Below are 57,671 nucleotides of genomic sequence, written 5' to 3' on the forward strand. Positions count from 1 at the left end.
GAGTGCTCGTTATAGGGGTGGGTCAAGGACCGCACGAGCGACCAAAGGTGGGCCCGCTTCGCCAGTTCCGGAAGATGCTCGCAGATCGAGAGGCCCGGCACACTGGTGGCGATCGGTTGAAATTCGCCGCGAATCTCCTCCGGCGCCTCGGGCTTCATGTCGAAGCTGTCGAGCTGACCGAGGCCCCCCGAGAGAAAGATGAAAATGACCGATCGAGCCGGTCGTTGCCCCGTGGAGGCTGGGTCCACCACGTCGGCCGCTCGCAAGGCCCTCAGATGCGACGAGCCGAGGCCAAGCAAACCAATCGCCCCTGCCTGAAGGGCATACCTTCGGGAGAGTTGGGGGTGACGAAGTTGAGCGGAACGCGACGCGGAGCAGGTCATAACGATCCTCACCATCCCCGGGAGGGTCGGGAGCGTTGCTGGCATCGAGGCAGATGAGCTGCCGTTATACCAAAGTTGAACGGCGGGTGAAACGGCGCATCGAACATAATGATACCACGCAACCGACGCCCGAGCGTGCTGCGATCGTCTCACGGCGCTGGGAATCGGTTGCGTGTACGTTGCTCAGAAGCCGATTGCTCCCCCTTCTCGCCGACTCCTGTTGGCGATGGGACCGCGATCAGGAGGTGGCGGCGCCGACTCTGCGGAGCTTCTTCTGGATCGGCAACTCGCTTTCGTAGACCTTTTTCACGCCATCTCCCATCGCCTTCTCGATCACCCGGATATCCCGGACGAGTCGGTGGAAGCCCGACGGTTCGACCGAGGCGGCCTGGTCGCTGCCCCACATGGCGCGATCGAGGGTGATGTGCCGTTCGACCACGCAGGCTCCCAGACTCACGGCGGCCAGGGTCGTCTGAAGGCCGACCTCATGGCCCGAGTAGCCGATCGGGGCGTCGAACTTGGCTTTCAGGACCGGGATGACCCTCAGGTTCAATTCCTCGGGCTTGCACGGATAGGTGCTGGTCGCGTGCAGGATGACCAGCTTTTCGGGGTTGCAGAGGGAAACCGCGTGCTCGATCTCCTCCATCGTCGACATGCCGGTTGAGAGGATGATCGGCTTACCGGTGGCGACCGTGTGCTTGAACAGGCTGTCGTCGGTCAGCGAGGCCGACGCCATCTTGTAGCACGGGGGGTCGAACTGCTCGATGAAGTCAACCGACGGTTCGTCCCAGCACGAGGCGAACCAGGCGATCCCTTTGTCCTTGCAGTAGCGGTCGATCTCGGCGAACTCCTCCTTGCCGAACTCGACCCGGTAGCGATAGTCCATGTAGGTCATCTCTCCCCAGGGCGTTTCGCGACGAATGTCGCGCTGCTCGGGAGGGACGCACAACTCGGGGGTGCGCTTCTGGAACTTCACGGCGTCGCAACCGGCCAGGGCGGCGGCGTCGATCAGTTGCTTGGCGAGCTTGATGTCGCCGTTGTGATTCAGGCCAATCTCGGCGATGACGTACACAGGGTGACCTTCGCCGACCGGCCGACCGCCAATCGAAACAACCTTAGGCATGGGTGTGATACGCTCCGTAATGTGCGGCGATCAGGTCCGCCAGCTCTCGGAGGGCTCCACGACCCCCCGGTGATTCCAAAATGATCCGAGACGCCCGGAGCGCCTCGGGGTGAGCATCGGCCACGGCCACCGGACATCCGACGGCCGTCAGGCAGGAGAGGTCGTTCACGTCGTTGCCGACATACAGCGTGCGCTCCAGGGCAAAGCCCCGCTCGTCGAGCCATCGACGCAAGGTCGTAATCTTATCTTCGATTCCCTGGATGCATTCGATCTTCAGTTTCGCGCACCGGGCTGAGACGATCGGATGCGTCTCCTTCGAGATCACCACCATCGGCCAGCCGCTCTTGCGGAGGATCTCCAGCCCCATGCCGTCTCCCCGGCTGCAGACGACCGCCTCTTGCCCTTCTCCCAGGACGATCACCCCGTTATCGGTGAAAACCCCGTCGAAATCGAAGATCAGGGCGTCGAGTTTCTCCGGCAGCAGCGCCCGCTTTTCCTCCTTCGCACGTGCCCGCAAGAGCACTTCAGCCACTTCGAGATCCACCGGATCGTCGATCTCCCATCGCCGCTCCGCCGGCATCTCGTACAGGGCCGTTTTTCCGAAGAACCGATGCTTCGCCTCCCTGAAGCCGGCCACCTTCATCACATAGACGGCCCCCGACTCCAGAAACTGCGGCTCCCGCTCCTGCCTCAGCGGCCTGAACTTCTTGTCGTGGTTGATCCCGACGCAGTCGCCCGACGCCTCTTGCTTCCACAGGAAGTAATGAAACGGCACCACCGCCAACGCCGTATCCGCCCCCTCCCGCTCGAGCGCACCGATCGTCCCGTCAATGTCCTCTGCCGCCGTGAGCGGAGACGTGCACTGCAAAAAGGCCAGCACCTCGGGCTCGTACCCTTCCGACTCCTTCAGATGATCGAGTACATGCAGCAAGGCCGACTCGCTTGAGGCCCCGTCTCCTGCCAGCTCCGCAGGCCGATCAACCACTTCGGCCCCGAACCTTCGGGCCACCTCCGCGATCTCCGTATCATCTGTCGAAACCACCACCCGATCGACCGCCCTTGCCGCGCGAGCCGCCTCAATCGTCCAGCCGATCATCGGCTTCCCACCCACAGGCAGGACGTTCTTTCGAGGGATCCCCTTGGAGCCCCCTCGGGCAGGAATGATGGCAAGTGTTCGGTTTGAGCGTGTTGTCATCGTGGCCAAGTGAGTTAGTCGCACTCCAGAAAGATGATTCGGTCACCACGTGCCTCGGACAGCAGGGTCCTCAATCCTCGAAACCGCCTTGAAGGCCGATGGATTTCCTTTCGAGACGCAGGAACATCGTTCTTCAAATCCTCGAGCGTGGTTTGAGCCACTCCGAAAGGTCGCGTTCAATTAACGACTCGGTCTCCAGAATGTCTGTCCTGTAAGATTCGAGAAGATCATTGAAAAGGTGGTCGTTCAATTTTGGTTTATGCAGATTCTTGCGTTTCAGGTGGCTCAGAGATTTGTTCGCAGCCTTACCAAGTGGTCCGGGAATCGCCTTTGCGATTGGATCAAAGCGTGAGAGCGTGCGATGAACAAGAAGGTTTTTTGGAATGAGTGATTCGTTTTTTCGATTTGTTGTAGAGGGACGGAAATTCGGGTCGACTTTCAGAAATTCAAAAATCTGCCGAAGTGTTGCGTCGCGCTGAGAGACAAAATCTTCGTAAAGGAGAATGAGGATTTGTTCTTTCGGAAATCGTTTGAAATACCATTTGAGTTGCTGGGCATAGAAGCCTCGCTCCAGATAACGCCACGGCCATCCCCATTGCTTGTCACGCCGTTCCGGTTCGCTTCGGACAGCTTCTGCGAAATCCGTCAGAAACTCGACCCCATCGCGAACACGATGAAGGTATTGCGAGAACGCTCGCTCCACCGGATGTCTCAGAATCGCAATGAGTCGTGCTTCAGGGATGTAGCATTTAATGCGGTCGGCCGCCTGCTCGCTATACAGATACCACGGGGTCGACTCGCCGATCCTGGCTTCACCCGCATGCCCTCGAAACAACTCAAGATACTGATCCCGATCGGTGATGTAACCCTTCACACGATCTTGATCTCCAGGCCCTCTCCAGTCTGGAGGCCCTCCTTCGAAACAAAAAAACTTCGGTTCCTTAACGGGACTCATGAAAATATCGGGATGTTCGCTCAACATTGAGTGAAGCGCAGTCGTCCCGGCCTTGGCAGCTCCGATCACCAGGAAATTCGGCCAAACGACTTGAGTCGACGACATTTCGTGATCCACTTGAAGAAGCCTGCGGTAACCCAGCAAACGATTCTCAGGAGCTGAAACAGCGATCGAGATCGTTTCAATCCTTATTCGAGAGATACTGTGGATAGGGGACGCGACATCGTTGCGGTGTTCATCTGTCCCGAGCAAAGCGAACGCCAGCCAATTCTCGGCTGGCCGTAAGCCGACAGATGCTTCTTTGAGTCGATCTCATTCGAGTCTTCTCGGGCAAAGAAGGTCAATGTCCCTCGCATCGGATGGTTGGATTGCCTTGCATCACATGGCAGGAATCGCGAATTCGGACGGGAGCTTGGACGGGTCCGGCGCGTCCAAGAATAGGCCTCGCTCTCGAAGAGTCTCGGCCAATTCTGGGTCGAGCGGGCCGTAACCGAGATCCGTCCGTGTGTGGCGGTAATAACCCATGTGGTTGCGGCTGTGTTCGTTCTCGGGGGCGTATGACAGGTAGACGGCGTACTTGGGCCCCCGGATTGGCGATGCACAGTGGTAGAGCCGCTGATTGAAGAGGATGCAGTCGCCCGGTTCGGTCTTGATCCAGACCGGGACACTTGGACGCGTCCGCGAGGGATTGGGGTCGGGCGTGGTCCACATGGTCATTTGCCGCGGTGGGAATCGCGGTTCCGGTCCGAGGCCAAGGCGATGACGCAACTTCTTCCACCGATGTTCCCAACGGAATCGTGGCTCCCACGAGGCCCATTCTGCGTCGGTGAGGCGTCGTTCGAACCGGTGACTTCCGGGAACGACTCCCAGTGATGAGCCGCTCTCTGCAAACGTCTGCAGATAGATCGCGACACGAGTGACCAAATAAGGCGCCCGGCTCTCATCCCAGTCGGCCCCCTCACCGAATTTGCGGCAAGCACTGTCACGGTGCCAACCGCCGATGCGGTGGGCATGAAGATCTGAGTGCTGGGTGTACCTTGCTGTCGGTCCTAAGAGCTCTCTCACGACCTCAATGAGCTTTTCGTGGAAAATCAAGGGCCAGAATTCTCGGTGCTTCGAGACCCCGTCGGGGCATTCGAAAACCTTCGACCCATAGTCCGCATCCCCAACACCCGAGAGCTTAATGATTTCGGAGCGGTAGTAGTCGGCCTCCGTCCGTGTCAATAGGCTGGGTATCACAACGTATCCGTCCCGCTCAAACTGTGCTCTGAGTCCAGACATAGGGTGTCCCCTTTGACAGCACCTTAAATAAGTGTTTATCCGCGCTCGACTGTCGTGTGCCCCAATGCTTCATCTTCCAGAGTCTGTCCAGTCCGCTGAACGAGATTCTGGAGGCTTGTTTCCATGTCTTGAACGGCGTTCACCTCGATCCCTCGTCGCTGGCAAGGCTGATCCTGGCGTCGCACAGAGCGAAGGCAACTCCCTCACGAAGTGTCAATCTCGTATGTTGCATCTGGGGTAAAGTGAACTATTTGACGAGTAATCGCTCGGAATCAGCCGTCGCCTCCGGTACAACTCGATGGGAAAGCCACTCGACATTTCGAGGCACCCGAGCCGTGAGATCGTCGACCCGAGCCATCAACTCTTTCCGAAGCGAATCGCCTTGCCCGACGTACCTGTGGGCAAGATCGATAATTGCGTCGAGTTGCTCATGGAGTCGAAGCGAATCAAAGACCGGGGCATCCAAGCCAAGGAGGCGCAAGAGTCCGGTCGTCTTGAGCGTGTTCGCGGTCATGACGATGATCGGGGTACCGCCTGTCGAAGCCAGAATACTCGGGTGCCAACGTCCACTGATATAAAGCGCTGCGTTCCCGAGGATATCCACGGCTTGCTGTGTCGGGGTATGAAGTCCGATCAGGGGTAAACCGAGGGCCTTCGCCAGCGGTCGCATAAACCGCTCGTCTTGGACACAAGGTGCCGTCAGAACAACCTGACCAAACCCTTCCTGCAGCCTGAGGCAAAGGTTGTTAAAAGCGGGCAAGGGATCGTACTCAGGACGGTCCGGTCGCAGATAAATCGAGCTCCCACCGACGCAGACATACGGCTGACTCGGATCGAACCCATCTGCATTATCCGGCCAGACGCTGAAATAACCAGGTCGGCTGGCAAGTGAAACCCATGCGGATCGTTCGGCAGGGCGGTACCGGAAGGCCGCATCAGGTGCGATTCTCTCCATCGCGTCCGGAACGATCGTTCGGCATGTCTCGGCCGAGATCGGTTCCCGAAACACCACGTCATCGAGGATTGGGTAGACCAGGGCAGCCATGTCGGCCATGATCGGGTCGTGCAGATCGGCCGTGTGATTGACCAGTAGGCAGGGTTTGTTCAAGTACTTCTTTGCAACGTATGCCAGGAAAAGCATCATCCTGCCTTTTCGCTGGCGGTCGTAGATGCTTCCCTCTCCATTGATCACGACGACGTCGCTCTGCTCAATACCCGCTCGTTCTGGCTCGTAGATCTGTCCGTCGAGCGCGAGATTTGCGAACCGATCAAACTGATCAACGGTCTCCGGAACGATATCCGAGGCCCCATAGAGCCGGTCGAGACCTCCGATAACTGTTCGATTGACGAGTCCGACCGCCTCTCGTCGCGCGATCGGGAGTCTTCGTGCGGTTCCCCAACTCATTCGTTCAAACGCTCGTGCCGCGGAGGATGGCACATACCGACTCGGACGAGACATCTTCGAGAGACCAAGCTGACCCGAGATCTGCCCACCCGCCTCCTCGACCAGTTCCCTGAGGGCTCGGGTCGTGGCCCGGCAACCCCAGTTCGCGTTGTCGGAGGTGTCGTTGATGAAGTAGACGTTCATGGATTGGCTCAATGAATCCAAGATCCTGTCGCGGTGGGTGGCTGTCCGAGGTTGTCCGCGTCGACCCAGTATCGTAAGCGGATGATCAGGAAGCCGTGGAGCGGCTGGCCTGAAACTCGGATTCGGTCGCAAGTTCCCAGGGAAGAACTCCCCCAAAGTACCCGATTCGGCTCCCGCCCCGCTTGGATGAGTGATCGTGAACTGTAAACTTAATTTGATTGGTAGCTCGGTCAAGCGGTCCCTTGAATGGGTCGTTCAGCGCTACCGTAACGGCATATTCAAGCGGGGCCAGCAATCGGGCTGGGACGCGGATGGTGTGGTAGGTGATCCCTTCAGGAATTCCGACTCGGTCTGAGTCTCGCATATCGGTGAACAGCACAGGAATCCCTAGCGAGTCTCGAAGTGACATCGTCAGGAAGCCTGAAGGTCGACGAGACTGGCTGAACACACCGATCCGGATCAAAAATCCGCGGTCGCTGTCGACGTCGTTCTGGGGGGTTTCGTCGAGCCCGTCGAGCACTTCGATCTGGAAGATCTGGGCATCCCGAGAGCGGTCGAGCCCAGACTCGTACCGGCTGCCGTTCTTGACGTTCAGGTCCATGTAGGCTCGGACCGCATCCTCGACTGGCCCGTCGTAATGAACACCTCCCTGGTTCATCACAATCCCTCGGGTGCAGAGCCGATTGATCGCGTTCATGTTGTGGCTGACAAAGAGAACCGTCCGAGCCCCTCCGCTCGTATCAGAAAGCTGCTGCATTTTTCCCATGCATTTGTTTTGGAACTCGACGTCACCGACCGCGAGCACCTCGTCAATGATGAGGATTTCCGGTTCCAGGTGCGCCGCCACCGAGAACGCCAGCCGCACTTTCATGCCTGAGCTGTAGCGCTTGATGGGCGTGTCGAGGAACTTCGAGATGCCCGAGAATTCGACAATCTCTTCGAACTTGCGGTCAATCTCGCGACGAGTCATGCCGAGGATCGTGCCGTTCAAGTAGATATTGTCACGGCCGGTCAGCTCGGGATGAAAACCGGTGCCGACCTCCAGCAACGAGGAAACGCGGCCGTTGACCACCACTCGGCCAGAGGTCGGTGCGGTCACGCGAGAGAGGATTTTCAGAAGTGTCGATTTCCCGGCTCCGTTGCGGCCGATGACCCCGAGCACTTCTCCCCGAGGAACTTCAAAGGACACATCGCGGAGGGCCCAGATCAAATCCTCTTCATCTTCGGCTCCCGATCGAGACGTGTCGAGCCGCCACAGCTTGCGAAAATTCTTCAGTGGCTTCTTGATCGCATCAATCGACGCGGAGAGCAGCGATTCGTGGCGCTCTTCGGCGAGGCCGATCCGGTAGAGCTTGCTCAGCCCTTCGACACTGATGGCGGTGTTCGACATGGTGATCTTCGGAAGCACTCAGGATGCAGAGGGAAACGGATGGGGAACCGACGGACTAGGCGACGTCGGCAAACAGACGTTCTGAGCGTCGAAAGTAGAATAAGCCAGTTACCAACAGAATCGTCGCGACCAGCGTACCTTCGAGGATCAGGGGGAGGTGATATTCGAATGGAGCGCCGAGCAAACTGGCCCGGAATCCGGTAATCACGGCCAGCATCGGATTCAGTCCGAACACCGCCATGATCCGAGGAGGAATCATTTCTGTGGTGTAGATCACGGGCGTGAGATACATCGCCAACTGGATCACGAAGCTCAACGCATAGGCCACATCCCGATACTGGACCGCCATCGCCGCAAGCCAGAGACTCATCCCCAGCACCGCGACAAAGGCGACGAGAATCATGGCCGGAATTACCACGATTGCTTCTGGACGCGGGGCCACGTCGTATCCCGCGATGGCATACCCGAGCATGAGCAGTCCCAGAAGCAGCAGCATGATCCCCAGATCAACAAACTTCGAAAGGATCTGAGAAAGCGGCAGAATGATTCTCGGAAAGTAGATCTTCGAGATCATCGTGTTGTTTTGAACCAGGCTGCTGCTGGCGCCGGTGAGTCCCGCCGAGAAGAACAACCACGGAACGATCCCGCAGAACGCGATCAAGGCGTAGGGCAAGTTGCTCGGCAACGTGATTTTCGCCACCCGGCTGAAGATGATCGTGTAGATGATCATCGTGATCACCGGCTGGAAGATGGCCCAGCCAATTCCCAGCACCGACTGAGCATAGCGAGCCTTGATGCCTCGCCAGGTCATGAACACGAGCAAATCTCGCCGTTCATACAGTTCGCGAAGATCGACCAGTTGCCAGCCTGATGGGGGCTCAATGATCAGCGTGTCGGGGATGGCCGACGTCGTTGATGGTGCGACGGTTCCGATTGAGGACGCCGAGTCCCCGGGTGTGGTTCCTGGATCCCTCTCCAATACACAAACCGCTCGCTGCGCGGCCCCCGTGGTTGCTGTTCATCGCGAATCCCGAGTCCCTGGCCGGAAGGTGTGAATGACCGGATGCTCAGGGACTTCGGCAAGGACTCGGTCGTTGCGCCTCCTCCGAACGCCTTCACCATCCCCCGAGGGAATGAGAGGGTTCGAGCGCCAACGATCTAGGCTTGAAGGATTTTAGGGAGAGGACCATCAATTGTGACACGTCTCTCGAAAAACTGCCGGCCAATCACCGTATCGAGGGACGCCTTTTTTTGTCAAATGAAAACCTGGCGAAGGTACACTTCCCCGAGAGCCTGGAAAAGCTGGGAAGCCATCAGTTTGGGGATGTGCAGTGGTCCGGCGGGGTGGCGATTTCGAGCAGAAGGTCTGCCAATCGATAGCCGGCCAGGGCCGATTGGCGACGGGCCAGGGCTCGGGCGTCGGCGTCGTAACCGATCGGAAGATCAGGGAACTCCGCCAGGGAGGGGTCGAGGTTGCGATAAACGGTCTGGAGTGCCAGCGCGACTCCTTCCGAAGACCAACGGTTCGGGTTCGGCTCGGCGAGCCGGTCGGCAAACGTCTCCCGAGGATGCTCCGCCCGCAAGGTGGCGGCCAGCGCCTCGACGGACTCGGGAGTCGCGTCGGTCCCCAGGGCCCGGTCCCAATAGCTGTGCAGGTTCCCTTCCCCGAACCGAACCTCGTTGCCTCCCCGGTCGCCATTCGGGGTGGCCGGGCTGAAGCGGGCCACGTTGTGCAAGGGCTGATGCAGGTCGCCGACCAGGTGGAAGATCCAGCTCAAGGCCAACGCCCGATCCGAAGTCGGGGCGGAGCGGTCTCGGGCAATCTCCAGGTTCGTCGCCAGCGATTCAAGGATGTCGCCGTGCGGGTCGTCATCGTCGAGATCCTGCAAGGGCGGTAAGACCTCGACCCTCCCCTCCCCATCGACCATGATTCGGAAGTTGATGTAATGAGCCCGGCCGATATCGTAACGTTTGAACGGGCCAGGCCGTTTCGCATCGTCCGGAAACACGGCCGCGTTCATGAAGCGGTTCAACGCGGCGTCGTCGCCGTTCCATCGATGCTCGGCCCAGAACGTGGCGTCCTGGGCGGCCGGATGCTGGTCGAGGATCTCCACGATCGCCTGTCGGGCCTCGGGTGGCAGTTCTTCAAAGGCAATGGCCGCGATCACCCGATGGGCGCAATCATTCCAGAGGCTCGCACCGGTTGCTTGATCCGCAGCCAGGGTGAGCGTGACCACGGGAAGAAGAATCGACACGGGCAGGAATCGCATCGCAGGAGGACTCGGCCAGGGATGGGGCGGGGCGGCACCTCGTTCCGGAGCCTTCCAGGATACGCGATTGCGATCCCCTTCCCCAAGCCCGATTCCCGTCCCCTCATCCGACCATCGCAGTCCTGAGCCGTTCGGCCCCGGATTCTATCGGCCTTCGGAGCAAGTAGACGTCCTGGACCGGATTCCCCCGAGCGGCCTGGGGGTGCCATTCCAGGATCTCCCATCCCTCGGCCAAACCCGTGGCGAGCGATCCGGGCGGGTGGAACGCGGCGCAGTCGTTGCTGCCCTCGCGGTCGGTCCCCACCACCACCATCTCACCGCGGTCGTACTGATCGCGGAGGACCGGCGAGAGCCCGTCGCGATAGGCATCGCCATGCAGGGTGATCAGGAGGAGGCCACCGGGCCGGAGCACCCGGCGTAGCTCAGTCATCCAGTGCCGCTGGCGGGCTTCTCCCATGTGGGTGAAGACCGACAGTGCATAGGCCAGGCCGAACCGGGCGTCAGGAGCGTCGATGCGCCCGTCAAGTGAATTGACCGCGAAGAGGCTGAATCCGAGATGCCGGCGGCACCAGGAGATCATCGCCGGGTTGGTGTCCGTCCCCACGATCTCGACCCCCGAAGCGGCCAGCCTTGACCAATGGCGAACCACCCGACCGACCCCACATCCGAAGTCGAGCAAGGCGCCCACCTCCTCCATCGGCATTCCGTGGCGGCCAACGGCGTTTCGGATGTCCTCGGCAGCCCATCGACCCCCTTGAAGGAACCAGGTCGGGTCCTCCGAATTGCCGATGGCGTGCAGCAAGCGAGGAGGGGGCACGGGCAATCCTGAGGCCCGCTCGGCCAGTCGAATCGGTACGCCCCGAATCCGTTGCCGGGTTCGTTCGGCGACGCGCTGAAGACGTCTCCGGGCCCGATGGGCCAGCTCGATCCTCTGCCCGGTTTCTCCGCCTTGCATCGCCCTGTCCCTCCGTGGCGGCCGGTCCCTGGCAGGCATTCCCTTTGCCTTGCCCTTGCATGCGGATCGAGATCGCCGGCACCGAGAAGAACGGACGATCCCTGTTCGATTGCGACAGCGTTCTCTACACGGAGCGGACGGAACGGTCAAGCTCGGCCGCTCCGATCACGCACCGCCGGGAAACACACCGGAGACGATCCCTCTGGAATGAGGACCGTCTCCGGTGCTACGGAATTCCGGATTGAGGAGTCAAGAAACCGAGACTTTCGGCGGCCTCGGCTCACAAGACTCAGCGAGACGTCGGAACGCCTTGCTCACCAAAGATGACCATCGGACGGCCCGACGCCGGCACGAGGTCCTGAGTGTTGTAGATCAACTGGGCATTCAAGGCCCGGTCAATCAGGTCGACGGCTTCGAGCAGGTGAGCCCGGGTGTAAGAGTCGGCCTTGCCGTTGCTGGCCTCGAGCACCTTCGACACCTTGTCCTTGAGCGCTCGAAGCTGCATCTGGGCAAGGTTCGAAATCGGCTTCTGAGCCGCCCCGGTCCCGCCGTTGGGTAAGGTCAGGTCGATCAGGCGATCAAGATGCTCGCGCTGAAGGTTCCGGCGCAGGCTGGAGACCATCGGCTTGCGATCGGTGAACGGTCCCGCGCCCGGATCGTCCAGCTCAGACCAGATGGTCTTGCCGACGGTTTCGAGCAGTTCGGGAAGGGTTAATGCATCCTGGTCTGCCGGAATTCGGAACTCGTTGTCATACACCCGCCGCAAGGTGGTCGGGTTCATGAGCATCGTCAGGGCCGAAGCCTGGATGCCGATGATCCGATCGTGGATCGGCCAGGTCGGCTCGTCGTTGACGGCCGATCGGAAGCCTTCGCCGTCGAGCCACTTGTCCACCGACATTCGGCGGAGCAGCTCGGGGGTCAGGCCGAAGGCCTCGTCCTTGAAGGCGTTCTCGATGATGAACGTCAAGGCGGCCCGCTGCTGATCGACGGGAACGACCTGGATCGGGTCGCGGTCGCCAGGGTCCCCCTTCTTGTCGCGGTTGACGAACGTGCCGCCGACCCAGCCGGCCAGCATGTTCAGCGACGACACCTGGAAACCGAGGGTCATCTCATAGCCGCGACGGGCCTTGGCCCAGCTGTCGCCGTCGTTGACGAACTTCTCCAGCAGACGTTCGCGGTGATAGCGGGCCAGCCGCATCTGATTCTCGGCATAGTCGAGCGGGTCCTTCGAGAAATCGTAGCGACGCGCCAAGGGGTCGGGGCCTCCGGTGTCCTCGTCGGTCCCGTAGGCCAACTCGGGCTCGGAAACCCGGGAGAGGACCTTCTTGAGACCCTTCTCGTCAGTCGAATAACCGAATTCAATGGCCCACATGTCATAGGGGCCGATGTCGATCATCGTATAGTCACCCTGGACCTCCCCCGATTCCATGTTGATGTTCACCGGGTTATAGTCCATCACCGATCCGGTAAACGGCTTCTTGCCCTTCACCTCGTCGCTGTTGATCTCCTCCAGGGTGTACAGGCCCGATGCCTTGAAGTTGTGGCGCAGGCCGAGCGTGTGGCCGACCTCGTGCGCGACCAGGTCGGCGAGCAACGGTCCGATGAACTCCTCCGGAATGCCGTCGAGCATCTCCTTCGGCTCTTCCGGGTCGTCCTTGGGCTTCTCACCGTCCTTGGGCTTCTCACCGTCCTTGTCCCCCTCGACGATTGCGGCGTGGTTGTGGCCATGATCGTGCCCGTCGTCAAGGGTCGCCAGGTGAAGCCGCAGAGCGGCCACGTCGCGGGCCCGGCCCGAGGCGGCCAGGCAGAGGCCGTTGACCTGGCTCATCCGGCCGATCAGGCCGTCGAACTCGTTGTCCCCCATCAGGGTCGGATCGACATGAGCGGCCGGATGTCCGCCGAGTGCCTGGGGGCCTCGCATGGCTCGCTGAGCCATCAACAGGTCACGATCGGCGGGGGGGGCCATTCGGATGCGGGGGTCCCAGCGCGGGTTGGCGTCGAGCCAGGCCATCGCCTCGGGGCTGAAGCCTTCCATCGCCATCTTCGGCAATTCCTGGTTGAAGTCGCGCCAGAAGGCCCGAATCCAGCCGTCGGTCAGGATGATGTCGGCGTCGAGAATCTGGCCGGTCAGCGGGTTGACTCGGCTGGGGCCGATGGCGGTACCCACGTCATTGTTCAGCCACCGAATGAAGTTGTACCGGACGTCCTCGGGGTCTTTCTCCATGTGAGCCCCAGAGGCGGCGTCCTGGTAGTAGACCTCGATCGCGTTGGAGAAGCCGACGTTCTCAAACGCCTTGTTCCAATAGAGCACCCCTTCGCGGACCCACCGGCGGTATCGGATCGGGGTTGTGTGCTCGATGTAGAAGACAATCGGCTGCTTGGGAGGGCTCACCTTCAGGCTTGGGTCGGCCTTTTCCAGGTGCCATCGGTTGATGTAGCGGACCCGGTTCTCCCCTTCGGCGAACTTACCCAGGTCGGAGTAGGCGGTCGTGAAATACCCGATACGCTCATCGGCTTTCCGGGCTCGGTAGCCCGTGTTCTCGGGAATCAGGCTGATGGAGTAGTGCAACGTTCGCAGTTGCCCGTCGTCCATCGGCACCTCGAAGGCCAGCTCAACGTTCTGCTCGAACGCTTTGGCCGTCTTGATCGCGGCCAGCCTCGGGTTGCTGATCCGAACGCTGTTGCCGAAGAACTTCGACGCCTGACCGACAAGCAGCTCATCCAGGTCGATCACCGGTCCGCCCTGAGGGACGATCGTCAAGATCGGAATGTCGAGCAATACCTTGTCGGTAAAGAGCCGCTGGACCGAGGCCTTCGATTCATTGTCGCCCGTCGATCGCACTTCCACGTTCGGCTGGATCAGGGCAAGCCGCTTGTCGTAGGGCTTCCAGTAGACGTACATATCGCCTGCCTGAAGCCCGGCAAAGCGTTCGCCGCTGGCCACGGTCAGGGCGATGTAGTGCTTCTGCCTCATGTAGTCGCGGGGCAGCTCGGCGAGCATTTGGCCGTCGCGCTTGCGGACCCAGATGTTGAAGAAGCTCGGCTTGCCATCGAGCATCGAGACGACTTTCTCATATCCCTCGATCACTTTGTCCAGAGGGGGGAAGTCGTCGGGCCGCGCTTGGTTTCCGTTCGCCCCTCCCGAGGCCAGCCGGGCCATGATCTCAGGGGGTAAGCCGGTCGGAATCGGTCCGGAGGGGAACGCGGAAGGGGACTCCTCCTGCTGGCCGATCGCTTGCGAGGTCAGCCCGCTAAGCAGGGCGAGGCCAAGCATCGGAGCCAGCCAGCGGAACCCGAAACTCGGGAATCGCATCATCATGGCGTTTCTCGTGGGGGTCAATCAACGGGTGGGTGGGCGCGAAGCATTCACAAACGACGGACGAAGACCCGATTCCCGGTCCACTCGCGGAGAGGAGGCAAGTGTCGGTCGGCGATCAACCGGGAAGAGTTGGGGGCGGCTCGTGTCGAGTCTCGTTCCACTCTACGAAGCGGCGAACGATCTGGATCGGGATCACGTTTCTCAGATCCTTCACCTCAAATTATCCTACGAATTCCCAGCCCCACTACAAGGTCCACTCCGAACGAAATCAGATTACAGTGCGGCAAATAAGGGGTTTGTAGGGATTGGAGTGGTTCGTTCGAAAGAGAGGGTTCTTCTGGCGGTTGACCTTCGATCCGAGCTCCCGTCTAATCGCGGGAGGACGGACCGAAGTGGTTTCGTTCCCGGTGATGGCTCAGCGATCAATCGGCTTGAGGACGACGTTGCGGTAGAAGACCTCGGCCCCTTCCGACTGCAAGGCGATCCGACCGGCGGTCACGCTCGCCCCCGAGCCGTCATTGACGACGGTGCCATTGACGATGTTGACGATCCGGTCGCCGTCGCAGATGACCTCGATCGTGTTCCACTCGCCGTTGGGCTTCTCGGTGTCGGGCGACTTGATAAACCGGCCGCCCGTCTTGGTTTCGCCATCGACGGTCAAGGTCGTGCCGCCGACCATGAAGAAGTCGCCGCAGTCCCCTTCCTGGATCTGGCATTCAATGGAGGTGGTCCAGATCTTGTCCGGGCCGACGCAGTGCATGAGGATGCCGGAGTCTCGAATTGCTTCGGCCCGAGGGGCCCACTTCGTCTCGCCCCACTTGAATTCAAGGACAAGGTGATAGTTCTTGTACGCCTCCCTGGTGGTCAGGCAGGCGAAGCGCTCGCCGGTGACTTCCAGCAGCCCATCCTTGACGGTGAAAATCCCTTCGGCCTTCGACTCGGGGCTGTAGGGCTCGGTCCGAGGGTCGACGAAGATGACCCAGTTGTCGAGGGAGTCGTCCTGGAGCAGGACGATCGTTTCTCCGCCTTCGGTCACGTCGATCGCCTCGTCGTCGGCCACGGCCGGAGCACCGAGGCTGACCGCCAGCACGCTGATTGCCGCCGTCAACAGGCCGGGAAGATTCATCAAGGGGTTCATCGCGTCGTGGTCTCCTGGGGAAGATCGAGCGTCGGCCGGTCGTTGGGGATTATCGCGGAGCAAGCGGGCCGAAGCTGACCGGCATCGTAGCAGCCTCCAGAACGCTCGACAACGATCCCGAACGCATGATCGACCGACCGATTTTCACAATCGACCGGCCTGGGACCACGATCAACGACGGAGACGATCCCTGAGCCTTCGGGTGATGGCCTCGATCGTCGATCGGCCATCCTGGCGGGCGTCGATGGTGACCCGACCAAGCTGAACCTGAGGTTGGTCGATGGAGCCGGTGATCTTCAGATCAAGCAGATCCTCCGGCGAGAGCCCGGCATCGGCGAGCAAGGCGAGCATGTCCGGACCCACTTTCCCGGCGAGCGGCGAGGTATCCAGCTGGTAGTGGATCCTCCCGTCGAAGGCCGAACCGCCGGACAGGACAATCGGTGTTCCCCCCAGGTTGAGCTGGATCTTCCGGCTCAGAATGCGACGGTCGTCAATCGAAAACTCGCTTCGGAGCGAGCCGACCTTTCCATACTGCGTCACCGGTAACACGCGGGCCAGGTCGATCAGCAGCGACGACCCCTCCAGGCGGATCGGGTCAATCTTGACCATGCCCCGACCGCTCAGCGAGTCTCGGATCTCAGGGCCAGAGGCCCCCTGCCCCTTCAGTTCCAGGTCCAGATCGAGTTTGCCGTCCAGTTGCTCCGACGCCCCGGCCAGGTACGGAACCAGGTAGGTCATGAGTCCCAGGTTCGAGCCAAGCTGAACCCCTTGGGCTTGCAGTTGTCCCATGAAGGCCGGAGATGGCCCCCGCTCGATCTCTGCAGCGAGCGCGAATGTTCCGCCGTTAAGTGTCCCTCTCAGGTCCTCGACCTCGACGACCGAAGGCCACCAGGTTCCCGAGCATTTCAGATCGTCGATCGCCACCGTGGTTGCCACCTGAGCATCGACAAAGACGATCCGCCCTCGCGAGAGCCGGAAGGCGATTGGCCCGTGCGCCTTGGTGCCTCCCTCCTCATCGTTGACGACTGAGAGGTCTGCGGGTTCGGCGTTCTGGAGCAAGAGCCAGGGCGGGAAATTGCCGTCTCGATCCCGGGACAGTCGTAGCGAGAGGTCGCAGACATCGACCCGGCTCGGTTCTCCCCGACCGACAAGCAAGGCCCCGAGGCTCAGGTCGACCCGGACTGATCCGGCTTCGACCCAGGGGGTGGTCGATTCGTCCGGTGCGCCTCCCGGTTCGAGGATCGACAGGTCTCGGAGGTAAATCCCCCCGAGGGGCCCGAACCGGACATGCTCCAGCCTGGCCGGACAGCCCGTGATGCGCTGGACCCGGTCCTCGATGGCTCGCCGGGCCCAATCGGTCGGCACGATCGTCAGGACAGCCGTCCAGAAGAGCGGCGGGGCCAGCACCAGGGCGATCAGCCAACGCCGGCCGAGGCGCAGGCGTCTCGGACCTCGCATGGCGAGCCTCCGTAGGCCCGGGGGAAGTGCGGGACCTGCCCGTCCGCAACGATTGCAGCGCGGGTCATCGCCCCGGAAAGTCGCGGGGACCATACCCCAAGCCGTCCAGATCGACAAGCGGAACTTCCCGGGCGGTCGGTTGCATCGGCCCATCCCCCCGGCTAGCCTCGGCATTGCGACCGTTCGGCCTCGGTGTGCGGTGATCGACGCTCGACCTTTGAGTCGCGAGCACCCCCCGAACGCGTCCAATGGTTCCCTGCCCCTTCGCTCAGTCCGCGAACCTCGGAGGATGATTCGATGAATCGCTCGCTGCGTGTGCTGGCGGTGCTGATGCTGTGTTCCCCGGTGTCGATCGAGGCCGGAGAGTTGCCCAGGGTTGCCGGTGTTCCGCTTCAACCCCTCGCGGCTCAGGCCCGCCGGGTCGCCGATGCGTTGGAGGTGATCGGCCGACCGCTGAGCGTTGAGGAGCGTGCCCAGCTCGATCGGGCCTTTACCCGTGCCGATGAATCGGAAGGCTCCGATGCGATTCAGGAGATCCTCGACCCCTATTGCCTCGTCGGTGTCTCGATCAACCCCGAGAGCCGGGTGAAGGCCCAGCAGGGCCCGGCCGATCCGAGCCTGACGCAGCAAGGCTGGCGAGCCTTTCTCATCAAGGTCCACAACGAGGCGGGCGTGACGGCCCCGCTCCGCGTCGCCAGCCCGAACGCCGCGCCGATCTACACCCGATCGACCGCATCGCCCGATCCCAAGCAGACGATCCCTCCCGAGTCGATTCCCGACCGCTGGACCGAGATTGCCATGTTCAACGACCGGCCGATGAACCCGACGCTCTCGGGCCTGTTGCTCGAATACCGAATCATCCAGATTTACAGCCGAGACGCCGGCCCCCGAGAGGCAAAGCTGACCTTCGACGTCGGCCAGGGGACCCAGGATCTTGGCTTCCGCTCCGACGTGGACATCCTGTTCCAGTGCGAGCCGGGCGTGGTTGTCTCGCTCGACATCCAGGACGAGGACGGTACCCCCGTGATGGGCTCCCTCTTGATCCGAGACCCGAGGGGCCGGGTCTATCCGTCTCCGGGCCGTCGGCTTGCCCCCGACTTTTTCTTCCACCCGCAAATCTACCGAAAGTCGGGTGAGTCGGTCATCCTGCCGCCGGGCACCTTCAACGTCGAGTACACCCGAGGGCCGGAGTACCGGGTCAAGTCCCGGCAGATCACCGTCGAGGAAGGGGCGGGCACGCAGACCGAGTCGTTCCGGCTCGAACGCTGGGCGAACCTGGCCGAGAAGGGCTGGTACTCGGGCGACCACCACGTCCACGCCGCTGGCTGTGCCCATTACGAAAGCCCGACCGAAGGGGTTGAGCCCGAGCACATGATGCGCCATATCCTCGGCGAGGACCTGACCGTCGGCTGTGTCCTGAGCTGGGGCCCCTGCTGGTACTACCAGAAGGAGTTCTTCGAAGGAACCATCCACCCGCTTTCAACCTCCGATTATTTGATGCGGTACGATGTGGAAGTTTCCGGCTTCCCCTCGTCGCACTCCGGGCACCTCTGCCTGCTCCGCCTGACCGAAGACGACTACCCGGGCACGACCTTGATTGAGGAGTGGCCGAGCTGGACCTTGCCCGTCTTGCAGTGGGGCAAGGAGCAAGGTGGGGTCGTCGGCTACTCGCACTCGGGATGGGGCTTGCAGACCCAGTCGCTGGAGCTGCCGACCGATGAGATTCCGCCGTTTGATGGCATTGGCGCGAATGAATACATCGTGACCGTGGCCCACGATGCGGTGGACTTCATCTCCAGCGTCGATACGCCGGCCCCGTGGGAGTTGAACATCTGGTATCACACTCTGAACTGCGGCTACCGGGCGAAGATCAGCGGCGAGACCGATTTCCCCTGCATCTACGGCGAGCGGGTCGGCCTGGGGCGGTCGTACGTCAAGATCGACGGAGAACTCGACTTTGATCGGTGGGTCCAGGGGATCAAGGACGGCCGCTCCTATGTCTCCGACGGCCGGAGCCACCTGGTTGATTTCAAGGTGGAGGATGTGGCGGTCGGCGAGAACGGCAGCGAGCTGAAGATTGACGAGGCGGGCCAGGTCCGCGTTTCCGCCTCAGTTTCCGCCCTGCTTGCCCCTGAACCGGACGAGCGAACCGAGGCGATCCGCAACCGACCGTTGAGCCAGCAACCCTACTGGGACGTCGAGCGGACCCGGATCGGCGACTCCCGCCGGGTCCCCGTCGAGGTGGTCGTCAACGGTTATCCGGTCGCTCGGCAGGAGATCGAGGCCGACGGCTCGTTCCAGGACCTGACCTTCGACGTTCCGATCGAGCAGTCAAGCTGGGTGGCCTTAAGGATCTATCCCAGCTCGCATACGAACCCGATCTTCGTCCTGGTGGATGACCAGCCGGTCCGGGCCTCGAAGAAGTCGGCCGAGTGGTGCCTCAAGAGCGTTGATCAGTGCTGGTCGCAGAAGGTCAAGGGGATCCGTCCCGAGGAACGGGCCGAGGCCGAGGCCGCCTACGAGTTCGCCCGGGAGGCCTATCGCAAGATCCTGGCCGAAAGTGAGGCGGAGTGACTGGATTCTCAAAGAGCTTGGTGATGAGGATGTGTCAATGAAATCATCGGGTCGTCCGTCGCTGCTCGTCCTGATCGGCCCCGGCCTGCTGGTCGCGGCCACCGGAGTGGGGGCGGGCGACCTGTTGACAGCAAGCTACGCGGGTTCGAAAGCAGGGATGGCCCTGGTCTGGGCAGTGGTGATCGGTTGCGTCTTCAAGTGGGCCTTGACCGAAGGGCTCGCCCGCTGGCAGATGGCCACGGGCACGACCCTGCTCGAAGGCTGGGCCACGAAGCTCGGCGGCTGGATTCGCTGGGTCTTTCTCGCGTACTTACTGCTGTGGTCGCTGATCACCGGGGGATCGCTGGGCAAGGCCTGCGGCGTGGCCGGGGACGGCCTGTTCCCGCTCGGCGATCGGGCCACGTCGCAGGCGATCTGGACGGTGGTGCATGCCCTGGGTGGTCTGGCCCTGGTCTGGTTCGGTGGATTCAAGACATTTGAGCGGATCATGGCGGTGCTGGTCGCATCGATGTTTCTTTGTGTGATTTTGGCTGCGGCGTTGCTCGGTCCGGACTACGAGGCGATTGGTCGGGGGCTGACCCGCCCGATGATCCGATCGGGGGACCTTCCCTATGCGATTGGGTTGCTCGGCGGGGTGGGCGGGACAGTGACCTTGCTCTCCTATGGGTACTGGATTCGGGAGTCGAACCGATCGGGGCTGGAGGGGGCGAAGCTTTGCCGGATCGACCTGGCCATTGCCTACGCAGCCACTGGCCTCTTTGGGATTGCGATGCTGGTGATCAGCTCTCGGATCACCGTGGACCGTCAGGGGGCCGAGGTGGCCCTGCTGCTGGCCGATCAGCTTCAGGAGGCGGCCGGGCCGGTGGCGCGGTGGGTCTTTCTGGTTGGGTTCTGGGGGGCGGTGTTTTCCAGCTTGCTCGGGGTCTGGCAGAGTGCGCCTTACCTGTTCGCCGACTTCCGGCAGCTCAGCAAGGGGGACACCGATGCCATCGTCGATGTGGACCTCGACCAGACCCGGGCCTATCGTGGGTACCTGATTGCCATCGCGGTGGTTCCATTAGTGTTGGTTAATGTGTCGGTCAGGCATGTGCAACTGGCTCATGCGGTGCTGGGGGCGTTGTTCATGCCGTTGCTGGCGGTAACGCTCCTGATCTTGAACAACCGAGAGGACTGGGTAGGCCGAGGCTTCCGGAACCGTTGGGGGTCGAACCTGCTCTTGATCCTCACGCTGTTGACGTTTGCGGGGATTGGGATTGGCGATCTCCTGAGCCGGTTGGGTAGTGGCGCGGCAGGCCCGTCCTGATCGGGGCTGACCGCGCCTGGCCTTTCGTCAGATCACCCCATGCAGTGGGCCTCCGGGGGCTCCGAGGGAATCAACCTTGCGCTCGGCGTCGGGGTCGTCTTCCAGCGGGGGGGCGTGGTGCGGCTTGATCCGGGCGTCGATGACGAGTGAGCCGCGGCATCCCCAGTGTTTTTGAACGGTCGAAGCTCCGATGCCGTGGATGTCGGCCGCGGGGTTGGAGCGGGTGAAGGTGACCCAGAGGAAGTTCTTGAGGGACTTCGCGGCGAAGTCGCTGTCATCCACAAACACGATGAGCGGGAAGACGTTGATGGGATCGCCCGGCTGGAACGACCAGCAGAAGGCGGCCTGGCTCTGGTCTTCGCCACGGTGGTCGGGGGCGAACGGGGGCGCCTGCAGGGCGAGGACACCCGGAAGGCAAACGCGGGGGTTGCTGAAGCCGTCGGGCAGGTTCAGGTCGCTGGGGATCTCCGTGGGAAGGTCTCTCCGCTTCGGGCCGGCAGCGGCGATGACGACCTTCGACCCCTGGTTGAAGCCGTGGCCGGAGTAGTCGAGAGTGTCCATCGTCGTTTTCGTCTGGAAATGCAGGTCGGTTTCCCAGTTGGCCCGTTCGAGTAGGTGCTGGAGGAAGCGGCCGATGTCGTGGATGTCCAGCTCGGGGTTGTCTTCCTCGGCAATGATCAAGAGATACTTCGCCAGCGACATCTGCCCCTGGCCGAGGATGGCGTTGGCCTGGGTGAGGATTTCCTGCGGTCGACGCTCCTGGGCATAAGGGACGTAGCGCTCGCTGCCGATCGCGAGCAAGAGCGGGTGAACGCCTGCGGCGTCGACCGCGTGCACGGCCTTCACCCCTGGCAAGACGGTCGGGACGAGCGGGCCGGTCAGCTCGTGGATCAACTCGCCGAACGAGGTGTCCTCCTGAGGCGGGCGGCCGACGGAGGTAAAGGGCCAGATGGCTCCGGGACGGTGGTAAACGCGATCGACCTTCATGACCGGGAACTCGTGCACAAGGGCGTAGTAACCCAGGTGGTCGCCGAAGGGGCCTTCGGGCTTCGTCTCGTGGGGGTTGATGGTGCCGCAGATGACGAAGTCGGCCTCGGCGGGCATGGCCAACGGCCAGTCGGGCGGCCGGACCATCCGCACGGCCCGGCCGCCGAGGGCGCCGGCAAAGCTAAGTTCGGGAAGGCCTTCAGGCAGGGGCATGACGGCAGCGACGGTCATGGCGGGAGGGCCGCCGACGAAGATGTTCACGCGGAGCGGCTCCCCCTTCTTGATGGCTGCGGCGTGGTGGATGCCGATACCGCGGTGGATCTGGTAGTGGAGGCCGATCTCGCGGTCGGGCTCGTACGTGTTGCCGGAAAGCTGGACGCGGTACATGCCGAGGTTCGACTTCGCCAGGCCGGGGGTCTCGGGGTGCTCGGTGTAGACCTGCGGCAGAGTGACGAATGCGCCCCCGTCCTTCGGCCAACTGACGAGCTGGGGGAGGCTCGAAACGGTCGTCCGGTGGCTGAGGATCGGACCATATCGCGCTCGACGAGGGAGGAGGTTCAGTCCAGTTTTCGGGACATCGTAGTAGCGCCAGGGACGCTTGAAGCCGTTCGGAGGGCTGACCTTCAGCTCGACGAGGTGGCGGACGGCCTCCAGGGTGTCTCGGAAGATCCAGCGGGTCCGCTCGATCGTGCCGAACAGGTTCCCGACGACAGGGAAGGCACACCCCTTGACCCGTTTGAAGAGCAAGGCCGGCCCCTGGGCCTCGTAGACCCGGCGCTGGATGGCAGCAACCTCCAGGCGAGGATCGACCTCGGTGGTGATCTCGATGAGGTCTCCCTTCGATCTCAGGTCGTCAAGGCAATCGGCGAGCGATCGGTATCCCATGCCAGCGTCTCAGGACTCGTTCGAGAGGTCAGGGCGTGACGGAGGCCGGGCGACCTCCACAGAAGATAGCTTAGTGATCCCGGGCGATTTGGCCATGCTCGGGTGGTTCGGGATGCCAAGGAGCGATGGGGACGGCGCTCGGCTCGCGGCGGACGTGCTCCCGGGCCGGAGTCGTCCGGGAGGGGAAATCGGGAGTTTGCGAGAATCGGACGGCCTAGCGAGTGCGTTCGGGGGGCAGCGAGGGGGCATCGGTGGCCGGTTGCGACGCCGAATCCGAGGGGAAGGAACCCCTTGATGGCGGTTCGGTGCGCCAATTGCCCTGAGGAGACGCAGGAGAGGGGTCGGGTCGTATCTCCAATGAAGGATTCGTGTTCGAGCGATCGGGGTTGTGTTTCGAGGCCGGAGATTGCGGTTCGTTTCGGGAATTAGCCGGGGCGTTCGACGCCGAGGCCGGGCCTGGGGGGTGAGGCGGATCGGGATCGGTTCTTGGCGGGGCGACGTTGGGGAACCCGGCGTGGGTCGGCCCGGTGGGGGCCGCGCGTCGGCGGTGAAATTCGGGGTGGGCTTGGTGCCACACCCGATCCTGATCCTTGCTCCGCTCGACCCGAAGCCGCATCACCTGGTTGATTCCCCGAATCATTTCGGAGAAGGCCTCGCGGCGGTAGCGCTGGCGAAGCTGGCCCTCCTTGCTCGTGTCGATCTGGGCGCTTTGGGCGACGGAGAGGGCTTCGGCCTGGTCGTGATCATGCCAGCGCTGGTCGCGGAGGGCTTCGAGGCGGTCGAGTTCCTCGGCGATGATGGCTCGCAAGGCGATCCGGCCGGAGACGGGGTCCTGGGGAAGCCGAGGGGATTCGGGAACGGGGAATCCGGAACAGAGTCGGGCGAGGTACCAGAGGCGCTGGATGATGGGAGCGGCGTCGGGGCCGGGGGCCTGGGGGACGAGGCCGAACAAGTGCATGGCGCGGGGGAAGTCGTCGCGGTCCCAACCGATCCCCTGCTCCAGTCGGGCGTCGAGCTTCAGCCACTGGCGGATGAGCCACTCGCAGCCGAAGGAGTCGGCCTCCAGGTCGGCCAGGGTGTTGCTCGGGTCGTTCGACAGCCCTTGCGCGACCTTCCGAGTGGCCCGTTGCCGCTGCTTCTCCCAGGCGGCAATGGCCTTGCGGCCCGTGTCCTTCAGGGTTTCCTCCTCGACCTTCCGGCATCGTTCGAGCCGGGCATAGGCGACGGCCGAGGATCGGATGAGCGCTTCCTCCGCCTCCGTGTCCGCGCCGATCTGGGAGACCCAGCGGTCGGCGAACGATTGCATGAGGGCGGCCTCGGCCTCACCGTCGGGCAAGGCGGCGGTCAGGCCGTGCTTTTTCGCATTGAGCCGGCTGCGCCGCCGACCGGCCTCGGTGCGGGTGCCGGAGCGGGAAGAAGGGTTGCGATCGGGTTCGGTCGGGATGGGTGTGGGGCTCATGGTGGGTTGCTCTCATTTCGCTCGATGCGTGTCTGGTTCGATCCTTGGGCGTTCCGGGGCGCGACCTCCTCGGGGCGGCCTCGGGGACGGAAAGACCGATACCGATAGCATCGGGAAAAACGGGAGGCGTAGTCATCGCATCGGGGAAGTCCGATGTCTTGGGTCGCCAATGGCCGTGTCACTTGATGAGCCCCGGATTCCGCTCGCAACGACGCAAGAACCACGGGAAAACCTGTTCGATGCGTGAGGATTCCATGAACCTTCGCTGGGGTTGCCCAGGACGTATTGGTCGCGTTCGATGAAAACACGAAGACGCATGACGCCAACAGCTTATGTGAAGCGGCTCACGGGGAGAAAATACGTCGTACTCTTGACATGGAATCTAGAAATACTGAAGGAACTGATGCGTTCGAGGCTCGCATTCAATACAGAGGCCACCATGAATCAGACAATGATCGCGGCCGTGCTGTCCCTGGCATGTTGTGGCATTGGTGCGGTCGACGAAGAGCAGTCGAAGCTGGCGGAGGGGGCGAAGTCCGTCACTGAGGAGACGGAGGTGATGATGCATCTCCCGATCAAACAGGCAGAAGGTAACAGAGAGTTCCGGGTGGACGAAGGTCATTGGGTCTACGTGACGGCCCAGATCAGCCAAGTGGGTAAAGCAGCCAGGATCGACGGCGAGCTCACGGGAATCAACCGAACGGTGTTTGCGGGGTTCCACGCGGCGGGCATCATCACCCTCTTCGACGATCGAGACAACGTCATCATCAAAATGCTGATTCCCAAGCAGTTGGGTGTGAATGGCACTGCACTGGGCGGGAGTAGTAGGACGGAACCATTCGTCATCGACCTGCCCGAACGTATCGCCATGAGAGTTCGAAGGTTCGAGGTGAAGGGCTTCGCGAGACACCACCCCAATTTTGTCAAAGAAGTGAAAAAAATTGTCGAGGAAGGGCAAAAGGTGTTCGGGGAGAACAATTAACGGCGAGGGCCGTGACCTGGTCGGCCAGCGGGTCCGCGTGGTCGAGACCGAGGCTCACCTGGAAGTCAATTTCGGTCCGCACTGCGTCCGCCATCTCCTCTCCGCCATGCTCTCGGAGCCCACACGCTTGTAGAATGGTGAACAACCGGTGCGTGTGACCCATGTCCCTGCACCGGGTGTGACCCATGTCCCTGCATCGCACACTTGCCAACCGGGGTCGCGGAGCGACGAGAGGCCACGGTGAGACGCCCTAAGCCTCGTGCGGCGACGCCGCCCCGGTTGACGAGCAACCGGGGCCACCCGCGGGGTTGTGATCGGGTTCGGTCGGGATCGGTGCGTGGCTCATGGTGGGTGCTCTCGTTTCGCTCGATGCGTGCCTGGTGTTGAAGTCTGGGCTTCCCGGCGCGCGGCCCCTGGACGCGGAATGGCATCGGAAACGGAAAGCCCGATACCGATAGCATCGGGATAAACGGGAGGCGTAGTCATCGGATCGGGGGAGTCCGATGCGATGGACTGCTGCTGGAAAGAGGGTTTGACAGAGATCGGATTGTGCTTGCATCACCGCAAGGAGCACGAGACAATTTGTTCGATGGCTTGGAATGATCCGAGCGTTCCGTCGTGTTTTTCCCTGAGGTTTCGTTCGCGTTCGTGGATCAAGACGACGAATCGTTCGTCGACTTCAGGTGAGGCGGTGACGTGTTCACTCCTCTGTTCCCAGCATCCCGGAGCCGCCATGTCTTCCACCCGAGCGCGAAAACGATCGTACGTGGTGCCTCGACGGGCCGTGCGCCCCGGCCTCGAAGGGCTTGAGCCGAGGCTGGCCCTGTCTGCGGCCGTGGAGGTCATCGGCGAGACGTTGGTGATTACCGGCACGGAGGGACCCGACCGAATCCTGGTCGGATTCGGAGGCCGGTCGGATGTGCTTCGCGTCGTCATTGATGGGGAGGACCGCGGCCGATTCGGGCCCGTCTCCCAGATCCAGATTGATGCCGGAGCGGGGGACGACATTGTTCTGCTGGGGCAGGGCGTGAGACAGCCCGCGGTGATCCACGGCGGGGCCGGAGCGGATCGGCTCCGGGGTGGGTCGGGCCCGGACCAGACCTTCGGCGGCGACGGCGATGACCTGGTGGTTGGCTCGGCGGGCCGAGATGCGCTGGACGCCGGGGCCGGGCGCGACCGCGTGGTGACGCCTCACCGCATGGGGGCGATCCGCGTCTCGAAGGCGGCCTCGGGGGCGGCGATGCCGCATCTCTTCCGGACCTATACGCCTCAGCCGTTGCGGGCGACGGGCCTCGATGCCACGACCCCGATCGTCATTGGGCCGGCCGACCTGGCCGACCCGAGCGTCGTCGTGCGGCTGAGGGCGACCTACGAGGCCGGGCAGCCCGTCGCCCTGACCCGCGCGACGGACGCCGACGTCGATCGGCTGGGCGAGTTGCTCGGCCACCAGGGGGGAGTGGGATGGGATCCGAGCGTCCCCCACGCCGACCTGGTCGTCTTCCGCAACAGCACCCGCCCGGACGGGGAGGCCCACGAGGCCTCGACGGCGTTTCTGCTGGCGTCGGATCGCCCCCAGACCGCGGCCGCGCGCCGGATCGCCGGGGGGCATATGTTGGAGGCCCTGAGCCAGGCGCTCTCGGCGACGGCCGTTGTGCCCGAGACGTCTCCCGGCGACGGCTCCTCGCAGAACCTCATCCAGATCGCCAAGTCCTCCATGTCTTCGACCGTCGCAACCGACTCGTATGGCAATCAGGTCCAGATCGTCAACACCGTGTGGTCTCTGCGGGCGTTCGAGGACAACGTTGACCTCTATTACGTCCTCCAGGAGGTCGATTTCGCCGTCGGCAACCCGCCGACGATCGACGAATGGGACAACTCGGCTGACACGACCGTCCCGCTCACTCATTCGCCGACCGTCTTCCAGACGAGTCCGGCGACGGTCATGGAGGCCACCACACTCACCGGCGGCGTGAGCGATACGGTCAGCGTGAGTGTCGGGTTCAACACGAGCCAGGGCCTCGACGCGTCCGTGACGAAGAGCACCACGATCTCGAACTCGAAGGCCACCACGGTCCCTCCGGTCGATGTCGTGAATGCCACCGACTTCTCGACGGGCTTTCCCTCGTGGACCTATGCCGTGAACGATCGTCCCAGGATCGGCGAGTCGTACACCGTGTTCAATCAGTGGATCTGGAGCGTGCCGTTCTCGGCCTATACCCAGTTCCAGTTGCAATCGGGCTTGATTCTGCCCAACTCAGCGGCCTTCCAGGTGCTCAACCCGCCGGGCCCGGGCAACGTCGCTGCCCAGCTGGAATCGAAGATCCCCATCCCGTTCGGCAGCACCTTCGCGCTGCAAGACCCCGTGGTGACCGGCCTGACCGCGCCGAACTCGATCCTGGGCGAGCCGGTCGTCTCGGAGGGCGGGACCTTTACGATTCACGGGACGGGATTGTATCCTTCGCTCGTCACCGGAGTGCTGATCGGGGGTGTGCCGCTGGATTCGGAAAACTTCCAGACCGTCAGCGACACTCAGATCAGTGTGATTGCCCCGGACCAGTTCAGCGTGCTGCCCCAGACGGTGGTTGTGCAGACGACGCAGGGCACTTCGAACGACAACGTAACGATCATCATCGACTGACGCTGCCCCAGTTGATTGGGCAACCGGCGTTCTCCGCCGACCCGCGACCCGGGAGGTCGCGGGTCGGACTCAAGTTTTTTCGGAGGGATGAGGAATGGTCAATCCCAGCCGAGGTTGACGGTGACCCGGGGGGAGAGGGAGGAGGAGCCGGTGACGGTGGGGTTCTGGCCGTAGACGTCGTCGTAGTCGAAGCCGTAGGCGAGGCCGTCGAGGCCGTATTCGTGCCAGAACTGGGCGTAGAAGTTGGCGGGGGATTGGGCGTAGAAGGAGGAAGTCTGGGTGAAGGGGGGGACGTTGATCGCGGGGTTGTTGGCCGCGACGTGGCGGGTAAAGCCGGCGACGATCTGGGCCTGGATGGCCTTCTCGATGGCGTTGCCGGTGGCCATGTTGCCGGCGGCGGCGAAAATCTCCCAGGTCTTGGGCTTCTGGATGGTGTAGGACGGCCCTTGGGGGTTGCCCTTGGGGTGAAGGGTCAGGACCTGGGTCTGGGGAGAAACGGTGCCGGTGAAGGTGCCGAGGACGTTCTGGAACTCCCAGGTGGTGGTCTGGAAGGAGGTCCAGACGGTGTAGATATAGGTGTCGAAATAGGTGGGATTGTTCGCCTGGGAATAGATGCCGTGCTTTGGCGCGAGGATGCGGTAGGGGGCCTGGGCCGTTCGCAAGGACTGGAAGGCGGGATCCACGTCCTGAGCGTACTTCTGGAAGAGGGTGGATCGGCTGGTTTCGAGCCCGACGGTCTGGTCGGACTGGCCGGTCTGCGAGAGGGTGAGCGTCAAGGGGACGCCGAACTGGTCGACCTGGGTGGTGTTACCATTAAACCCGGAATTCATGGTGGAGAACTCGATCCAGTCAACGTACAGGTTGAGGTTCGGGTCGGTCGGGTTGCCGAAGTCGGGCCCGGCGAACCCGATGTTGCCGGCGGCGTCGGGGGTGACCTTCAGATAGAGGGGACTGCCCATGCCGATCCAGAGCCGAGCGCCCTGGAGCTGGTAGGGAACGTCCCAGCCGGAGGCGAACTGGTCGATCGTATGGAAATAGTTCGAGTAGTCGATGGAGTTCTTCGTGATGTGCCCCGGCGCGGTGTTGTCGCCGAGTGCCATCGCGGTGGTGGAGCCACTCGGATCGACCCGGACGAACGTTCCGGAGGCGTTCTGAGCGGTGATGGCGACGTGGATCGACGCATTGGTGTAGGCGGGTGTGCCGTGGGGATCGCGGCCGGGAGCGGTGAGATTGTCGAAGCGGAAGGTCACGAAGGGGGTGGCCTCGGCACCCTGATTGCGCAGGGCCATCAGGCCCGTTCGCAGGAGTTGAGTGCGGGTGGCGGCGGAGGTGGCCTGGGAGGCGCCGGGGCTGAGTTGAGATCGGAAGGCGTCGGCGGCCTGCAGGAAGTCCTCGGGATCGACGTCGAAATCGCCGGAGATGTCGCCGGCGAGGCCGACCGAAACGATGAAGGCCCCGGTTGATTCGCCCCGGCCGGCAACGGAGAGGGAGAAGTTTCCCGGCCGAAGGGCCACGAAGGCTGTGATGGTCTCTCCGGATCGAATCTGGTGGGGGACGACCGCAGGGCCGGAGCCTCGGCGAATCTGGACCTGGCCGGGGATCAAGGGGCTGTCATCGAGCGGTTTGACCTCGATCTGGTAGACGATCCGATCGGAAGGGCCGGGATCGACCCGATCGGTGCCGAGCGGTAAGGGGACCGAGGAACGCTGCTGGGGAGCCTCGATCGCTCCAAATCGGTGGAAAAGGGCGGGGACGGTACTGAGCAAGGTGCGGGCTTCGAGGGCCTCGCAGGAGGGGTTGGGACGCAACGACAACGGGTTCCGACGGCGGTGGTTCGGCATGGGTGGTTTCCGTGAGGACTCGGTGCGTTGCTTCAGAAGCGGTCGGTGATCGTGGTCAGACCTATTGTGGGAACGGATAGAACCGGAATGGGTGTCTGTCAACGCGGAAGCGGATTGGGAGCGAGTTCAACCGGTGATCGTGGACAAAAAGGGCCGATCGTCTATATCATCCGGTGGTGAATGACTGTTCCAGGTTCCGCCCTGCTCGAACGAATGTTGACGGACAGAAACGACGTGGCCACTCAGACCGATCCGGAAGCGGTGTCTGCCCCTGAAATTGACAAGTCGGGGCATCGAGTACGCTCGATGTTCGCGTCGATCGCGGGGAAGTACGACCTGCTGAATCACCTGTTGAGCCTGAACATCGACACGCTCTGGAGGCGGTTTACCGTCAAGATGGTGCCGCCGGAACCGGGGGTGCCGGTGCTCGATTGCTGCACGGGGACGGCGGACCTGGCGCTGGCGTACGACAAGGCGGCGGAGGGGAAAACACCGGTCGTGGGGTCGGATTTTTGCCGGGAAATGCTGCTGATCGGGAACGTGAAGGCGAAGAAGCGAGGGGCCGAGGAGCGGGTGACACTCATTGAAGGAGACACCCAGCGGTTGCCGTTCCCGAGCGATGGATTCGGCGTGGTGACGGTGGCGTTTGGGCTCAGGAACGTGAGCGATACGTCCAAAGGGCTAGATGAGATGATCCGGGTCGCGAGGCCGGGGGGGAAGGTGGCGATCCTGGAGTTTTCGAGGCCGAGGGGGCCGGTGCTGGGGCGGGCGTATCTGACCTTCTTCAAGCATATTCTGCCGAAGGTGGGGCAGACGATCGCGCCGAATCAGTACAACGCGTACAAATATCTTCCTGAAACAGTGATGCAGTTCCCCGACGGTCAGGAGATGCTCGATTTGATGGCGTCGCGGGGGTTGACCGAGACGGTGCAGCATCCGTTGACGTTCGGGATCGCGACCCTTTACGTGGGGACGAAGCCGGCGGCGGGAGCGGAGTCGTGAGCCGGTCGGGGGAGCCCTTGCCGATCGTGCTGGCGATCACGGGGGCGAGCGGGGCGCCGTATGCGGTGAGGTTGCTCCAGGTGCTCTGCGGATCGGGATTGACGGTCCATCTGACGATCAGTTCGAGCGGTGCCCATGTGATGAGGGAGGAGATGGGGATCGCGCCGGGGCAATCGGTGTCGCGGTTCGATCCGGGAGTGTTTGGCGATCTTGGGCCGGGGCGGGTGGTGTATCATCATCATGCGGACTTCACGGCGGGGATTGCGAGCGGATCGTTTCCGACGGGGGGAATGGTGGTTTGCCCGTGCAGCATGAGTACGCTGGCGTCGATTGCGCATGGAGTGACGACGAACCTGATCACGAGGGCGGCGGATGTTCACTTGAAGGAGCGTCGGAAGCTGATCCTGGTGCCGAGGGAGACCCCCTTGAACCTAATCCACCTGGAAAACATGACCGCGGTGACGCGGGCGGGCGGGGTGGTCTTGCCGGCGATGCCGGGGTGGTATCATCAACCGAGCTCGCTCGATGATCTGGTGAACTTCGTGGTGGGGCGGATTTGCGATCAGCTCGGCGTGGGGAACGACCTGATCCGGCGCTGGGGATACGGCAAACCGCCGGCGGAACTTGAAGGCTGATCGGACCCGAAGACTCATGACCACCGACGCGCGACCGACCGGCTTCCTGGGGAAGCTGGGCGAGATTCTGGGGATGATCCGGTTCAGCCACACGCTGTTCGCGCTGCCATTCGCCCTGCTGGGGGGGGCGATGGCGGCGCTCGACCCGTCGGCGGGGGCGCAGGCGGGGCCGAAGGAATGGATCGGGATCCTTCTGTGCATGGTGACGGCGCGGTCGGCGGCGATGGCATTTAACCGGCTGGTTGATCGGCAGATCGACGCGAGGAACCCGAGGACGGCGACGAGGCATCTGCCGAGCGGGAGGCTCTCGGTGCGAGCGGTCGCGGCGTTCACGATCGTGAACGCGGCACTGTTCATCGGGGCGACGGCGTTGTTTTTGCCGCAGAATCCGTGGCCGATCGTGCTGTCGGTGCCGGTCCTGGTGTGGTTGCTCGGGTACTCGTATGCGAAGCGGTTCACGAGCCTGGCGCACTACTGGCTGGGGGCCGCGCTGGCGATGGCGCCGATTGCGGCGTGGATCGCAATTCGGGGGGACCTGGCCTGGCCGCCGGTGCTACTGGGGATCGCGGTGCTGTGCTGGGTGGGCGGGTTCGACATCATTTATGCGTGCCAGGACGCGAGTTTTGATCGGTCGAGCGGGTTGAAGAGCATCCCGTCGCGATTGGGGATCGCGGGGGCCTTGCGGCTGGCGTCGGCGAGTCATGCGGCGATGGTGGCGGCGCTGGTGGGGCTCGGGCTGAGCATGCCGGCGTTCGGGATGATCTACTGGGTGGGCGTGGCGGTGGTGGCGGTCTTGCTGGTGTATGAGCATTCGATTGTGCGTCCCGACGATCTGGGAAGGGTGAATGTGGCGTTCTTCCAGGTGAATATCGGGATTAGCCTGGGGTTGCTCGTCGTCGGGGTGGTGGATCTGTTGGTCTGAGATTCGCCGGAGGAAGGCCGGCATGATTGTCCTCAAGGGCGGTACCGACGCAGCTTCGATGGTTCTGTTCGACCCGGAGGTCCTTCCCGAGGGGTATGACGATGCAGCCGACCCCATGGATGAGATCGAGCGGCTGGATGGGGAAGGCCGGCTCATCTGGGTGAATACCGCGGCCGATGGCGGTTACAGTCTTGGTCTCTGCATTGACGGTGTCTTGCCCGAAGGACTCGCCCCCCATGCCGGGGCCTCGGAATCCTGCGGCGGCGGGATCGAGGTGCGGGGCGGGGAACTGATCTTCGCGGGGATCGAGTACGCTTTTCGTCGCGACGATGCGTTGATCCGCAAGTATCCTCATATGGGAGAACGTTGCAAAGTTCCTTCGGGGGTTTACGCGATCGCGCTGTACGAGATGGACTACCCCGAAGGATTCCACGAGGACCGACTCGCGGAACGGCTCTCGGAGGTTCAACGGTTCCAGCATTCCTTGATGAACACGCTCACCCCGATCGGGTGTCTGGGGGCGCTTGTGGCCGTGGGATTGATGGCGAGCCTGGTCGTTGTCGGGGCGAGTCTCGGGAAGGTTGCGGCGCTCGCGGTGGCGGTTGCGCTGATCACCCCGGCGTTGATCCTGAGTCGGCTTCGGCCGTACCGCGAGGCTCGGCAGGTTCAGCGGGAGGTCGAGCGTTTGTATCCGGACTACGTCGCGACGCTGGAGCGGATCGGACGCTGAGCCTGGTGGGGTCCGGCATCGGTCCGTGATAGAATCGGGACTCATGCGAACCCAAGAGGCGCCGAAGCCGTGGGAAGCCCTCGCATGCTCGACCCGGAGCCGCGATCATGAGCGCACTACAGCCCCACGTGGGGATTCGAATGGGGATCCTTTTCCCCCTGCTTCTCGGCCTGGCCCCGACGCGATCGGGGGCGCAGGACGATCGGCATCCGCCGAGTGCCGAACAGCTTGCCGAGATCTGGGAGAAGACCGCGGCGCTGGCCGAGCGGCTCGATCGGCTGGCCGAAGTGCTGACTCCCGAACAGCGAGCGCTGGGAGATGCCCTGGCGGATGTGGCTGTCTTTCACAAGGCGGCGGAGTGGATCGTCCGTCACGAAGAGTTTTTCGAGAAGGATTCGGCGAAGTGGACGATTGAGGCGCTCGATCGGGGGCTGGAACGGGCGGAGCAGGCGATCGGGGGGGAGCGGCCCTGGGAGTCGGCGGCGGGGGGAGTGGTGCGGGGGTATCGGTCGCTGGTGGATGGGTCGGTGCAGCCGTATGCGGTGTATCGACCGGAGGGCCTGGATCGGTCGCAGCGGGTGCGGCTTGATGTGGTGTTGCACGGAAGGAACGCGCGATTGAATGAAGTGAGGTTCATCCGGGATCACGACGGGAAGGACGCTCCGGAGGGGTTGGGCGATCGGATCGTGTTGCACGTGTACGGCCGGGGGAACAACGCGTATCGGTGGGCCGGTGAGACGGACGTGTTCGAGGCGATCGACGCAGTACGGCGGACCGAGCGGATCGACCCGGAGCGGATTGTCTTGCGAGGGTTCTCGATGGGAGGGGCCGGGGCCTGGCATCTGGGCTTGCACCACCCGAGTACCTGGGCGGCCGTCGAAGCGGGGGCCGGGTTCAGCGAGACGATCAACTATGCCAAGCAGAACGATCTCCCTGATTATCAGCGCAAAGGGTTGCATATTTACGATGCTGTCGATTATGCGCTGAACGCGTTCAACGTGCCGATGGTCGGCTACGGGGGAGAGGAAGACCCGCAGCTTCAGGCCTCGGAGAACCTTGTGCAGGCGTTAAACGATCTGGGCTTCACGACCACGACCGAAGGGCTGGAAACGCGGGCCGAGGGGATCAATTTCCTTCGGATTGTTGGCGAAGGGATGGGGCACCGGGTCGATCCGGCGAGCAAGGCGGCCATCGACGCATTTCTCGATGAGCATGCGCGACGAGGAGTCGATTACGCCGCGAGCCGTGTCCGGTTCGTCACCTATTCGACGCGGTACAATCGGGCAGCGTGGCTTCAGGTGGAGGAATTGCTCGACCATTACCAGCGGGCCACGGTCGATGCGGAGGTGGACCCCAAGGTCCGAGAGGTGGCTGAGATCACGACCGAGAACGTGGCGGTGCTGGCGGTTGAGCGGCAGGTGGCGGAGAAGGTCCGGATCGACGGGGTGACGCTGCCTTTAGCCGACGGCGGGGGCAACCTCTTACCGCATACGTACTATCGGCGGGAGGGGGAGACCTGGATCGTGCTCGATTATGAGCAGTCGCGTGCCGTGCAGTTGAATCTTCGGACGCGAAAACATCCAGGCCTTCAAGGGCCGATTGACGATGCCTTTATGGGGCCGTTTCTCTGCGTTCGAGGGACGGGAACGCCCTGGAATCCGACCGTCCACCAGTGGGCCGAGGCACGGCTCGCTCGCTTTGCTGCGGACTGGAACCAATGGATGCGGGGTGAGTTGCCGATCAAGGATGATACGGAGGTGACCGCCGACGACTTCAAGAATTCTCACCTGATCCTGTTCGGCGATCCCGGTTCGAATCGCGTGATCGGGCAGCTCTTGCCCGAGCTACCGGTATCGTGGACGCGCGAGCGGGTTGGGTTTGTGGAGCCGAACTCGGCGGCCGACCATGTTCCAGCGTTGATCGTCCCCAATCCGGTGAGCCTGACGCGGTATGTTGTGCTCAACAGCGGGCACACGTTTGGGGAGGATGCATTCCGAGGGACCAATGCCCTGCTCTTCCCGAGGCTCGGCGATCATGCCGTGTTTCGGATTTCTGACGATGGGGAGGAGGTGGTGTCGTCGGGATTCTTTGATGAGGCGTGGAGGGTGAAGGAAAAGTTAAAGTGAAAATGTGTACGTTTATCGATTTCCTCGATTCTGGCCTTCGGGCCCCGCTGGAGGGGAGAGGGTTGAGAACCGGCTCAATGTCCCGGGAAACGGGGGGAGAGGGTTGAGATCCGGTTCAAATTCTCACGCGGGTGGGGGGGAGGGTCGGCGGAGAGCTGGGCGCGAGCCGGGCGTCTGAGGGGAGTGGACGGTCTCTGCGTCAATGAAGAAGGCCGATGTCCGGGGGAGGAACCCTCGGGCATCGGCCTGTTTAGGGGATCGAGGCGAGATCGGGGGATCAGCGAACGACGCCGGCGAGGGCGGGGACGTCAATGTGCTCGCCGGGCCACCAGCGGGCGCCGTCGCGCTCGATGCGGTGGTAGAGGGTATCGCGTTCGATGGGGACGCGACCGGCCTCGACGATCAGGCGGCGGATCTCGTCGATGGTCATTTCTTCGGGAGTCTCGGCACCGGCTTCGTGGTAGATTTTTTCGTGCACGACGGTGCCGTCGAGGTCGTCGGCCCCGAAGGAGAGGGCGACCTGGGCGGTCTTGATGCCGAGCATGATCCAGTAGGCCTTGATGTGCGGGAAGTTGTCGAGCATCAGGCGGCTGATGGCCATCGTCTTCAGGTCCATCACGCCCGACGGCTTCGGGATGTCGTCCATCCGGGAGTTATCGGGATGGAAGGCGAGCGGGATGAAGGTCTGGAAGCCGCCGGTTTCGTCCTGAAGCTCGCGGAGGCGGATCATGTGGTCGATCCGGTGCTCGGGGCGTTCAATGTGCCCGTAGAGCATGGTGGCATTTGAGTGCAAGCCGAGCTCGTGGGCGGTGCGATGGACGTCGAGCCAGGTTTCGGTCGAAGCCTTCGCGCCGCAAATCTGGTCGCGGACCTCGGGGTGGAAGATCTCAGCACCGCCGCCGGGAAGGCTGCCGAGTCCGGCGTCGAGCAAGCGCTGAAGGATGTCGCGGAGGTTCGAGCCGCGCTCGATCTTGCGGAACCACTCGTATTCGACGGCGGTGTACGCCTTGACATGAATCTCGGGGGCGGCTTCCTTCACCCAGCGGACGACATCGACGTAATACTGGAAGGGGAGCTTGTGGTGCAGGCCGCCGACGATGTGCAGCTCGGTTGCGCCTCGGGCGTGGGCCTGTTCGGCCCGTTCCTTGATCTCGGATTCACCCATGGTGTAAGCGCGATCCTCGTTCAGGTCGGCGCGGAAGGCGCAGAAATCGCACTTGTAGACGCAGACGTTGGTCGGATTGATATGGGTGTTGACGTTGTAGTAGGCGAAGTTGCCGTTGTAACGCTCGCGGACGAGATTGGCCATTTCGCCGAGCGCGAACAGGTCGTTGGTGGCGTAGAGGGCCAGACCGTCGTCAAAGCTCAGACGCTGGCCAGCTTCCACCTTCTCGCGAATCTCCAGCAATCGAGGGTCGTCGGTCGCCATGCGTGGGGTCCAAGTTGGAGGAGGGTCGTCCCGGAAGACTCGGTTTCGTCTGTAAGTTTAGTCGGAATTGAACGGACCATCAAGGCACGGTTCGAGCGAGGGACGGGGAGGAGAATCGCGCGCAGAGACGCAAAAGACGCAGAGAGGAGAGGACGGGAGAGGAGGCGGACCAAGGACGAAGATCGGGGGAGTGCGAGGCCCCATCCTACGGGGAGAGGACGGCGGAGGCCTGGATTTCGCGATCGGTCCGCTCGAGGAGGCCGCAGGAGACGAGGGCGCGAATATGCTTGCAGCCGGCAGGGTCGAGACCGTCGCGTCGATAGATGAAGTCGGGACAGTCGCAGACCAGGCCGTCTCGGGTTTGAGAAACGCTGTAGGACGCCCCGTCGGGCTTGGTCAACTGGAAGGCCCGGCGAGCGAGGATCGGGTCGGTCACGATCGGCCGAACGTGGTAGGGGAAGCGGTCGATTGTGAGGTAGAGCTGAAACGTCCGTCCCTTCGGAGCAACGGGGGTGGGGGAAACCCGCGACGCGGTCATCGCTTGCGACATCACGTTCTCCTCGATCGTCTCGCGTCAGGCCCAAGGTTGCGCAGGATGTACACCTGTATTGTATGCGAGCCAAATGGGGTTGCAAGTTCGTTGTGGCCCGGAAATTCGATTGAATTGACAGGGGAAGCCGGACCGCTAGAATCGTCTCCGAACTGACGGTTTGGAATGTGACGCCGCGGGCCGAGCATGCCCGAGCGTTCCAGGAGGGGAATGGGCCGGGTCGAGCGTGGGAAGCGATCGGCTCTTTGCGACCGTGTGGCCAGGAGGATGCCCGATGGGCCGAGTCCGAGTGGGTGTCCCGGGTCTTCGGCTCGTGGTGCGGATGGCAGCGTTGATGGGTGTGATCGTGACGATCGCCTCTGCGGCGCAGGAGCAAATCGAGCCGGTCGATCCGAGCGATCCCGTGGCCGAGGTGGTGGTGGACCGCCTGACCGAGCCACCGATCGGGGCCGATACGGAGCAAGCGGACGCGGCCGAGCCGCAGACCGCCCCGGTGGGGACATCGAGCGTGCTGGCGTTGCTTCGCACCGTCAACCCGATGCTCATTCCGCTGGTGCTGTGCTCGATCGCCACCCTGGGCTACACCCTGGAACGGGTGGTGGCCTTGCGGCGGGCTCGGGTGATTCCAAAGGATTTTGTCGAGCGTTTTCTAGATCGGCTCTCCTCAGGGAAGCTCGACCGTGACCGTGCCGCCGAGTTGTGCCGGGCGCACGAGAGCCCGGTGGCCCGGATCTTTGGTCATGCGATTCGCTACTGGGGGCAGCCGGCCACGGCGATCCGCCAGGCGGTGGAGGCGGATGCGGCGTCGGAGATCGCCGACATGAAGCGCAACGTGCGGGTCCTCAACGGTACGGCGACGCTGGCCCCGCTGCTCGGGTTGCTGGGCACGGTGGTCGGCCTGATCGAGGCGTTCGATGCGCTGGGAGGCCCGGCGGTTCAGGATGCCTCGCGCGGCCAGGCGCTGGCGAACGGGATTAGCCTGGCCCTGGTGGCGACGGCGTTTGGACTGGCCATCGCGATCGTTTCGGTGATTGCGTATTACGCCCTCTTGAATCGGATTGATCGGCTGGTACGGGAGCTAGACGAGCAGGTTCGGCGGGTGATTGAACTGGTGTCTGCCGAGACGTGGGTCGGGACCGATCGTCGGAGCATGCCCGGGATGACCGCCGCCGAGCGGGGTCGGCCGGAATCGCGTCTCTCGTGACCGGATCGCCACCGTCGGGAGGGCGAACAGGAACCTCAGAGGCACGTTCCGCTCTCAATCACTCTGCCGGAAATGGAGGACAGGCACCTCGAAGTCTCGGAGCCAGCCCCCATTTCCTGACTCGCCGCCCGCAAACGAGAAGCACTCGAGCCGACCTGTCGCGAGATTCGTTCCAACCTTACGATGATCCGAGGCTGAGACGGAGCCGAGGCCCCTCATGCTGGGTGATGGACAGAACACAGAGGAGATGCCGTTTATCAACATGACGCCCATGGTCGACGTCATCCTCTGTCTCTTGATCTTCTTCATGGTCGCCTCGCGGCTGTACGATTGGGACGACCTGCAATTCAAGGTGAAGGTGCCGGAGGTCGGCAACGCCTCTCCCCTGACCGCGGCGCCGGAGGATCTGAGGCTAACGGTGATTGAGCCGGGCCGGGTAGCCGTGGGGGCCGAGGAATACGACCTGGAGGCGCTCCGGGAGTTGCTCGAAGCGGCTCGGGAGAACTACGAGGAGCAAGGGGTGCAGATCCGAGGGGACGCGACCCTGAGCTTTCAGGACCTGGCGGATGTGCTGTCGGCGTGCGACGCGGCGGGGATTGGGAACGTCTCGCTGCTGGTTCGTCCGAGGCCGCAATCGCCTTCCTCGGACGCGGTGAACTGAGTGGAATCGGAAAGGTCCCGGGATTGAGGGGACTTGATCTGATGGCGAGCGATGCCGGGGGGGAACGTTCTGCTCCTGGATCGGCCGAACGATTTCAAAGGTCTTCGAGGAGTCTTGCCCGCACATGGCATCGCACGACGTCTCTGCCCCCATGGCCGCGGAAGCCGCGCAACCGGTTTCCAAGTGGGCCTTGCATCGACGGTTGTACAACTGGGTTCTGAGCTGGGCGGAAACCCGCTACGGGTTGCCGGTCTTGATGGCGATCTCGTTCATTGAGAGCAGTGTGTTCCCGATTCCGCCGGATGTCTTGCTCATCCCGTTGGTGCTTGCCGCCACCACGCGATGGGTGCGGCTGGCGTTCTGGTGCACGGTCGCCTCGGTGCTCGGCGGGATGTTCGGGTACGCCATCGGCTATGCGGCCTGGGAGACGGTCGGGACCTGGATTGTCGAGAACCTGGCGCATGTGGAGCTGACGACGGTCGACGGGCGCGATGATATTGCGATGCCGGGTTATCTGATCAAGTCGATCGGGGCCGAGCGGCTGGGCGGGGAGTACCTGTTCCAGGTGTACGACCACTGGAACGCCTGGATCGTGTTCATCTTCGGGCTGACCCCCCTGCCCTACAAGCTGGTGACCGTGACGGCCGGGGTGGCGCAGGTGAACCTGATCGTCTTCACGATTGCCTCGATCGCCTCGCGAGGCTTGCGGTTCTTCGTGGTCGCCTGGATCATCAAGACGTGGGGCCCTCCGGCCCGCGTGTTCGTGGAGAAGTACTTCAACCTGCTGGCGGTGCTGTTCACGTTGCTGCTGGTTGGCGGCTTCGCGGTGTTGAAGTTCGTCCTTTGATCAGATGAGCGGACGGTCGAGGGTGCGGTGGTTGGCCCGTCACGTAGACGGGCCGGGGCCGCGCCCGGCCAGCCGAGCGAGGCGTTCCACCCGAATCTATCATCGGCGTGAGGTTTTTTTCTGAGCCTTCCGGCGTTCCTTGCCGAACTTTGCGGCGGAGACGAACCAGAAGGGGGCGATCACCACGCAGACGATCATGGCGGTGGCCGACCCGAGCTGCTGGGCACGCTGTTCCTTTTGACGGTTCGAGAGCGAGGCGCCGTCAAGCCAGGTAACGGCCGCCAGACCGACGATGACCGCGAGGACCAGGGCGGCTCCCGTGACGATGAGCGGGAGTTTGAAGTGACGCATCATCAGCACCGTTCCCGAGGGGAGGTGAATCGGGACCAACACGGAGACGAGGACAGTACTCTCGCACGAGTGTGGTCATGCATCAAGAGGAATCAAGCACGGGCAACGATGCCGATCAGAGCAGGCCCAGTTGTGAGGCCCCGAGGTATCCGCCGGCGAAGATGAGGCCGAGCATCGAGATCCAGAGCAGGATGTCCCAGAGTTTCCCGGCGGTCACGCGGGGGTCGGTTCTCCGGTAGCGGAGGAAGACGGCGGCGGCGGCGATCAGGGGTAAGGTGATCGCCTGCATCAAGCCGCCGAGGGTGACCATGCGCACCGGACTGCCGAGGCCCATGTAGAGCAAGAGGCCGAAGATCGGCAGGGCCACGCAGAAGAATCGGACCCACTTGCGGCGATATTCGTCCGAGTCCTTCGGATAGTAGCCGCAGACGCGGAGGAAGTCGGCCAGCAGGCGGCCGGTTCCTGCTGTAGCGGCAAAGAGGGTCGAATACAGGACGGCGATCGCTCCCAGGACGAGGAACCACTTGGCTGCGGTCGGGCCGAGGGCCGGCTCGTACATTTGCACGAGGGTGAGGATCATCTCATCGACGCGGTCGGGCAGGCCGTCGGCCTCGGTCTGGTCGTGCAGGACGGCCGCGCCGAGCAGGAAAAAGGCGACGGTGGCGACGGTGTAGACGACCATGCTGATCCAGGCGTCGAGCTGCAGGACACGCATCCAGCCTCGGGCGCGGTGGAGCCAGGCAGCCGAATCTTCGCGGGGACCGGTCGATCGGGCGTAGCCCTTCTCCATGCACCAGTAGGGGTAGCTGAGCAGTTCGGTGGCGCCGACCCCGGTGATGCCGAACATGGCCAGTGCGGCCATGATGATGGTCCTATCGGTCGGGAGGCGGAACGAGAGCCCCTCGGCAAGCTGTTCCCAGCGGATCGCCACGTCGGAGGGCAAGAGGATGACACAAAGCACGGTCATGAGGGTGAAGACGGCGACGAAGGCGGTCATCGTCCGCTCGACCAGGCGGTAGCTACCGGTCCAGAGCATGGCGGCGGTCAGGGCGGTGACGAGGACCCCCCAGAACAGCTCGGGACGCTCGTTCATGCCGAGCGCCCCGCCGAGCAGGAGCGTGACGCGCGGCAGGATCATCGAGGCGGCCTGGCCGATCCCGGCGATCATCGCGCCGATCTGCAACTGCGTGACCAGCAACATCACCGCGCACCACCAGACAAGCAAGGCTCCCGGCCCCGGCAAGGACCGGAAGCCGGAGAAGGTCGTCTGGCCGCTGGAGACGGCGTAGCGTCCCAGCTCAACCTGAACGAAGACCTTGATAAAGCAACTGATGATGACCAGCCAGAGGAGAACGAACCCGGCCTTTGCTCCGGCGTGGGTGGTGGCGATCAGCTCGCCGGTGCCGACGATTGCTGCGGCGAGGATCAGGCCGGGGCCGATCTGCCGGAAGGCCTTCGCGAGGGTCTCGGGTGGTTCCTGGATCTGGTCGACCTGACCGAGACGAGGGTCTTCGGCTCCTGAGGCCGTGGGGGTCGTGCGGCTCATGGGCTCGGCCAGTCGGGGGAGAGCGGATCGGGGAGAGGAGGGTTCCGTCGCGAGGGTCATCGTAAGGGCCTCGCGACGCCCTCGCAACCGCCCAGCCCGGTCGAGCTCATCCGGCGATCGGATCGGACTGCCGCTGGCGATCGCGTCGTGATCGGGGACGGATCGACACATGAGGAACGGGGATCGTTGACGGAGTGGCGAGGATCTCGTCGATCAGGGTCATGATCCGATCGCGGAAGACGTCGGGTGCGAGGGCCTCGGCCTTGCGGCGGGCAAGGAGGGAGTCGTGCGGTCGTCCGGCGGTCTCGAAGGCCTCAATGGCTTGTGAAAGCGGTCTGGTGCCCGGCTCGTCGTAAAGCCAGCCGACGCGGTGATCGACCGTTTCGGCCACGCCGCCGCGATTCAGGGCGATGACCGGGGCACCACAGGCGAGGGCCTCGGCCGGGACGATGCCGAAGTCTTCCTCGCCGGGAAAGAGCAAGGCGCGGCAGCGTTGGTAGTGGTCTCGGATGACCTCATCGGATTGCCAGCCGAGGAACCGGACCGAAGGCCCGGCCAGTGATTCCAGGCGAGCGCGTTCGGGGCCGGAGCCGATCACGACCAGCGGCCGACCCGTCGCCGAGCAAGCGGCCACGGCGTGATCGAGCTTCTTGTACGGCACCAGGGCTGAGACGCAGAGATACGGGCCGTCGCGCGGGGTGGTTGGGTCGGGGGTGTAGAAGTTGGTATCGACGGGAGGGGGGATCACCCGGCTGTCTCGTCCGTAGCAGCGGGCGATTCGTTGGCGAACGGTTTCGGAGATGGCGACAAACTGGGTGACACCGCGGGCGGTGGCCCGGTCCCAGGCACGAAGGCGGTCGAGGGCCGCCCCGGCGAGCGCCTTGCGGACCGGCTTGCCGGTCCAGCCGTCAAGGTAGGCCGCTCGGCCGTCCCAGGCGTAGCGCATGGGGGTGAAGCAGTAGCAGAGGTGCGGCACTCCGGGAGGGACCCGAACCGACTTCGCCACGCAATGGCTGAGGCTGATGACCACGTCCACCCCCTCGGGCTGCCACGATCGCGCAGCCATCGGCATCACGGGGAGGAGATGGCGATAATGCCGCAACACCCCCGGGATTCGCTGCAAGGGAGACGTGCGGATGGTCATGGCCTCGATCGCCGGGCTCATCTGGCCGCGATCGTGGATGAGGGTGAACAGCGGGGCGTCAGGGAAAGCCCGGCAAAGGATCTCCAGACACTTCTCACCGCCCCTCATGCCGGTCAGCCAGTCGTGGACGAGGGCCGCGCGGACCTTCCGCGATGGTTGCCCGAGCCGTGAGGCTATCGTTGGAATGTGCGGGCCCGCCTCCATGCCGGCCTCCCCTCGACGGTCATCCCTGGACGTCTCGCGGATCCCTCCGCGGTTCCGGAACTCCCTGGTGCTCGCGTCTCAGGTCGGAAACCTAACCGAGGCGACCTGATCAAGCAAGGCAGACCGCAGGTGATCGGTTCGTATGCCACTCGATCGTCGAGCCGAGCGCGAGCCTAAGGGAGCGGTCTGGAATTGGATCGCAAGGCTCGGCGTTCTGGCAAGACGCCCCCTCACCCGGCCTGGCGGCCATTCTCTCCCCCGCGAGCGGGGGAGAGGGTTGAGAGAACTTGGGCATTCTCTTCCGGTGAGCGGGGAGAGAAGCCAGGGTTCAAAACCCTGAGCCGTACTTGAACTCCGCCAGCAATCGCTGGTTTCCTGCTCCCCCAGGAGCATCGGGGGAGCGGGAGGAACCGTTCGCATGTCAGCGGAAGTGCCAGAGGAGCCAATCAGCGAACTCCGACCAGTTCGACCTCGAAGGTCAGTTCGGCACCGGGGGGGATCTTGGGAGGGGAGCCGCGATCGCCGTAACCGAGTTTTGCAGGGATGACCAGGCGACGGCGTTCACCGACCCTCATGCCGGGGATGCCATCGATCCAGCCCTGAATCAGGCTTCCCGGATTGAGCGGGAAGTCGACGGGCTGCCGGCCCATGTTCGAGTCGAACTCGGTGCCGTCGGCCAGCGTACCCCGGTAGAAGACGGAGACCGAGCGACCCAGCTCGGCCATCGGGCCTTCGGGGTCACCGGCCTTGAGCGTGGTGTATCGCAGGCCGTTTTCGAGTTCGACTTCCTCGCCGGGCTCGGTCGGCTCGCGGACGATCCGGGGCATGTCGTCAGGCTCGGGAATCGAGGTGGCGACCGTGCTTTCCCGAGACGCCGGAGTTTCACCGAGGGCCTTGGCCTTGTACTGATCGTCTTCGAAGTTGACCGCCAGCGGATCGCCTCCAACTCCTGCAGGAGTCATCGGGACCATCGGGGGCGGCTGGCCACAACCGGCCGGGGCGACCATCGCCGCGGCGATGGCCCACAGCGACCATCGTCGAAGGGGTGTCGTCATAATTGTCCGTTGCTCCCGTCTCGCCGTTGGGGGAATTCTCAACGAGGATGATCCCCGATTCTTGTAAACCTCGGGTCAAAAGTATTCTACCGTCAGCGAGGCCCCGATGCGCCGGGTCGGTGGGCGGTGTGCAGCGCGATGACCTCGGTCGGTGTGGCAATGATCTCGGCCGGGTCGGCCAAAATGCGAACACAGCAGACGGCAATCCGACCGCCGAAGCAGATCTCGACATCAGCCCCGGCAACCCGTGATCGGCCGTGATAATCGCCATTATACGTCGCTTCGTCTCCCTCGATGGCGAACCCGAGCGGCAACGGCGACGGATCGATTGGGCAGAAGACGATGTCGGGGTCGGGCTCGTCGGGGGTCGGATGCGGAAGGTTAACGTTCCAGAGGGTTCCGGGGCTCCACGGGCGATTCATGAGCAGTTCGAGCACCTGTTGGGTCCAGGAGGCCGCGCGATTCCAGTCGAGCGGCCGATCGCGCCGGATGTAATGAGAGACGGCAATGGCCGGGAACCCGTGCAGGACTGCCTCGCGGGCCGCCGCGACCGTGCCGGAGTGATGGACGTCGGCCCCGAGATTCCCTCCCCGATTGATCCCGGCCAGCACCCAGGACGGTCCCGGGGCCAGGTGGTGCAGGGCCAGGCGAACACAGTCGGCCGGGGTGCCTCCGACGGCAATGCGGTTTTGGCCGCGGCGCTCGACCCGAATCGGTTCGCCGCCGGCGGTGACGGCATGGCCTTTGCTTGACCAGACATCGGCCGGAGCCACCACCTGGATCTCGCCAAGCGGCTCGGCGGCCAGCCGCAAGGCTTCGAGGCCCGGAGCGTCGATCCCGTCGTCGTTGGTCAGGACGAGATGAGCAGGCGTGGCACGTCGTTTGGAAACGGTTCTGGCGTGATCCATCGGCTCAATCCTGGCGGAAATGGTCCCGGTGCTCGCGACGTACTCACGTTGTAGGACAGACCCTTCGGAAATCGAACAGAAGATGAAAACCTTCGGTGCTCGGACCGTTGACTTTCCTGAATCGAGTTGCTACCTTACCAACACAACGCGAGGGGGATTAGCTCAGTTGGGAGAGCGCTTGCATGGCATGCAAGAGGTCAGGGGTTCAAGTCCCCTATCCTCCACTCGAATCACGTTCAATGTGTGCCGGACTTCTTGCTCCGGCGATTCTGGGTTAACGCCCAAGGCCATTCGGCCGCTGTGTTCGAGATCACCGAATCGCTCGGTTGCGTCTCGCTCAGGATGGTAGGGTCGCTTGATTGGATTCAGGGACGACCCGGACTCTTTTTGTTCTTTGTGATCGCACCTTTCGGTGGAGGCCGGGTTTCATGGCAGGCCAGAAGAAGGCCGATTCCCCCGTCCGTATCATCGGCAGTCGGGAATTGCACCAGAATCTGCCGTCCATTCTCAATGAACTTCAGCATCCCGACGTGCGCTACGTCTTGACGGTCCACGGACGGCCGAGAGCCGTGCTGGTCGGTGCTGAACCGTTCTTGCAAATGCTCGGCGATCGTTCTCATCCGAGCGAAACGCTGGTCGGCCTGCAACTTAGCGCCTTGCTGGGCAACGAGGTCGGCACGATCGCCTTGGAAGACATCCAGAAGGCCATCGACGAGTCGAACCCGAGCACCAACAACCACCACCCGAAGAAACCCTGAGGAGGAACGGTCGAGCACCGAGGCCGCGCGATGAGTCGGGGGGTGTTCGCGGCTGCGTGTCGATCTCTTTGGCTGTCCGAGGAAACTCGGGCAGGCCCTTTCGTGGCGCCGCTGTGCTGGGACAAGCAACCATCGCGGGGGATGGAAAGGGACGCCTTTTTCTTGGAGGCATCTCTGGCGCTCACGTGTCTGGAGGCTAAGGAGACAGGCCGTTGCCTCGTGAGGATTCTCCCTGCTTTGGAACTTCGCCTGGCTCTCCGGCGAGGTGGTTCGGGCGTGAATATTGCACGAACGAGCGAGGCAACGGGGTCCTCCTTGAGTCACGTGATCGGGGCAGGATCGCTGTTTTTCCTGATCGCTCGGGAAGCTGTCGCTCTTGAGTGTCCTCATCAGTGTGCTGGGAATGCGCTCTGCGCGACCCGGTTGACCGTTGCCCTAGGCACGACCCGGAAAATCGTTATAATCCCCCGTGTCCCCTCAAGACGCACATCTATTTCGACCGATTCATCCCCTGGTCGAATTGAGGGAATCCCGAGAGAGTGCAAGCCCGCGGAGGGTTTCCGGGACGTCCGGTCCCGAGTCCTGACGCGAGCTTGCCTGCGGGCGGCGGACCGAAGGACCGCGAGGCCGCTCGTTGCCGGAAAAAGGCTCGTAGCGGTCTGAACCGCGAAGACCCGGCCGATCGGGTCACACCCTTCGTCCCATGGCGCGAATCACAAGGACGGTCTGGCCATGCGATTGACCCGATTCGGTAACCGGTACGTGCGAGCGGCAGTAGCCGTGGCATGGTTGGCCTTGGCCGGTTGCCAGAGGATCCCCTACATCGACCAGACGAAGCAGGTCCCGCACGACCCGATTTCCGCCGTGGCCGATGAAGATCACGCCATTCAGCAGGCGTCCTTCCTGAGTGATTTGCCCGTTCAGTTGCCCGACATCGTGCCCCCGCGCACTCCGGACAACGCCGAGGCGATGGAACCCTGGCCGATGACGCTCGAAGAGGCCATCCAGCTCGGGATGGATAACTCGGAGGTCATCCGCGTCATCTCCCTCGGTGCCCAGGGGATTCCGGTGGAGGGGTTCGCCCCGACCCCCCTGAACACCCAGGCTGGTGCGGCGCTGGGTGCCGGAACGTTGGCGACGATTTATGACCCGGCGATCCAGGAAACGCAGATCGCTCGGGCGTTGTCGGTCTTCGATGGTCAGCTCTCGACTCGGTTCTTCTACGAGAGCCGAGACTTCCTGGTCAACAACTCCATTCAGGCCGGTTTCTTCGACCCGGATACGAACGTGTTCGCCCTTGTCCGGCAGCGGGGAGCCCCCCAGGGGATTCCCAGCTTCGAGGCGGCCTTGTCGAAGCGAACGGCCACGGGTGCCACGTTCCGGGTGTCGAACCAGGTGGATTACACCTTCGGCAACTCGCCGATTCAGACCTTCCCGTCGACCTACGGCGCCCGAACCACGCTGCAATTCAGCCAGCCGTTGCTCGGCGGTACGGATCAGACCGGGCCGAGCGGCCTGGAAGCCAACCGGGCGCCGATTGTGATCTCTCGATTGAACGCCGACGCCTCGGTCTGGCGGTTCAAGGCCGAGGTGATGGCGATGGTTCGGTCGGTCGAGCAGCAATACTGGGCTCTCTCGCAACAGCAGGTCCAATACTGGAGCCGTCAGCAGGCGGTTCGGCTCGGCGAGGCGATTTACGAGCGGGAAGTGGTGAAGCGCGAGGTCGGCACCGGATCGGAGCCGGACGTGGCCGAGGCGGAGGAACAGCTCCGCCAGTTCCAGCTCGAACTGGTGCAGGCGACCGCTGACCTGATCACCACCGAGCGACAGTTCCGCGAGCTGCTCGGCCTGCCCCCGTACGACGGCCGCCGGATCGTGCCGGTCACCGACTGGACGACCGCCCGAGTGCAGCCGGACTGGGAGAGCAGCCTGGCGCAGTTGATCAGCTATCAGCCGGACATTGTGCAGCAACAGCTTCTGGTGCGGGTTGCCGAACTCCAATTACTGCTTGCCCGCAACCAGCTCTTGCCCGCCTTGAACCTGGACATGCTTTACCAGTTCAACGGGCTCGGTGAGGATCTGGACGACGCCTTCGCGGTCATGACTGGCCGATCGGTGCTGGCGATCGACCCGATCATTGCCCAGCAACAGGCAGCGGCGGGGGTGAATCCGGCTCCCTCGTTCCTCAATAACTTCCAGACCTGGCAGGTCGGCCTGACCTTCTCGATGCCGATCGGCTTCCGGGGCCCATTGGCCGAAACAAGGCAAGCGCAGTATGCCCTGCTCCGTCAGCGAGCGTTTCTCCAGCAGACAGTCCACCAGTCGGTCCATGCTCTGGCGCGGTTCTTCGTCGAGGTGGACGCGAACTACAAGCTGTTGAAGTACGCCGGGCAACTTCGCGAAGCGGCGGAGCGTCGCTTGAAGGCTCAGGAAGCGTTCTTCGAGGCCGGGACGATCAACATCGACCGCTACCTCGACGCGGTCAACCGCTGGTCGAACGCCGTGGCGATCGAGGCCCGGTACAAGACGAGTTACAACACGGCGATCGCCGCGCTAGAAGAAGCCAAGGGGACCCTCCTCGCGTACAACAATATTGCCGTGGCCGAAGGACCGCAGCCGCCGAAGGCGTATGTGCAGGCGATCGACCAGCAGAAGGCTCACCGTCGCATTCCGATCGAGCCCGATGGCCCAGTCGCGCCGAAGCCGGTGGTCGCCCCACCGATCCAGGATCCCTTGCCGCCGATGTCGACCCCCGGCTCGACGCCTCCAGAACCGAGCCCGTTCTTCCCGGCTCCCTATGGGACCTTCGGCCCGCCTGCCATGCCCGTCGGCCCAACGACTCCGGTGGGCGATCCGGTCCCCCTCTCCTCGACGACTCCGGGGCCCGGCTCCGGGTCGGGGTCGAGCCTCGGAACGCCGCCGATGCCGAGCCTGGCCTCGGGAACTGCTCCAACGCAGAGCCGGGCCTCTACGCCCGCGGCGACTCCGGGGCGGGTCGATCCGGCGGTGACCCGGACCTCGGGCGAGTTGACCCCAGCCAGCCGATCGGTCCCGATTTCCGAGACCGCTCCGGTGACGAATCCTGCCTCGCTCCCTCCCCTGCCCTCGCGATCCCTCCCGATGGCCAAGCCCTTACCGGCCTTGCCGCCGAGCGAGCCGATCCGAGAAACCTTGCCGATTGACCTGCCACCCCTGCCCCCGGGCGGGTGATCGGCGACGTTTCGTCCTTCCTCTCCTCTTGCGTCCCTTGCGGGGGCGGGCCTGTCGTGGCGGGTCCGCCCCCGTGTCATTTGGTTCAGGGGCAGAACGTCCGGCGATGAGCCCACCAAGCTTCCTTCGAAGACGATCGCCGCGCATTCGATTCAAGAATTGTTGACCGGGGGGCATCGGCCGACGACAATGACGGCCAGCCGCTGATTGCGGTTGGTCGGCTGGCTCATCGAGACGCCCTCCCCGGTGTCACGTCCGTCGGATTCCCCCCTTTTCCCTTTTGAATCGAGGAGGCACTGGCAATGCACGGAACCTGCGACGGCAGCCGGAGACGGTTCCTGAAGACCAGCGCGGCGACGGGAGCGGCTTTAGCCTCGGCCCCGGCCCTGCGAGGCTTCGGGCAGGATGCGGCCGCCGATGAGCCGAAGGTCCCGCTGGTGACCCTCGGCAAGACCGGGCAGAAGGTGACGAAGCTGGGCATGGGCACGAGCTGGGCCGTTTCGCCGAGCTTTGTGCAGGCGGCCTTGCTCTCGGGGGTCCGCTTCATCGACACCTCCGAATCGTACGAGAACACGAGAGTTGAGCAGGTCCTCGGCCAGGTCCTCGAACGGACCGGATTGCGGAAGGATACCTACCTCGTCACCAAGACGACCCGCTACCGAGGGGTTCCCGACCAGGCCGCCGTCTTCCCGAGCGAGCTGGAAAAGAGTCTCGAACGCCTGCGGACCGACTACGTCGATGCTTACTACATTCACGGCATCTCGGGCCGGGACATCGGCATGCTGAGCGACCCGAGCATCAAGGCGACCTTCGAGAATCTGAAAGCCGCCGGCAAGATTCGCTTCGCGGGGCTCTCCTGCCACGATGCCATGCTCCCTGAGATTCTTGAAAAAGCGGCCGAGGTCGGCTGGATCGATCAGGTGATGATCCAGTACAGCTTCCGGGCCGTCGATCACGACAAGCTGCAGCGGGCGATCGACAAGGCCTCGAAGGCCAACATCGGTCTCGTCGCCATGAAGACGCAGCGCGGGGCCGACGCGGTGGTCGATGCCATCGACAACGACGGCCAGCTGTTTGCCATCGACCAGACGCTGAAGCGGTTGCGAGAGGCGGGGATCAAGAAGGAGGTCGCCGCGGTCAAGTCGGTTTGGTACGACGACCGGATGCAGGTGGTCGTCTCCGAGATGACCAACTTCAGCGACCTCCGCGAGAACGTCGCCGCCAGCCGAGAGCCGTTGACGATCGAGGAAGCCCGACTGCTCGACGAACACCGGCGCAAGACCAACCATCTATATTGCCACGGCTGCGGCCATCTTTGCGAAACCGCCGCGAAGGGGGTCCCGGTGGCTACGGTCCTGCGATACCTCCGCTATTACGCCGCCTACGGCAAGCGATCCGAGGCCCGGGCGCTCTATCAAGCGCTTCCCGCCGAGGCGCGCGACCTGGCCAAGGCGGATCTCGCCGCTGCCGAACGGGCCTGCCCGCGCGGCTTGCCGGTGGCGAACCTCGTTCAGTTGGCCGACAGGCACCTGAGCTAAGCCTGACGGAGACCAACATTGATGGGCGCTCGGAGCTCGGGTCGGATCGTCGATGCGGGTTCCGGGGCCTTTCCCTCAACGTTGGTCTCGGCCCTTGGTTTGCTGTCCCCAGTGCGCGGATCGTCGGCTTACCAGGCACCCCACCGGAGGAACAACGAATGAAACGAAGAACACTCATTGGCAGCATGGTCGGGGGGCTGGCTGCCGGCCTCGCGAGCAGGACGATTCAGGCTCGCCCGGCGGTGGCGAATCGTCTCGAAGCCGGAGACATCCCGAAGCGGACCTTTGGCAAGACCGGGGTCGATCTGACCGTGATCGGCCTGGCCGGCGGGCGATTCCCGATCATCGGTAACGACGAGGAAGCCATCGCGCTGACCCGCCGAGCCGTTGAACTGGGCATCAACTACTTCGACACGGCGCACATCTACTGGGATGGCCATTCCGAAGAGATCTACGGCGCCGTCTTGCCGGACGTCCGCGATCAGGTCTTTCTGACGACCAAGTCGACTGATCGCACTCGCGAGGGAGCACTGGAGGAACTGAACCTCTCGCTGAAGCGTCTGAAGACCGATTACGTCGACCTCTGGCAGGTCCACGCAATCCGGAGCGAGGAGGATGCCGAGCAGGTCTTCGCCCCCGGCGGGGCGATCGAGGCGTTCGAGGCCGCCAAGAAGGCGGGCAAGTGCCGCTTCATCGGCTTCACCGGGCACTCGAACCCGGCGGCCCACCTGGCGATGCTCCGGGCCTATGAGGACTGGGACACGATCCTCATGCCCCTGCACGTGGCCGACCCGCATTACCTCAGCTTTGAGAATCAGGTGCTCCCCCTGGCCGTCGAGCGCAATCTTGGCATTCAGGGGATGAAGAATTTCGGCAACGCCAAGCTCCTCCAGCGCTTCAGCGTGAAGGAGTGCCTGAGCTACGTGCTCAACCTGCCGATCCACTGCACCGCCATCGGCTGCACGACCCTCGGGCAGCTCGAGGACGACGTCCGGATTGCTCAATCGCTGGAAGACCTCGGCGACGAGCAGATGGCCGCCCTGCGGTCACGGGCCGAACCCTTGAAGGGGCCTCGGCTCGAAGACTGGAAGGACGACGTGGAAACGACGGCCAGTCTGCGCGATCGACCGCGATACACCGGGTCCTGAGCGCGACGGTGGCCCGATTCGTTCCGCTCCCCGACGGCCGGCTTGGGCTTTGGGGAGCGGTCCCTGAGGGTGCTTCCTTGATTCAGTTCGAGCCTCCGCCGTCGGCTTCCGGGCGCTCTGGACGTTGCCAGGGTACCTGACCGGCCTGCTGAAGGTGCATCATGAGTGCCTGAGAGAGGAGCTGGGCCTTCGAAGGCTCCTGCTTGATCAGGTTCTGAGTTTCACGAGGGTCTGCATCAAGGTTGTAGAGCTGGAACGGCTCGAAGGGGTGATTCTGAACGAGCTTCCAAGGTCCCTGGCGAATGGCGAAGTAGTCCTGGCCGAGGTAGCGGGGCCCCCCTTCGCGGCGGACGAAGACGAGCGCACGATTGTCCTCGGGCAGCGATCGGCCGAGGAGTAACGGGACGAGGGATCGGCCGGTGGTTCCTGCGGGAATGGTCGCGCCGGCCAGCTCGCAGACGGTGGGCATCAGGTCCATTGTCAGGGTGACGTGATCGGTCGAGGAGCCGGGGGTAATCTGACCGGGCCAGCGGGCGGCCATCGGAATCCGGATGCCGCCTTCGTAGAGGTCTCCCTTCCCCCCTCGGTACGGACCGCATCGGGCGCCGACATCGAGCTGGCCGCCGTTGTCGCTGGCGAAGACGACAAGCGTTGATTCCGCCTGGCCGTTGGCGTCGAGGGCTCGAAACACGCGGCCAATCCCGTCGTCGAGGTGCTCGATCAACGCGACGAGCCGAGCCCGCTTCTCGTCGATCCCCGGCTCGCGACGGCGGACGCGATCGACCCAATCCTCGGGCGGTTGGATCGGAGTGTGAGGCGCGTTGTAAGCGAGGTAGAGGAAGAAGGGGTTTGGCTCGTCCTTCCGGGAGTTCAGGTAGTCGATCGCCCAGTCGGAGAAGAGGTCGGTGGCGTGCCCTTCGGGGTCGATCTCGGTGTCGCCGAGGCGCATGTAGTTGATGTCGTGGCGGCGATGGGTGTAGTAGTCGTCCATCATGTCGCCGAGGAAGCCGTGGACGTGGTCGAACCCGCGTTCGCCGGGGGTGTTCGGCGATTCGAGGCCGAGGTGCCACTTGCCGACGATCGCGGTGTGGTAGCCAACCTCACGAAGCAAGGCGGGAAGGAGCGGGACGTCGGGATCAAGATAGCCCCAGTTGTTCCACTTGTGCGTCCGGATGACGCCGGGGACACCGACGAGATCCGGGGTCCGGCCCGAGAGCAGCGCTGCTCGCGTCGGCGAACAGACCGGGCAGTTCGCATAGGCGTTCGAGAACCGAAGACCGGAGGCGACCAGGGCATCGATGTTCGGCGTCTGGAGATCCGGGGCCCCGAAGCTGGAAAGATCGCCGAAGCCCAGGTCATCGACCAGGATCATCAGGACGTTCGGCCGGTCGGGCGCCTCTCGGGCACCGATGCCGGAACGGACGAACATGGCCATCAAGGCCAGGCCAAGCATCCCGAGGCTGGTCATCACTCGGCGACGTGATCGCATGGGTGGACTCCGGTTCTCGGACGGAGGATCGGGCCGAGGCGACGCGAACGACCATCGGTGAGGGGTGGGCTGAAGGACCCGGACAGCCGAGGGCGGCTGTCCCACACCCCGATCGACGATCAGCCGCGCAAGGCGGCCAGGACTCGGTCATGCAAGGGGCCGTTGGTGGCGACGACGCCGCGGTTGTTCGCCAGGGTCGAGCCGAGGGTGAAGTCGAGGGCGTTGCCGTCGATGTCGGTTACGGTTCCGCCGGCCTCGGTGACGATGAGCGCGCCGGCGGCGTGGTCCCAGATTTTTTCCTGGTAGTCGGCACGGGTAGGCAGGCGAAGGTAGACGTCAGCCACGCCGGAGGCCACCGTGGCATACTTGGCCTGGCTATCGAGCCGGACCGGGGGCTCGGTCACGCCCAGGCGGGCCGCCACCACGGCCGATTCGTTGTGGGCACTATGGCCTGATTCCACCGATTCACAGAGGCGGGCGCGCGAAGGGTCGGTTCGGTCCGAGGTCTGGATCGAACGTTCCTCGTCTCCTCCGTCAAGTGGGAGCACCGTGGCCCCGGCTCCCCGAACGGCCAGAAAGACGGCACCGACCGGGCCGACTGTCGATCGCGATTGTTCCAGATTCGGGCAGGCCAACGCGGCCACTTCGATGCGTCCATCGACGATCAGGGCCAAAGCGATGGCGTACTGTTCTCCTCGGAGGAAGCCCTTGGTGCCGTCGATCGGGTCGAGCGTCCAGAAGCGAGGGGCGAAGTGAGTAAGGTTGCCGTGGTCGATCCAACCAAGGACCGTGTCGGCATCGGAACCGGGGCGAAGGGCGGCCACCTCGGCAACAACGCGGTCGCGAACAGCGGCGCGGTCGGGCGATCGGAGCTCCGCAGCGTCTTCCTCGGCCATGACCGGATCGTCCGGGAAGGCTGCCTTGAGGGTTGCGCAGATGAGCGCCTGGCTGCCGAAATCGGCGACGGTCACGGGGCTCTTGTCCCCCTTGGCGACCGGATCGGGACCGTGGGAACCTCGGACAGCTCGGCACAGCCGGGCGGCTTCCTGAACGGCCTGGGCGGCGACCGCTCGTTCGTGTTCAAAAGAATGGCTCACGACGCGAAGAACCCTCAAGGAATCGAGAAACGGGACAGGGTCGAGGAGGTTCGGCTCCGGCGCATAGGCTAGTCGTTCCGAGGCCCGGGAACAAGAAAGGCTTTGGATTCAAGGCTGTCGCCAGGCGTCATCGATCGGAACGTTCGAGGGCTTTACCCCGACTCGTGAACACAGGACAATAACCAGAGTCTCGCCCGGCGATCTGGAAACGTCGGTGCCGGTTGCGTGCGGAGCAGAACGTTGAGTGATCCGATTGAGTGGCGGAACTCCTGGCTGGAGCGTACCTCCGCAGTCCTCTCAGGCAACGGTCATATCGCCCCGGCCCGCTTGCTAAACGCGATTCAGGAAGGAACCCGACTCCGCAGGGTTCTTCATGAACTGGCCATCGATCCCATCCATCCGCGAGATCCTGAGGTCGACGTCCTTCTGGAACGGCTTCGGGACACCACGACCGATCACCTGGCCGACCTGCAGCGCGAGAACCCGGGGCCCAATCCGAAGCTCTCGACCCTCACCTCGAAGTGGCTCCGTGCCGAGCAAGCCTATCTCGGAGAGTTGCTCACGCGTCCGGATCTGGAACCCATCCGCCGCACCGCCCTGCTCGACCGATTTCGGAGAGACCTGACCTGGGCATCAGAGCTAGTTGCGTTGGTTGACGGTAACGTGCCGGTGCATCCCGCCGTCTCGGCAGTCATCGAGCTGGATCGGCTGCAAGAAACGATCCTGGCGGATGGGACTCCCTCGCTCGACCCGATCCGTGAACAGCTCACCCATCGAGCGACCCGGCTCCGCTGGTCGCTCCTCGATCGCCGGGTCAGTCAATTGCTTGAGGGGTCCGTTCCGGAGGGAACGGCCGAGGAACTCTGGTCGAGGCGGTTCTTGCTCTCCCGACTTCAGGCGGAGGTCGAGGGTCTTCCCGAGTCCATCCCGGTCCCGCCCTCTCCGGACACGCCCGATGAACCGTCAGAGAGCCTTCCGGGACCGAGACGCCACGTTGCCGCCCTGATCGAGCGTCGAGAGGCGCTGGCCGACGCGGCGGCCGAGCAACTCCGCAGCCTTTCCGCGGCGCCGCGATCGGCCGCCTGGGATGAGCTGTTGACGGACGCTCGCGAAGAGGCCAACGAACTCCTGTCGATGCTCGAGGAGGTGGACCTGGCGCAGGGGGTCCGCTTGTTGGCCCTCTCCCGGGAAGACATGCTCCGGTTGCGAGATGACTGCGTCGCCTCAGGTCAAAACGGAGCCGAGGAAGGGCTTGACCGCCCGACGATCGGCCATCTCCGCCGAGTGGCGAGACGCTTCGGCCGGATGGCCCGAACCGCGCGCAACGAGTGGCAAGAAAAAGACCTGACCGCCCGGATGAAGTCGAAATTCGGGCCGCGCTTCCCGAAACGGCTCGACGCGATCATTCTGGTCCTGATCCTGGTGCTCACCGGGCTGCTCGTCGTGGAGACGGTCATCGACCAGTCGGGGGGGATGACCCATCGGCTCGAAGCCGTCTTTGCCTGGGCCGACCTGGCGATCTGCGCGGTGTTTCTCACTGAGTTCACATTGAAGATCTCGCTGGCCACGGGAAAGTTGAGGTATCTGGCCCGGCATTTCGTGATTGACCTGTTGCCCTCCATTCCGTTCGGGTTCATCACCTTTGCCCTCTCCGGGCCGACCCTGATCGCCAACATCCAGATTCTTCGGTTGCTCCGAGTTCCCCGTCTGCTGCGATTCCTTCGAGTCATGCGGCCGCTGATTCGTTTCGTCCGGCTCTTGATCTTCGCCCTGCGTTTCACCGATCGCCTGGTGAGGCGCTATGCTCGGATCTTCAATCGCAACATTATCTTATTCGAGCTCAAGCCGGAGATCAGCGACGACTCGCGCAATCACCATCTGCTCCACATGATCCGCCGCCATTTTGACCGCAGGGCCTCGGAGCATTTCGGCATGCTCGACGAGTCTGAGCGGCTTGCGTTGACGGATGCGGCCATTGAGGATCTGGAAAGCCGGGTGAGTGAAATTCCTTCGGCCGACTGGTCGGAGCGGGTCGAGGACCAGACGCGCGATATCCCGATTGAGGAGGTTGTCGAGCGGCTCATCGAGCTGACCCCCGAGGAGCTGATCGAGCAGATGGGGCAAAGCTTCGTCAACTCGGTCGATCATTATCTGCAGCTAATTGACCTGCCGGTGATCCGCCGCTTGCCGATCATTCGTCCGGTTCTTGAACACCGCAAGCAGGGATCGGCCGAGGCCGTGGCACTGGCGGCCAACTATCTCGGTCACTTGATGCAACGTACGCTCGACGTGATTTACTACGTGGCCGATTTGCAGGCGACCGTCTCTCCCCCGCTGTTTCTTGACAAGCTTGGGCGAACGATCGTCTCGGCCACGAAACGCCCGGCCATTCGCCTGCTGAGCTTCGGCCTGACCTTCGCGGCACTCTATGCGTTGGTGTACCTGCTGGTTCCCAGTGGCGACGGCGTGGTTGAGGCGGGAGTGGACGCGACCCGGGAGGTTGGTCTCCTGCACGGTTTCGGGTTGCGCCTGCGAGCCATGCTGGGATGGTTCGCAGACAAGCTCGGCTTGCCCGTCATCGTCATCGGGGTCGTCTGCTTTGTCTTGATGCAAGTGGGAGGCTGGTTCCGCAAGATTGCCAACCAGGCCGCCGAGTTCTGCGAGCGGATTGTCGAGGCTCAGTTTGCCGCGCAGACGAAGCTGCTCAAGCGCGAATTGAAGGACCGCGATCAACGGTTTCTGGACGAGCGCGTGGTCCTTCCCGAGATTCGCTTGAGGACTTCTGATGATGTGTCGATGAACGCCGAGCGCGGTCTGCTCGGTGTCTCGAACCTTGAGCCGACCCGAGAGCCCTGGGCCCTCGATGCCCCGATCCAGGGGATGGAGTTGAAGCCCTCGGAAACGGATTTCTTCTCGACGCTCAAACTGCTGTATCAAGATTACCTGGATGGATCGCCGTTTCACCGCAACGACACGAAGGCCTCGACCCAGCTACTGGGCAACCTGGCGTTGCGAAACCTGAGTCTGAGCAATCTGCCGTACTTCCTTCGAGGGCGTCGGCGGCTCGATCGGCTCGACATGAGTCGTGCGGCGTCGAGCTTGCTCGGCGGGCCGTATCTCTGGTTCGACTACATCACGCGGATGATCGTGCAGGAGACGGCTAAGCTGCTGATCGACTACAACCGCAACGCCGTGCCGCTCGACCGTCTGGCCAGCAGTCCCGAGGGGGTTCGCAAGCGCTACCGGAAGTGGTTGGCCGCTCGGCTTCATCGGCCAGAAGATGAGATCCCTCTGCCGGAGCCGCAGGGACGCATTCCTCTCACGGAACGACTGTCACCGAGCCGGAGTCGACCGGAGGCGGATGAGTTCTTCGAAACCGTCGATTTCACGGCG

The 57,671-nt window shown here is 63.3% G+C and carries 42 protein-coding genes and 1 tRNA gene (2 of these 43 cut by a window edge); 18 read left to right on the forward strand and 25 right to left on the reverse strand.

The window, feature by feature from the left end; genetic code table 11:
• The 13 genes from HG800_RS00465 to HG800_RS00525 form a co-directional block, all read right to left on the reverse strand.
• Positions 1-383 carry the beginning of a DUF1501 domain-containing protein gene (locus tag HG800_RS00465; RefSeq protein WP_169972664.1) on the reverse strand. It extends 1,087 nt beyond the left edge of the window, so 383 of the gene's 1,470 nt are visible here — the first part of the coding sequence; it begins with the start codon at positions 381-383; the stop codon falls past the left edge of the window.
• Between the two features lie 238 nt (positions 384-621).
• On the reverse strand, positions 622-1,506 hold the full coding sequence (locus HG800_RS00470; protein WP_169972665.1) for an N-acetylneuraminate synthase family protein: 885 nt from the start codon (positions 1,504-1,506) through the stop codon (positions 622-624).
• Complete coding sequence (locus HG800_RS00475) at positions 1,499-2,701, reverse strand: acylneuraminate cytidylyltransferase (RefSeq protein WP_169973402.1); 1,203 nt, start codon at positions 2,699-2,701, stop codon at positions 1,499-1,501. Before HG800_RS00475 ends, HG800_RS00470 begins: the two co-directional genes overlap by 8 nt.
• Positions 2,702-2,834: 133 nt before the next feature.
• Positions 2,835-3,800 carry a sulfotransferase family protein gene (locus HG800_RS00480; protein ID WP_206352067.1) on the reverse strand — a complete coding sequence of 322 codons (966 nt, stop codon included), beginning with the start codon at positions 3,798-3,800 and terminating at the stop codon, positions 2,835-2,837.
• Positions 3,801-4,034: 234 nt separating this feature from the next.
• Positions 4,035-4,937 (reverse strand): phytanoyl-CoA dioxygenase family protein, encoded by a 903-nt coding sequence (locus HG800_RS00485; RefSeq protein WP_169972666.1) that lies wholly within the window; start codon positions 4,935-4,937, stop codon positions 4,035-4,037.
• 247 nt (positions 4,938-5,184) lie between these two features.
• Positions 5,185-6,525: a polysaccharide pyruvyl transferase family protein gene (locus tag HG800_RS00490; protein ID WP_169972667.1), complete on the reverse strand. Its 1,341-nt coding sequence runs from the start codon at positions 6,523-6,525 to the stop codon at positions 5,185-5,187.
• A gap of 85 nt (positions 6,526-6,610) precedes the next feature.
• Positions 6,611-7,915, reverse strand: a complete 1,305-nt coding sequence (locus HG800_RS00495; protein WP_169972668.1) for an ABC transporter ATP-binding protein — start codon at positions 7,913-7,915, stop codon at positions 6,611-6,613.
• A 55-nt stretch (positions 7,916-7,970) separates the two neighbouring features.
• The gene (locus tag HG800_RS00500) at positions 7,971-8,726 is read right to left on the reverse strand and encodes an ABC transporter permease (protein WP_235963199.1); all 756 of its coding nucleotides are present in this window, start codon (positions 8,724-8,726) and stop codon (positions 7,971-7,973) included.
• Between the two features lie 502 nt (positions 8,727-9,228).
• Positions 9,229-10,185 (reverse strand): S1/P1 nuclease, encoded by a 957-nt coding sequence (locus tag HG800_RS00505; protein WP_169972670.1) that lies wholly within the window; start codon positions 10,183-10,185, stop codon positions 9,229-9,231.
• Between the two features lie 103 nt (positions 10,186-10,288).
• Positions 10,289-11,140: a class I SAM-dependent methyltransferase gene (locus tag HG800_RS00510; RefSeq protein WP_169972671.1), complete on the reverse strand. Its 852-nt coding sequence runs from the start codon at positions 11,138-11,140 to the stop codon at positions 10,289-10,291.
• 289 nt (positions 11,141-11,429) lie between these two features.
• Positions 11,430-14,459 carry a zinc-dependent metalloprotease gene (locus tag HG800_RS00515; RefSeq protein WP_235963167.1) on the reverse strand — a complete coding sequence of 1,010 codons (3,030 nt, stop codon included), beginning with the start codon at positions 14,457-14,459 and terminating at the stop codon, positions 11,430-11,432.
• 415 nt (positions 14,460-14,874) lie between these two features.
• Positions 14,875-15,597: a 3-keto-disaccharide hydrolase gene (locus tag HG800_RS00520; RefSeq protein WP_169972672.1), complete on the reverse strand. Its 723-nt coding sequence runs from the start codon at positions 15,595-15,597 to the stop codon at positions 14,875-14,877.
• Between the two features lie 171 nt (positions 15,598-15,768).
• A complete protein-coding gene (locus tag HG800_RS00525) occupies positions 15,769-17,055 on the reverse strand; it encodes an AsmA-like C-terminal region-containing protein (RefSeq protein ID WP_169972673.1) in 1,287 nt (428 codons plus the stop codon).
• A 297-nt stretch (positions 17,056-17,352) separates the two neighbouring features.
• On the opposite strand from HG800_RS00525, the gene HG800_RS00530 reads away from it, so the two are divergent.
• Together HG800_RS00530 and HG800_RS00535 are read left to right on the forward strand one after the other, a co-directional pair.
• On the forward strand, positions 17,353-19,629 hold the full coding sequence (locus HG800_RS00530; protein WP_169972674.1) for a CehA/McbA family metallohydrolase: 2,277 nt from the start codon (positions 17,353-17,355) through the stop codon (positions 19,627-19,629).
• A gap of 37 nt (positions 19,630-19,666) precedes the next feature.
• Positions 19,667-20,932 (forward strand): Nramp family divalent metal transporter, encoded by a 1,266-nt coding sequence (locus HG800_RS00535; protein WP_206352068.1) that lies wholly within the window; start codon positions 19,667-19,669, stop codon positions 20,930-20,932.
• A 27-nt stretch (positions 20,933-20,959) separates the two neighbouring features.
• Here HG800_RS00535 and HG800_RS00540 read toward each other — a convergent pair whose 3' ends face one another.
• Positions 20,960-22,804, reverse strand: a complete 1,845-nt coding sequence (locus HG800_RS00540) for a UbiD family decarboxylase (protein ID WP_169972675.1) — start codon at positions 22,802-22,804, stop codon at positions 20,960-20,962.
• A gap of 214 nt (positions 22,805-23,018) precedes the next feature.
• Positions 23,019-24,263, reverse strand: coding sequence for a hypothetical protein (locus HG800_RS00545; RefSeq protein ID WP_169972676.1), 1,245 nt, complete (start codon positions 24,261-24,263; stop codon positions 23,019-23,021).
• A 316-nt stretch (positions 24,264-24,579) separates the two neighbouring features.
• Between HG800_RS00545 and HG800_RS00550 the strand changes: the two genes are divergently transcribed.
• Together HG800_RS00550 and HG800_RS00555 are read left to right on the forward strand one after the other, a co-directional pair.
• Positions 24,580-25,245, forward strand: coding sequence for a hypothetical protein (locus HG800_RS00550; RefSeq protein WP_169972677.1), 666 nt, complete (start codon positions 24,580-24,582; stop codon positions 25,243-25,245).
• A gap of 733 nt (positions 25,246-25,978) precedes the next feature.
• Entirely contained in the window at positions 25,979-27,883 is a 1,905-nt protein-coding gene (locus HG800_RS00555; protein ID WP_169972678.1) for a calcium-binding protein, read from the forward strand.
• 98 nt (positions 27,884-27,981) lie between these two features.
• On the opposite strand, the gene HG800_RS00560 is transcribed toward HG800_RS00555, so the two are convergent.
• Complete coding sequence (locus tag HG800_RS00560) at positions 27,982-29,724, reverse strand: glycoside hydrolase family 64 protein (protein ID WP_169972679.1); 1,743 nt, start codon at positions 29,722-29,724, stop codon at positions 27,982-27,984.
• Between the two features lie 234 nt (positions 29,725-29,958).
• Between HG800_RS00560 and ubiE the strand changes: the two genes are divergently transcribed.
• The 5 genes from ubiE (at position 29,959) to HG800_RS00585 (ending at position 35,139) form a co-directional block, all read left to right on the forward strand.
• A complete protein-coding gene (gene ubiE / locus HG800_RS00565; protein WP_315851942.1) occupies positions 29,959-30,726 on the forward strand; it encodes a bifunctional demethylmenaquinone methyltransferase/2-methoxy-6-polyprenyl-1,4-benzoquinol methylase UbiE in 768 nt (255 codons plus the stop codon).
• Positions 30,723-31,361, forward strand: coding sequence for a UbiX family flavin prenyltransferase (locus tag HG800_RS00570; protein WP_169972681.1), 639 nt, complete (start codon positions 30,723-30,725; stop codon positions 31,359-31,361). Before ubiE ends, HG800_RS00570 begins: the two co-directional genes overlap by 4 nt.
• Before the next feature lie 16 nt (positions 31,362-31,377).
• Positions 31,378-32,283 carry a UbiA-like polyprenyltransferase gene (locus tag HG800_RS00575; protein WP_169972682.1) on the forward strand — a complete coding sequence of 302 codons (906 nt, stop codon included), beginning with the start codon at positions 31,378-31,380 and terminating at the stop codon, positions 32,281-32,283.
• A gap of 22 nt (positions 32,284-32,305) precedes the next feature.
• Positions 32,306-33,013: a hypothetical protein gene (locus HG800_RS00580; RefSeq protein WP_169972683.1), complete on the forward strand. Its 708-nt coding sequence runs from the start codon at positions 32,306-32,308 to the stop codon at positions 33,011-33,013.
• Positions 33,014-33,120: 107 nt separating this feature from the next.
• Positions 33,121-35,139: a prolyl oligopeptidase family serine peptidase gene (locus HG800_RS00585; protein ID WP_169972684.1), complete on the forward strand. Its 2,019-nt coding sequence runs from the start codon at positions 33,121-33,123 to the stop codon at positions 35,137-35,139.
• 277 nt (positions 35,140-35,416) lie between these two features.
• On the opposite strand, the gene mqnE is transcribed toward HG800_RS00585, so the two are convergent.
• Together mqnE and HG800_RS00595 are read right to left on the reverse strand one after the other, a co-directional pair.
• On the reverse strand, positions 35,417-36,568 hold the full coding sequence (gene mqnE, locus HG800_RS00590; RefSeq protein ID WP_169972685.1) for an aminofutalosine synthase MqnE: 1,152 nt from the start codon (positions 36,566-36,568) through the stop codon (positions 35,417-35,419).
• Positions 36,569-36,773: 205 nt separating this feature from the next.
• On the reverse strand, positions 36,774-37,118 hold the full coding sequence (locus HG800_RS00595; RefSeq protein WP_235963168.1) for a hypothetical protein: 345 nt from the start codon (positions 37,116-37,118) through the stop codon (positions 36,774-36,776).
• A 274-nt stretch (positions 37,119-37,392) separates the two neighbouring features.
• On the opposite strand from HG800_RS00595, the gene HG800_RS00600 reads away from it, so the two are divergent.
• The 3 genes from HG800_RS00600 to HG800_RS00610 all read left to right on the forward strand — a co-directional run bounded on the left by HG800_RS00600 (position 37,393) and on the right by HG800_RS00610 (position 39,830).
• A complete protein-coding gene (locus HG800_RS00600; RefSeq protein WP_169972686.1) occupies positions 37,393-38,322 on the forward strand; it encodes a MotA/TolQ/ExbB proton channel family protein in 930 nt (309 codons plus the stop codon).
• Between the two features lie 217 nt (positions 38,323-38,539).
• The gene (locus tag HG800_RS00605) at positions 38,540-38,983 is read left to right on the forward strand and encodes an ExbD/TolR family protein (protein ID WP_169972687.1); all 444 of its coding nucleotides are present in this window, start codon (positions 38,540-38,542) and stop codon (positions 38,981-38,983) included.
• 124 nt (positions 38,984-39,107) lie between these two features.
• Entirely contained in the window at positions 39,108-39,830 is a 723-nt protein-coding gene (locus HG800_RS00610; RefSeq protein ID WP_206352069.1) for a YqaA family protein, read from the forward strand.
• A 99-nt stretch (positions 39,831-39,929) separates the two neighbouring features.
• Here HG800_RS00610 and HG800_RS00615 read toward each other — a convergent pair whose 3' ends face one another.
• The 5 genes from HG800_RS00615 to surE all read right to left on the reverse strand — a co-directional run bounded on the left by HG800_RS00615 (position 39,930) and on the right by surE (position 45,038).
• Positions 39,930-40,184: a hypothetical protein gene (locus tag HG800_RS00615; RefSeq protein WP_169972688.1), complete on the reverse strand. Its 255-nt coding sequence runs from the start codon at positions 40,182-40,184 to the stop codon at positions 39,930-39,932.
• A 112-nt stretch (positions 40,185-40,296) separates the two neighbouring features.
• Positions 40,297-41,898 (reverse strand): Nramp family divalent metal transporter, encoded by a 1,602-nt coding sequence (locus HG800_RS00620; RefSeq protein ID WP_169972689.1) that lies wholly within the window; start codon positions 41,896-41,898, stop codon positions 40,297-40,299.
• Positions 41,834-43,075: a glycosyltransferase gene (locus HG800_RS00625; RefSeq protein ID WP_169972690.1), complete on the reverse strand. Its 1,242-nt coding sequence runs from the start codon at positions 43,073-43,075 to the stop codon at positions 41,834-41,836. The genes HG800_RS00620 and HG800_RS00625 overlap by 65 nt, the downstream gene beginning before the upstream one ends.
• Before the next feature lie 446 nt (positions 43,076-43,521).
• Positions 43,522-44,130: an FKBP-type peptidyl-prolyl cis-trans isomerase gene (locus HG800_RS27140; RefSeq protein WP_169972691.1), complete on the reverse strand. Its 609-nt coding sequence runs from the start codon at positions 44,128-44,130 to the stop codon at positions 43,522-43,524.
• A 92-nt stretch (positions 44,131-44,222) separates the two neighbouring features.
• A complete protein-coding gene (gene surE, locus HG800_RS00635; protein WP_169972692.1) occupies positions 44,223-45,038 on the reverse strand; it encodes a 5'/3'-nucleotidase SurE in 816 nt (271 codons plus the stop codon).
• 151 nt (positions 45,039-45,189) lie between these two features.
• On the opposite strand from surE, the gene HG800_RS00640 reads away from it, so the two are divergent.
• The 5 genes from HG800_RS00640 (at position 45,190) to HG800_RS00660 (ending at position 51,692) form a co-directional block, all read left to right on the forward strand.
• Positions 45,190-45,262, forward strand: a tRNA-Ala gene (locus tag HG800_RS00640).
• A gap of 204 nt (positions 45,263-45,466) precedes the next feature.
• Positions 45,467-45,796: a type II toxin-antitoxin system prevent-host-death family antitoxin gene (locus HG800_RS00645; RefSeq protein ID WP_169972693.1), complete on the forward strand. Its 330-nt coding sequence runs from the start codon at positions 45,467-45,469 to the stop codon at positions 45,794-45,796.
• 732 nt (positions 45,797-46,528) lie between these two features.
• Complete coding sequence (locus tag HG800_RS00650; RefSeq protein ID WP_169972694.1) at positions 46,529-49,006, forward strand: TolC family protein; 2,478 nt, start codon at positions 46,529-46,531, stop codon at positions 49,004-49,006.
• A gap of 302 nt (positions 49,007-49,308) precedes the next feature.
• Entirely contained in the window at positions 49,309-50,544 is a 1,236-nt protein-coding gene (locus tag HG800_RS00655; protein ID WP_169972695.1) for an aldo/keto reductase, read from the forward strand.
• Positions 50,545-50,702: 158 nt separating this feature from the next.
• Positions 50,703-51,692: an aldo/keto reductase gene (locus tag HG800_RS00660; RefSeq protein WP_169972696.1), complete on the forward strand. Its 990-nt coding sequence runs from the start codon at positions 50,703-50,705 to the stop codon at positions 51,690-51,692.
• An 82-nt stretch (positions 51,693-51,774) separates the two neighbouring features.
• On the opposite strand, the gene HG800_RS00665 is transcribed toward HG800_RS00660, so the two are convergent.
• Positions 51,775-53,160, reverse strand: coding sequence for a sulfatase-like hydrolase/transferase (locus HG800_RS00665; RefSeq protein ID WP_169973415.1), 1,386 nt, complete (start codon positions 53,158-53,160; stop codon positions 51,775-51,777).
• Positions 53,161-53,300: 140 nt separating this feature from the next.
• Complete coding sequence (locus tag HG800_RS00670; protein ID WP_169972697.1) at positions 53,301-54,278, reverse strand: 3'(2'),5'-bisphosphate nucleotidase; 978 nt, start codon at positions 54,276-54,278, stop codon at positions 53,301-53,303.
• A 240-nt stretch (positions 54,279-54,518) separates the two neighbouring features.
• Between HG800_RS00670 and HG800_RS00675 the strand changes: the two genes are divergently transcribed.
• Positions 54,519-57,671 carry the 5' portion of an ion transporter gene (locus HG800_RS00675; RefSeq protein ID WP_169972698.1) on the forward strand. The gene runs 1,236 nt beyond the window's last position, so only the first 3,153 of its 4,389 coding nucleotides appear in the window; it begins with the start codon at positions 54,519-54,521; its stop codon lies off the right edge, out of view.

Origin of the sequence: Tautonia rosea (genome assembly GCF_012958305.1) — a bacterium.
Classification (GTDB): Bacteria; Planctomycetota; Planctomycetia; order Isosphaerales; family Isosphaeraceae; genus Tautonia; species Tautonia rosea.

What these genes read in the sequence shown, in the direction of transcription:
- HG800_RS00610 (WP_206352069.1), top strand. Translation starts at nt 39,108, where the DNA reads ATGGCATCGCACGACGTCTCTGCCCCCATGGCCGCGGAAGCCGCGCAA.
- HG800_RS00535 (WP_206352068.1), top strand. Translation starts at nt 19,667, where the DNA reads ATGAAATCATCGGGTCGTCCGTCGCTGCTCGTCCTGATCGGCCCCGGC.
- HG800_RS00515 (WP_235963167.1), bottom strand. Translation starts at nt 14,459, where the DNA reads ATGATGATGCGATTCCCGAGTTTCGGGTTCCGCTGGCTGGCTCCGATG.
- HG800_RS00655 (WP_169972695.1), top strand. Translation starts at nt 49,309, where the DNA reads ATGCACGGAACCTGCGACGGCAGCCGGAGACGGTTCCTGAAGACCAGC.
- HG800_RS00580 (WP_169972683.1), top strand. Translation starts at nt 32,306, where the DNA reads ATGATTGTCCTCAAGGGCGGTACCGACGCAGCTTCGATGGTTCTGTTC.
- HG800_RS00490 (WP_169972667.1), bottom strand. Translation starts at nt 6,525, where the DNA reads ATGAACGTCTACTTCATCAACGACACCTCCGACAACGCGAACTGGGGT.
- HG800_RS00500 (WP_235963199.1), bottom strand. Translation starts at nt 8,726, where the DNA reads ATGACCTGGCGAGGCATCAAGGCTCGCTATGCTCAGTCGGTGCTGGGA.
- HG800_RS00470 (WP_169972665.1), bottom strand. Translation starts at nt 1,506, where the DNA reads ATGCCTAAGGTTGTTTCGATTGGCGGTCGGCCGGTCGGCGAAGGTCAC.
- HG800_RS00575 (WP_169972682.1), top strand. Translation starts at nt 31,378, where the DNA reads ATGACCACCGACGCGCGACCGACCGGCTTCCTGGGGAAGCTGGGCGAG.
- HG800_RS00600 (WP_169972686.1), top strand. Translation starts at nt 37,393, where the DNA reads ATGGGCCGAGTCCGAGTGGGTGTCCCGGGTCTTCGGCTCGTGGTGCGG.
- HG800_RS00545 (WP_169972676.1), bottom strand. Translation starts at nt 24,263, where the DNA reads ATGAGCCCCACACCCATCCCGACCGAACCCGATCGCAACCCTTCTTCC.
- HG800_RS00660 (WP_169972696.1), top strand. Translation starts at nt 50,703, where the DNA reads ATGAAACGAAGAACACTCATTGGCAGCATGGTCGGGGGGCTGGCTGCC.
- HG800_RS00540 (WP_169972675.1), bottom strand. Translation starts at nt 22,804, where the DNA reads ATGGGATACCGATCGCTCGCCGATTGCCTTGACGACCTGAGATCGAAG.
- HG800_RS00560 (WP_169972679.1), bottom strand. Translation starts at nt 29,724, where the DNA reads ATGCCGAACCACCGCCGTCGGAACCCGTTGTCGTTGCGTCCCAACCCC.
- HG800_RS00645 (WP_169972693.1), top strand. Translation starts at nt 45,467, where the DNA reads ATGGCAGGCCAGAAGAAGGCCGATTCCCCCGTCCGTATCATCGGCAGT.
- HG800_RS00555 (WP_169972678.1), top strand. Translation starts at nt 25,979, where the DNA reads ATGTCTTCCACCCGAGCGCGAAAACGATCGTACGTGGTGCCTCGACGG.
- HG800_RS00665 (WP_169973415.1), bottom strand. Translation starts at nt 53,160, where the DNA reads ATGACCAGCCTCGGGATGCTTGGCCTGGCCTTGATGGCCATGTTCGTC.
- HG800_RS00595 (WP_235963168.1), bottom strand. Translation starts at nt 37,118, where the DNA reads ATGTCGCAAGCGATGACCGCGTCGCGGGTTTCCCCCACCCCCGTTGCT.
- HG800_RS27140 (WP_169972691.1), bottom strand. Translation starts at nt 44,130, where the DNA reads ATGACGACACCCCTTCGACGATGGTCGCTGTGGGCCATCGCCGCGGCG.
- HG800_RS00530 (WP_169972674.1), top strand. Translation starts at nt 17,353, where the DNA reads ATGAATCGCTCGCTGCGTGTGCTGGCGGTGCTGATGCTGTGTTCCCCG.
- HG800_RS00495 (WP_169972668.1), bottom strand. Translation starts at nt 7,915, where the DNA reads ATGTCGAACACCGCCATCAGTGTCGAAGGGCTGAGCAAGCTCTACCGG.
- HG800_RS00485 (WP_169972666.1), bottom strand. Translation starts at nt 4,937, where the DNA reads ATGTCTGGACTCAGAGCACAGTTTGAGCGGGACGGATACGTTGTGATA.
- HG800_RS00550 (WP_169972677.1), top strand. Translation starts at nt 24,580, where the DNA reads ATGACGCCAACAGCTTATGTGAAGCGGCTCACGGGGAGAAAATACGTC.
- HG800_RS00525 (WP_169972673.1), bottom strand. Translation starts at nt 17,055, where the DNA reads ATGCGAGGTCCGAGACGCCTGCGCCTCGGCCGGCGTTGGCTGATCGCC.
- HG800_RS00475 (WP_169973402.1), bottom strand. Translation starts at nt 2,701, where the DNA reads ATGACAACACGCTCAAACCGAACACTTGCCATCATTCCTGCCCGAGGG.
- HG800_RS00625 (WP_169972690.1), bottom strand. Translation starts at nt 43,075, where the DNA reads ATGGAGGCGGGCCCGCACATTCCAACGATAGCCTCACGGCTCGGGCAA.
- HG800_RS00620 (WP_169972689.1), bottom strand. Translation starts at nt 41,898, where the DNA reads ATGTGTCGATCCGTCCCCGATCACGACGCGATCGCCAGCGGCAGTCCG.
- HG800_RS00605 (WP_169972687.1), top strand. Translation starts at nt 38,540, where the DNA reads ATGCTGGGTGATGGACAGAACACAGAGGAGATGCCGTTTATCAACATG.
- HG800_RS00510 (WP_169972671.1), bottom strand. Translation starts at nt 11,140, where the DNA reads ATGCAAGGCGGAGAAACCGGGCAGAGGATCGAGCTGGCCCATCGGGCC.
- HG800_RS00505 (WP_169972670.1), bottom strand. Translation starts at nt 10,185, where the DNA reads ATGCGATTCCTGCCCGTGTCGATTCTTCTTCCCGTGGTCACGCTCACC.
- HG800_RS00585 (WP_169972684.1), top strand. Translation starts at nt 33,121, where the DNA reads ATGAGCGCACTACAGCCCCACGTGGGGATTCGAATGGGGATCCTTTTC.
- HG800_RS00520 (WP_169972672.1), bottom strand. Translation starts at nt 15,597, where the DNA reads ATGAACCCCTTGATGAATCTTCCCGGCCTGTTGACGGCGGCAATCAGC.
- HG800_RS00650 (WP_169972694.1), top strand. Translation starts at nt 46,529, where the DNA reads ATGCGATTGACCCGATTCGGTAACCGGTACGTGCGAGCGGCAGTAGCC.
- surE (WP_169972692.1), bottom strand. Translation starts at nt 45,038, where the DNA reads ATGGATCACGCCAGAACCGTTTCCAAACGACGTGCCACGCCTGCTCAT.
- HG800_RS00615 (WP_169972688.1), bottom strand. Translation starts at nt 40,184, where the DNA reads ATGATGCGTCACTTCAAACTCCCGCTCATCGTCACGGGAGCCGCCCTG.
- mqnE (WP_169972685.1), bottom strand. Translation starts at nt 36,568, where the DNA reads ATGGCGACCGACGACCCTCGATTGCTGGAGATTCGCGAGAAGGTGGAA.